Origin of the sequence: Streptomyces sp. 2A115 (genome assembly GCF_052245575.1) — a bacterium.
GTDB lineage: Bacteria > Actinomycetota > Actinomycetes > Streptomycetales > Streptomycetaceae > Streptomyces.
This window is the reverse complement of the sequence record NZ_JBQQCG010000035.1, coordinates 1-57,671: the sequence shown is the minus strand read 5'-3', so window position 1 is coordinate 57,671 and position 57,671 is coordinate 1. Positions and strand designations below refer to the sequence as shown.

General features: G+C 69.6%; 46 protein-coding genes and 3 pseudogenes (1 of these 49 running past the window's edge). 33 read left to right on the top strand and 16 right to left on the bottom strand.

Annotation, left to right across the window (positions count from 1 at the left end):
• The 10 genes from ACTWQR_RS27805 to ACTWQR_RS27760 form a co-directional block, all read left to right on the top strand.
• Positions 1 to 433, top strand: the final stretch of a protein-coding gene (locus ACTWQR_RS27805; RefSeq protein WP_443229905.1) for an AMP-binding protein. It extends 1,205 nt beyond the left edge of the window; 433 of the gene's 1,638 nt are visible here — the last part of the coding sequence; its start codon lies off the left edge, out of view; its stop codon occupies positions 431 to 433.
• Positions 434 to 478: 45 nt separating this feature from the next.
• Complete coding sequence (locus ACTWQR_RS27800) at positions 479 to 1,228, top strand: PIG-L deacetylase family protein (protein WP_443229904.1); 750 nt, start codon at positions 479 to 481, stop codon at positions 1,226 to 1,228.
• The gene (locus tag ACTWQR_RS27795; RefSeq protein WP_443229903.1) at positions 1,225 to 1,545 is read left to right on the top strand and encodes a hypothetical protein; all 321 of its coding nucleotides are present in this window, start codon (positions 1,225 to 1,227) and stop codon (positions 1,543 to 1,545) included. Before ACTWQR_RS27800 ends, ACTWQR_RS27795 begins: the two co-directional genes overlap by 4 nt.
• Before the next feature lie 164 nt (positions 1,546 to 1,709).
• Positions 1,710 to 2,759 carry a PDR/VanB family oxidoreductase gene (locus tag ACTWQR_RS27790; protein WP_443229902.1) on the top strand — a complete coding sequence of 350 codons (1,050 nt, stop codon included), beginning with the start codon at positions 1,710 to 1,712 and terminating at the stop codon, positions 2,757 to 2,759.
• A gap of 83 nt (positions 2,760 to 2,842) precedes the next feature.
• Positions 2,843 to 3,895, top strand: coding sequence for a Rieske 2Fe-2S domain-containing protein (locus tag ACTWQR_RS27785; protein ID WP_443229901.1), 1,053 nt, complete (start codon positions 2,843 to 2,845; stop codon positions 3,893 to 3,895).
• A complete protein-coding gene (locus tag ACTWQR_RS27780) occupies positions 3,892 to 4,599 on the top strand; it encodes an alpha/beta hydrolase (protein WP_443229900.1) in 708 nt (235 codons plus the stop codon). The genes ACTWQR_RS27785 and ACTWQR_RS27780 overlap by 4 nt, the downstream gene beginning before the upstream one ends.
• A gap of 23 nt (positions 4,600 to 4,622) precedes the next feature.
• Positions 4,623 to 4,904, top strand: coding sequence for a muconolactone Delta-isomerase family protein (locus ACTWQR_RS27775; protein WP_398400868.1), 282 nt, complete (start codon positions 4,623 to 4,625; stop codon positions 4,902 to 4,904).
• Entirely contained in the window at positions 4,901 to 5,671 is a 771-nt protein-coding gene (locus tag ACTWQR_RS27770; RefSeq protein WP_443229899.1) for an SDR family NAD(P)-dependent oxidoreductase, read from the top strand. The genes ACTWQR_RS27775 and ACTWQR_RS27770 overlap by 4 nt, the downstream gene beginning before the upstream one ends.
• A gap of 42 nt (positions 5,672 to 5,713) precedes the next feature.
• Complete coding sequence (locus ACTWQR_RS27765; RefSeq protein WP_443229898.1) at positions 5,714 to 6,070, top strand: protocatechuate 3,4-dioxygenase; 357 nt, start codon at positions 5,714 to 5,716, stop codon at positions 6,068 to 6,070.
• Position 6,071: 1 nt separating this feature from the next.
• A complete protein-coding gene (locus ACTWQR_RS27760) occupies positions 6,072 to 6,911 on the top strand; it encodes a class III extradiol dioxygenase subunit beta (RefSeq protein ID WP_443229948.1) in 840 nt (279 codons plus the stop codon).
• A gap of 38 nt (positions 6,912 to 6,949) precedes the next feature.
• On the opposite strand, the gene ACTWQR_RS27755 is transcribed toward ACTWQR_RS27760, so the two are convergent.
• On the bottom strand, positions 6,950 to 7,522 hold the full coding sequence (locus ACTWQR_RS27755) for a TetR/AcrR family transcriptional regulator (RefSeq protein ID WP_443229897.1): 573 nt from the start codon (positions 7,520 to 7,522) through the stop codon (positions 6,950 to 6,952).
• A 104-nt stretch (positions 7,523 to 7,626) separates the two neighbouring features.
• Between ACTWQR_RS27755 and ACTWQR_RS27750 the strand changes: the two genes are divergently transcribed.
• The 4 genes and pseudogenes from ACTWQR_RS27750 to ACTWQR_RS27735 form a co-directional block, all read left to right on the top strand.
• The gene (locus tag ACTWQR_RS27750) at positions 7,627 to 7,833 is read left to right on the top strand and encodes a hypothetical protein (RefSeq protein ID WP_443229896.1); all 207 of its coding nucleotides are present in this window, start codon (positions 7,627 to 7,629) and stop codon (positions 7,831 to 7,833) included.
• A 108-nt stretch (positions 7,834 to 7,941) separates the two neighbouring features.
• A complete protein-coding gene (locus tag ACTWQR_RS27745) occupies positions 7,942 to 8,673 on the top strand; it encodes a YceI family protein (RefSeq protein WP_443229895.1) in 732 nt (243 codons plus the stop codon).
• 54 nt (positions 8,674 to 8,727) lie between these two features.
• A complete protein-coding gene (locus tag ACTWQR_RS27740) occupies positions 8,728 to 9,687 on the top strand; it encodes a nuclear transport factor 2 family protein (RefSeq protein WP_443229894.1) in 960 nt (319 codons plus the stop codon).
• Between the two features lie 93 nt (positions 9,688 to 9,780).
• Positions 9,781 to 10,215 (top strand): annotated as a pseudogene (locus ACTWQR_RS27735) (nucleoside hydrolase); the annotation flags it as partial.
• Positions 10,216 to 10,475: 260 nt separating this feature from the next.
• On the opposite strand, the gene ACTWQR_RS27730 reads toward ACTWQR_RS27735, so the two are convergent.
• The 5 genes and pseudogenes from ACTWQR_RS27730 to ACTWQR_RS27710 all read right to left on the bottom strand — a co-directional run bounded on the left by ACTWQR_RS27730 (position 10,476) and on the right by ACTWQR_RS27710 (position 13,265).
• Complete coding sequence (locus tag ACTWQR_RS27730; protein ID WP_443229893.1) at positions 10,476 to 10,679, bottom strand: cold-shock protein; 204 nt, start codon at positions 10,677 to 10,679, stop codon at positions 10,476 to 10,478.
• A 229-nt stretch (positions 10,680 to 10,908) separates the two neighbouring features.
• The gene (locus ACTWQR_RS27725; RefSeq protein WP_443229892.1) at positions 10,909 to 12,435 is read right to left on the bottom strand and encodes an amidohydrolase; all 1,527 of its coding nucleotides are present in this window, start codon (positions 12,433 to 12,435) and stop codon (positions 10,909 to 10,911) included.
• A pseudogene (locus ACTWQR_RS27720) lies at positions 12,432 to 12,767 on the bottom strand (FMN-binding negative transcriptional regulator); the annotation flags it as partial. The gene ACTWQR_RS27725 and the pseudogene ACTWQR_RS27720, both read right to left, overlap by 4 nt.
• A gap of 74 nt (positions 12,768 to 12,841) precedes the next feature.
• Positions 12,842 to 13,114, bottom strand: a pseudogene (locus ACTWQR_RS27715) (oligopeptide/dipeptide ABC transporter ATP-binding protein); the annotation flags it as partial.
• Positions 13,115 to 13,121: 7 nt separating this feature from the next.
• Positions 13,122 to 13,265, bottom strand: a complete 144-nt coding sequence (locus tag ACTWQR_RS27710; RefSeq protein ID WP_443229891.1) for a hypothetical protein — start codon at positions 13,263 to 13,265, stop codon at positions 13,122 to 13,124.
• 564 nt (positions 13,266 to 13,829) lie between these two features.
• Here ACTWQR_RS27710 and ACTWQR_RS27705 point away from each other — a divergent pair.
• Complete coding sequence (locus ACTWQR_RS27705; RefSeq protein WP_443229947.1) at positions 13,830 to 16,787, top strand: glycosyl hydrolase 115 family protein; 2,958 nt, start codon at positions 13,830 to 13,832, stop codon at positions 16,785 to 16,787.
• Positions 16,788 to 16,945: 158 nt separating this feature from the next.
• Here ACTWQR_RS27705 and ACTWQR_RS27700 read toward each other — a convergent pair whose 3' ends face one another.
• Positions 16,946 to 18,037 (bottom strand): LacI family DNA-binding transcriptional regulator, encoded by a 1,092-nt coding sequence (locus ACTWQR_RS27700; RefSeq protein ID WP_443229890.1) that lies wholly within the window; start codon positions 18,035 to 18,037, stop codon positions 16,946 to 16,948.
• A 196-nt stretch (positions 18,038 to 18,233) separates the two neighbouring features.
• Here ACTWQR_RS27700 and ACTWQR_RS27695 point away from each other — a divergent pair, with 196 nt between their 5' ends.
• The 5 genes from ACTWQR_RS27695 to ACTWQR_RS27675 all read left to right on the top strand — a co-directional run bounded on the left by ACTWQR_RS27695 (position 18,234) and on the right by ACTWQR_RS27675 (position 25,828).
• Positions 18,234 to 19,160: a carbohydrate ABC transporter permease gene (locus tag ACTWQR_RS27695; protein ID WP_443229889.1), complete on the top strand. Its 927-nt coding sequence runs from the start codon at positions 18,234 to 18,236 to the stop codon at positions 19,158 to 19,160.
• A 3-nt stretch (positions 19,161 to 19,163) separates the two neighbouring features.
• On the top strand, positions 19,164 to 20,123 hold the full coding sequence (locus tag ACTWQR_RS27690) for a carbohydrate ABC transporter permease (RefSeq protein WP_443229888.1): 960 nt from the start codon (positions 19,164 to 19,166) through the stop codon (positions 20,121 to 20,123).
• A gap of 83 nt (positions 20,124 to 20,206) precedes the next feature.
• Positions 20,207 to 21,547: an ABC transporter substrate-binding protein gene (locus ACTWQR_RS27685; protein WP_443229887.1), complete on the top strand. Its 1,341-nt coding sequence runs from the start codon at positions 20,207 to 20,209 to the stop codon at positions 21,545 to 21,547.
• 53 nt (positions 21,548 to 21,600) lie between these two features.
• Positions 21,601 to 23,640: a beta-galactosidase gene (locus ACTWQR_RS27680; RefSeq protein WP_443229886.1), complete on the top strand. Its 2,040-nt coding sequence runs from the start codon at positions 21,601 to 21,603 to the stop codon at positions 23,638 to 23,640.
• Between the two features lie 100 nt (positions 23,641 to 23,740).
• The gene (locus tag ACTWQR_RS27675; RefSeq protein WP_443229885.1) at positions 23,741 to 25,828 is read left to right on the top strand and encodes an RICIN domain-containing protein; all 2,088 of its coding nucleotides are present in this window, start codon (positions 23,741 to 23,743) and stop codon (positions 25,826 to 25,828) included.
• A gap of 208 nt (positions 25,829 to 26,036) precedes the next feature.
• On the opposite strand, the gene ACTWQR_RS27670 is transcribed toward ACTWQR_RS27675, so the two are convergent.
• Positions 26,037 to 27,005: an alpha/beta hydrolase gene (locus ACTWQR_RS27670; protein WP_443229884.1), complete on the bottom strand. Its 969-nt coding sequence runs from the start codon at positions 27,003 to 27,005 to the stop codon at positions 26,037 to 26,039.
• Positions 27,006 to 27,207: 202 nt separating this feature from the next.
• Here ACTWQR_RS27670 and ACTWQR_RS27665 point away from each other — a divergent pair, with 202 nt between their 5' ends.
• The gene (locus ACTWQR_RS27665) at positions 27,208 to 27,666 is read left to right on the top strand and encodes a MarR family winged helix-turn-helix transcriptional regulator (RefSeq protein WP_443229883.1); all 459 of its coding nucleotides are present in this window, start codon (positions 27,208 to 27,210) and stop codon (positions 27,664 to 27,666) included.
• A gap of 98 nt (positions 27,667 to 27,764) precedes the next feature.
• Here ACTWQR_RS27665 and ACTWQR_RS27660 read toward each other — a convergent pair whose 3' ends face one another.
• Positions 27,765 to 29,867, bottom strand: a complete 2,103-nt coding sequence (locus ACTWQR_RS27660) for a ricin-type beta-trefoil lectin domain protein (protein ID WP_443229882.1) — start codon at positions 29,865 to 29,867, stop codon at positions 27,765 to 27,767.
• Positions 29,868 to 30,182: 315 nt separating this feature from the next.
• On the opposite strand from ACTWQR_RS27660, the gene ACTWQR_RS27655 reads away from it, so the two are divergent.
• From ACTWQR_RS27655 to ACTWQR_RS27645, 3 genes are all read left to right on the top strand, one after another.
• Positions 30,183 to 30,323, top strand: a complete 141-nt coding sequence (locus ACTWQR_RS27655; protein ID WP_443229881.1) for a hypothetical protein — start codon at positions 30,183 to 30,185, stop codon at positions 30,321 to 30,323.
• Between the two features lie 81 nt (positions 30,324 to 30,404).
• Entirely contained in the window at positions 30,405 to 33,209 is a 2,805-nt protein-coding gene (locus tag ACTWQR_RS27650) for a beta-L-arabinofuranosidase domain-containing protein (RefSeq protein ID WP_443229880.1), read from the top strand.
• A 114-nt stretch (positions 33,210 to 33,323) separates the two neighbouring features.
• Positions 33,324 to 33,917, top strand: a complete 594-nt coding sequence (locus ACTWQR_RS27645; protein ID WP_443229879.1) for a class I SAM-dependent methyltransferase — start codon at positions 33,324 to 33,326, stop codon at positions 33,915 to 33,917.
• A gap of 215 nt (positions 33,918 to 34,132) precedes the next feature.
• Here the strand turns inward: ACTWQR_RS27645 and ACTWQR_RS27640 are convergent, their stop codons facing one another.
• Positions 34,133 to 35,269 (bottom strand): diaminopropionate ammonia-lyase, encoded by a 1,137-nt coding sequence (locus ACTWQR_RS27640; protein WP_443229878.1) that lies wholly within the window; start codon positions 35,267 to 35,269, stop codon positions 34,133 to 34,135.
• Between the two features lie 386 nt (positions 35,270 to 35,655).
• Here ACTWQR_RS27640 and ACTWQR_RS27635 point away from each other — a divergent pair, with 386 nt between their 5' ends.
• Positions 35,656 to 36,609, top strand: a complete 954-nt coding sequence (locus ACTWQR_RS27635) for a TauD/TfdA dioxygenase family protein (RefSeq protein ID WP_443229877.1) — start codon at positions 35,656 to 35,658, stop codon at positions 36,607 to 36,609.
• 79 nt (positions 36,610 to 36,688) lie between these two features.
• Here the strand turns inward: ACTWQR_RS27635 and ACTWQR_RS27630 are convergent, their stop codons facing one another.
• Positions 36,689 to 36,991 (bottom strand): SCO4225 family membrane protein, encoded by a 303-nt coding sequence (locus tag ACTWQR_RS27630; RefSeq protein WP_443229876.1) that lies wholly within the window; start codon positions 36,989 to 36,991, stop codon positions 36,689 to 36,691.
• A 287-nt stretch (positions 36,992 to 37,278) separates the two neighbouring features.
• On the opposite strand from ACTWQR_RS27630, the gene ACTWQR_RS27625 reads away from it, so the two are divergent.
• Complete coding sequence (locus tag ACTWQR_RS27625) at positions 37,279 to 41,064, top strand: S8 family peptidase (protein WP_443229875.1); 3,786 nt, start codon at positions 37,279 to 37,281, stop codon at positions 41,062 to 41,064.
• Between the two features lie 140 nt (positions 41,065 to 41,204).
• The gene (locus ACTWQR_RS27620) at positions 41,205 to 42,209 is read left to right on the top strand and encodes a helix-turn-helix domain-containing protein (protein WP_443229874.1); all 1,005 of its coding nucleotides are present in this window, start codon (positions 41,205 to 41,207) and stop codon (positions 42,207 to 42,209) included.
• A 218-nt stretch (positions 42,210 to 42,427) separates the two neighbouring features.
• On the opposite strand, the gene ACTWQR_RS27615 is transcribed toward ACTWQR_RS27620, so the two are convergent.
• The gene (locus tag ACTWQR_RS27615) at positions 42,428 to 43,072 is read right to left on the bottom strand and encodes a DUF6629 family protein (RefSeq protein ID WP_443229946.1); all 645 of its coding nucleotides are present in this window, start codon (positions 43,070 to 43,072) and stop codon (positions 42,428 to 42,430) included.
• Positions 43,073 to 43,228: 156 nt separating this feature from the next.
• Between ACTWQR_RS27615 and ACTWQR_RS27610 the strand changes: the two genes are divergently transcribed.
• Positions 43,229 to 45,004 carry an acyltransferase gene (locus tag ACTWQR_RS27610; RefSeq protein WP_443229873.1) on the top strand — a complete coding sequence of 592 codons (1,776 nt, stop codon included), beginning with the start codon at positions 43,229 to 43,231 and terminating at the stop codon, positions 45,002 to 45,004.
• Between the two features lie 5 nt (positions 45,005 to 45,009).
• Here ACTWQR_RS27610 and ACTWQR_RS27605 read toward each other — a convergent pair whose 3' ends face one another.
• Together ACTWQR_RS27605 and ACTWQR_RS27600 are read right to left on the bottom strand one after the other, a co-directional pair.
• Positions 45,010 to 45,939: an endonuclease/exonuclease/phosphatase family protein gene (locus tag ACTWQR_RS27605; RefSeq protein WP_443229872.1), complete on the bottom strand. Its 930-nt coding sequence runs from the start codon at positions 45,937 to 45,939 to the stop codon at positions 45,010 to 45,012.
• A gap of 105 nt (positions 45,940 to 46,044) precedes the next feature.
• A complete protein-coding gene (locus ACTWQR_RS27600) occupies positions 46,045 to 47,793 on the bottom strand; it encodes an ArnT family glycosyltransferase (RefSeq protein WP_443229871.1) in 1,749 nt (582 codons plus the stop codon).
• A 170-nt stretch (positions 47,794 to 47,963) separates the two neighbouring features.
• Between ACTWQR_RS27600 and ACTWQR_RS27595 the strand changes: the two genes are divergently transcribed.
• Positions 47,964 to 48,773, top strand: coding sequence for an NPP1 family protein (locus ACTWQR_RS27595; protein ID WP_443229870.1), 810 nt, complete (start codon positions 47,964 to 47,966; stop codon positions 48,771 to 48,773).
• A 29-nt stretch (positions 48,774 to 48,802) separates the two neighbouring features.
• Here the strand turns inward: ACTWQR_RS27595 and ACTWQR_RS27590 are convergent, their stop codons facing one another.
• A complete protein-coding gene (locus tag ACTWQR_RS27590; protein ID WP_443229869.1) occupies positions 48,803 to 49,705 on the bottom strand; it encodes an alpha/beta fold hydrolase in 903 nt (300 codons plus the stop codon).
• A gap of 434 nt (positions 49,706 to 50,139) precedes the next feature.
• On the opposite strand from ACTWQR_RS27590, the gene ACTWQR_RS27585 reads away from it, so the two are divergent.
• Positions 50,140 to 52,011, top strand: a complete 1,872-nt coding sequence (locus tag ACTWQR_RS27585; RefSeq protein WP_443229868.1) for an AMP-dependent synthetase/ligase — start codon at positions 50,140 to 50,142, stop codon at positions 52,009 to 52,011.
• 238 nt (positions 52,012 to 52,249) lie between these two features.
• Positions 52,250 to 55,309: a glycosyl hydrolase gene (locus ACTWQR_RS27580; protein ID WP_443229867.1), complete on the top strand. Its 3,060-nt coding sequence runs from the start codon at positions 52,250 to 52,252 to the stop codon at positions 55,307 to 55,309.
• Positions 55,310 to 55,561: 252 nt separating this feature from the next.
• Here ACTWQR_RS27580 and ACTWQR_RS27575 read toward each other — a convergent pair whose 3' ends face one another.
• A complete protein-coding gene (locus ACTWQR_RS27575; protein WP_443229866.1) occupies positions 55,562 to 56,146 on the bottom strand; it encodes a pep a2 in 585 nt (194 codons plus the stop codon).
• A gap of 301 nt (positions 56,147 to 56,447) precedes the next feature.
• Here ACTWQR_RS27575 and ACTWQR_RS27570 point away from each other — a divergent pair, with 301 nt between their 5' ends.
• Positions 56,448 to 56,735, top strand: a complete 288-nt coding sequence (locus ACTWQR_RS27570) for a DUF5133 domain-containing protein (RefSeq protein WP_443229945.1) — start codon at positions 56,448 to 56,450, stop codon at positions 56,733 to 56,735.
• A 176-nt stretch (positions 56,736 to 56,911) separates the two neighbouring features.
• On the top strand, positions 56,912 to 57,671 hold a 760-nt coding region (locus tag ACTWQR_RS27565; protein ID WP_443229944.1), incomplete at its 3' end, for a maltotransferase domain-containing protein.

Sequence of the window (57,671 nt, the reverse complement as noted above, 5' to 3'; positions counted from 1 at the left end):
CAAGAGCGCGAAGGCGTACCGCACCATCGACGGGGTCCGGTACGCGATCCCCGGCGACCTGGCTCGAATCGAGGCCGACGGCGCGATCCGTTTCCTCGGGCGCGGTTCCGGCGTGATCAACACGGGCGGGGAGAAGGTGCACCCCCAGGAGGTGGAGAGCGTCCTGCTCACGCATCCCGGTGTGACCGACTGCGTCGTCGTCGGCGTCCCCGACGAGACCTGGGGCGAGCGTGTGGCAGCCGTCGTCGCGGTCCCGCCGGGCACCGCCGTCACCGGCGAGGACCTGCGCGACTGGGCCCGGCGGAGCCTCGCCGGCTACAAGGTGCCGCGTTCCGTCGTCCTCACGGATGCCCTGCCGCGGACCCCGACCGGCAAGCTCGAAGTCGCCTGGGCCAGGAAGACGGCTCAGGACTCCGACGCGGCCGGAACCTGACGGTCGCCGAGCACACCCTCTTTCCGCAAGCCCCAAGGAGCCCCGATGCCCCCCGACACCTCCAGCCCGTCCCAAGGGTCGCTGCTGGTGATCAGCGCCCACGCCGGTGACTTCGTCTGGCGGGCCGGCGGCGCCATCGCGCTGGCCGCCGAACGCGGTCAGCGCGCCAAGGTGCTGTGCCTGAGCTTCGGCGAGCGCGGGGAGTCGGCCCGCGCCTGGCGGGACGGCCTCGGCCTCGACGAGATCAAGGAGCTGCGCCGCACGGAGGCTTCGAGTGCCGCCGCGGCGCTGGGCGCGGAGATCGAGTTCCTGGACGCCGGGGACTACCCGCTCGTCGAGACCCCGGAGCTGGTGGACCGCATCGTCCGGGTCTACCGCGACATCGACCCCGCCGTCGTGCTCACCCACCCGCCGGCCGACCCGTACAACGGCGACCACCCGGCGGCCTCCCGGATGGCGCTCCAGGCACGCGTGCTCGCGCAGGCGATCGGCTACGAGGCGCCCGGTGAACCCCTCGGCGCTCCCCCGGTGTTCTTCTTCGAGCCGCACCAGCCGGAGCAGTGCGACTTCAAACCGAACGTCCTGCTGGACATCACCCCCGTCTTCGACAAGAAGCGCAAGGCGATGGAGTGCCTGGCCGCCCAGCAGCACATGTGGGACTACTACACCGACCTCGCCAAGCGCCGGGGCGTACAGCTGAAGCGGAACGCGGGCCCGAATCTGGGCCTGACGCACGCGACCATGGCCGAGGCGTACGTACGGCTCTACCCGGAGACGACGGGGACCCTGGCATGACGGCGGAGGCGGCGGAGAGCGCGGAGGCGATGGAGAGCACCGTGGAGCAGTCCGGGGTGACCCACGTCTGGGTTCCCTTCCGCGACACGTCCCTCTACGTGGCCTTCCCGGACGGGGGCGACGGGACGCCGGGTCGGCAGGTCCTGTTGGCCGGTGCCGTGTCGCGGGGCGAGGTCACCCAGGACGCCCGCTACGGCAAGCCGTTGTGGCGCGTCGACGCCCGCGACCTGCACACCGTGGTCGAGGCCCTGTGGAGCACCGGCCGTCCGGTGCGGATCCACCTCGACCAGTCCCCCGCGGGCCGCACGGCCGACTGACCCGCGACGGATGACGTATCCCGGCCACGACCATGTGCCGCCGGGCTCCGGTCATCCGAGCGATGACCCCGCGTTCCACGGCACATAGCGTCGATCGCGTACCCCGTGCCCCCTGGCCGACCGCGGTCGCGACGATCCGACCGGCAGTGCTGAGGAGATGATCGATGACGGACCCGTCAGCCGCTGTCCTGGACACGCTCACCACCACCGAAGCCGGAACCGCCTCGCGGCACGAGGTCGGATTCGACGGCACCCTCGTCGTGCTGTCCCGGCGGAACGTGGCGGACGGAGTCGTGTCACTCGAACTCGGGCCGCGCTCCGGCGAAGGGGAGGGGGGAGGTGAAGGGGAACCTCTGCCGGCCTGGCAGCCGGGAGCGCACATCGACGTCGTCCTGCCCACGGGCATCACCCGGCAGTACTCGCTCTGCGGGCCGGCGGGACACACCTCACGTTGGCGCATCGCGGTGTTGCGGGAGCCCGACGGACGCGGCGGATCGCAGTGGATCCACGACAACGTCCACGCGGGCACAGAACTCCGGGTGCGCGGTCCGCGCAACAACTTCCCGCTGCGGCCCGCGGCGCGCTACCTCTTCATCGGCGGCGGCATCGGCATCACCCCGCTGCTCCCGATGATCGCCGAGGCCGAGGCGGCGGGGGCCGACTGGGCACTGCTCTACGGCGGCCGGACGCACGCGTCCATGGCGTTCCTGGCCGAACTGGAGCCGTACGGCGAACGCGTCGACGTACGGCCGCAGGACCAGCACGGTCTGCCCGATCTCGCCGGCTTCCTCGGCGATCCCGATCCTTCCGCCCTTGTCTACTGCTGCGGCCCGGCAGGGCTGATCGACGCGGTCGAGGCACGCTGCGCGAAGTGGCCGACGGGGTCCCTGAACGTGGAGCGGTTCGCCGCGGTGACCGGGCAGCGGCCCGTCGGCGAAGAGAACGAACCATCGATCGAAGTCGAGCTGCGGGCATCGGGGGTGACGCTGACCGTTCCGCCGGAGCTGTCGGTCCTCAAGGCCGTGGAGGAGGCGGGCGTTTCGGTTCTGTCCTCCTGCGAGGAAGGCATCTGCGGTTCCTGTGAGACCGCTGTCATCGAGGGCGAGGTCGACCACCGCGACTCCCTGCTCACCGAGGAGGAGCGGGCCGCGGGCGACACGATGCTGATCTGCGTCTCCCGTGCGCGCGGCGGACGTCTCGTCCTGGACCTCTGACTCTCCGTACCCGCATGACGAGACCCCATGAGACATGAAGAGACCTCATGAGAAGCGACCTCATGAAGAAAGGAGCTGCTGCCATGTCCCAACACGTGCGCAACGGCTGGTACTTGGGAGCCTGGTCCGACGAAATCGGCCGGACGCTCAAGCAGCGCTGGATCACTGACATGCCGGTCTGCTTCTACCGGCTGCCCGACCAGACCGTCACCGCCGTCGAAGACCGCTGCCCCCACCGCAAGTACCCCTTGTCGCTGGGTCACTTGGACGAGGAGGGCACGCTCCAGTGCGACTACCACGGCTACCGCTTCGACGGCCGGGGCGTGTGCGTCGGGGTCGCCGAGCAGACCGACCGGCCCAAGGCGGCGCTGCGCCGGTTCCCGCTGGTCGAGCGGGACGGAGTCATATGGATCTGGCCCGGCGACCCGGAGCTGGCCGACGAGAGCCTGCTGCCCGACACGTCGTGGCTGAACGATCCGCAGTGGACCCATGTGCACGGGGTCGTTCCGCTCAAGGCCCGGCACCTGCTACTCCTGGAGAACCTGCTCGACCTCACCCACGAGACGTTCCTGCACCCGACGAGCATCGGCAACGCCGCCGTCGCCGCCACCCCGATCGACGTGACCGTGGACGGCGACCGGGTCGGTTTCAGCCGTCGCATGGTCGGCATCGAGGCTCCTCCCTTCTACGAGAAGTCCTGCGGCCTGACCTCGCCGGTGGACCGCTGGCAGGACGGCGAGTTCCACCCCCCGGGCGTCTTCATCCTCCACATCCGCGTGGCGGCCACCGGCACCGAGGAACCGGAGGGCTTCCACATGCGGGTGATGTACGGGATGACGCCCGCGCGCGGCAACGAGACGCACGACTTCTACGCCCTGGGCCGCGACTACCTCATCGACGACGAGGAGTTGACGACGTTCCAGCACGAGCAGCAGCTCGCCGTGATGCAGGAGGACGTCGACGCTCTGGAGGCACAGGAGTTGATGTACGCCACCGACCCGGGCGGCACCGCCGAGTCCAGTATCAAGTCCGACCTCGCCGCGCTCCGGGGTCGCCGCGCGCTGATGAAGATGCTCGCCCGCGAACAGCGTGAACAGCAGGGCGACCGCACACAGCGCACCAGGGAGTCCGTATGAGCGTCTTCGTCCTGCTCCACGGAGCCTGGCACGGCGGCTGGGTGTGGCAGCGCGTGACACCGCTACTGCGGGCGGCCGGACACGAGGTGCACTCCCCCACGCTGACCGGGGTGAGCGACCGTGCCCATCTGCTCGGTCCGCAGGTCGGGCTCGGCACGCACGTCCAGGACGTCGTGTCGCTGATCGAGGCCCACGATGCCCGGGACGTCGTACTGGTCGGGCACAGTTACGCCGGCCAGGTCGTCACCGGGGTCGCGGACCGGATCCCGGAGCGGTTGGCGAAGCGGGTGCACCTCGACGCCTTCGTCGGCGACGACGGCGACGCGGCGATCGATCTGCTCCCCGCCCGTATCGCCGGGCACTACCGGGAGTCCGTGTCCGGACCCGGCTTCGGCTGGCTGATTCCGGTGCGCTCGCTGAGCGTGCTCGGAGTCGAGGAGCAGTCGGACCTCGACTGGCTCGGCCCCCGGCTGACTCCGCACCCGTGGCTGACCTACACCGAGCCACTGCGGCTCACCGGCAAGGCGGACCAGGTTCCCGGTGCCTTCATCGAATGCACCGACTGGATGCGGGTGTTCACCCCGCACGCCGAACGGGCCACCGCCCGCGGGTGGCCGGTCCACGAGATCGCCACGGGGCACGAGGCCATGGTCACGGCCCCCGTCGAACTGGCCGAACTGCTGCTGCGGATCGCGGCAGGGTGACCCGACCGTTGAGAGGACGCCGTATGGAATTCCTCGTCCGCACCGAGAACACACTGCCCCCGGACACCCCCGACGACGTCCGCGAGGCCCTGCGCAAGGGCGAGCGGGAACGGGCCATGCAGCTCCGCGAGGCAGGAATCCTCAAGCGGCTGTGGCGGGTCCCGGGGCGCAACGCCACCATCGGCCTGTACGAGGCGGCCGATCCGGCGGAGCTGCACGACGCCCTGGTCTCGCTGCCGATGTGGAAGTGGATGGACATCACCGTGGAAGCGCTCGCCACCCACCCGCAGGAGAAGGCGCCATGACCGGCCCGGACGGCACCGGGCCACGGGTCGCGGTGGTCACGGGCGCCGCCGGCGGCCTCGGACTCGCCATCGCCCGCAGACTGGCCGCGGACGGATTCACCGTCGCCGCACTGGACATCGCCGAACCGGAACGGGACGGACCAGACGCACCGGACGGCACGAACGGCCTTGCCGGAGTGCGGAGTTGGCGCTGCGATGTCAGCGACCCGGCCGCGACCCGCCACACAGTGGACGAGATCGCAGGGGCCCACGGCGGCGGTATCGACGTACTGGTCAACAACGCAGGCCTGCTGTCCGGCCGGGCCGGTCTGCTGGAGACGACCCCGCAGGAACTGCACCGCTTCTTCGACGTCAACGCCGTCGGCCCACTGCTCATGGTCCAGGCGTGCGCACCCTGGCTGCGCAAGAGTCCGCTCCGCGGCCGGATCATCAATGTCGCCTCCCGCACCTTCTTCACGGGTTCGACAGGCCAGATCGCCTACGTGGCCAGCAAGGGCGCGCTCATCGGCATGACCCGGGTCATGGCGCTCGAACTGGGCGAGTACGGGATCACGGTCAACGCGGCGGCGCCCGGGCAGGTCGCGACCCCTGGCACCAGGGCGCACTCCGACAACGAGGTGTTCACCGCGACCATGCGCCGGCAGGCGATCAAGGAGTTCGTCACCCCGGAGCACTTCGCGGGGCTCGTCTCCTATCTCGCCTCGCCGGACGCGGCGATGGTCACCGGCCAGACCTTCGTCTGCGACGGCGGGGGCCTCCTTCACTGACCGGCGCGGCAGAACAAGGGAAAGGGAAGGGAGAGGAACGGGATGTCCAGCACCACACCCCAGGTCCCCGGCACCTACGTCTTCGACGCCGCCGAGAGCCGCCGCGGCCGAGCCCTGAACCGGCTGTGCGGATCCCTGAAGGACGCCGAGAACCGCGCGCGGTTCAAGGCCGACGAAGCCGTGTACTGCCATGCGTACGGGCTTGACGCACAGCAGCGAGACGCCGTCCTGAGACGGGACTGGACGCAAATGATGGAGCTGGGCGGCTCCATCTTCTACGTCTTCAAGCTCGCCGTGCTCGACCAGAAGTCCATGCAGTACCTCGGCGGGGTGTTCACCGGCATGACCACCGAGGAGTTCGCGGACACGTTGAAAGCGGGAGGGCGGAACTTTGGCTGAGGTGATCTGGGGACTGGCCACCTCGCACGTACCGTCGATCGGTGCGGCCATGGACCACGGGAAGACCGAGGACCCGTACTGGAAGCCCCTGTTCGACGGGTACGCACCGGCGAGGGAGTGGATGGCCCGGCACACCCCCGATGTCGCGGTCGTCATCTACAACGACCACGCCAACGCCCTGGACATGAGCATCACCCCGACCTTCGCGCTCGGGACGGCAGGCTCGTACCGAGTGGCCGACGAGGGGTGGGGCAGCCGCCCTGTTCCGGTCGTCCGCGGCGCCCCGGAGTTCTCCGACCACCTCGTCGAGGGCCTGATAGATGCCTCCTTCGACATCACCGTCTATCAGGAACTCGACGTCGACCACGGTCTGACCGTGCCCCTGTCCGTGTACTGCCCCGATCCCGGGCAGAGTTGGCCGTGTGCGGTCGTTCCCCTCCTGGTGAACGTCATCCAGTACCCCCAGCCCACCGCCGCGCGGTGCCTGGCCCTCGGCCGCGCGCTCGGTGAGACGATCCGGTCCTTCCCCGAGGACCTCAAGGTCGCCGTCTTCGGCACCGGAGGCATGTCCCACCAACTCGCGGGCGCCCGCGCGGGACTGATCAACCAGGACTTCGACCGGATGTTCCTCGACGCGATCGAGCACGACCCCGAGAAACTGGCCGCGCTGACCCGCGAGGAATACATCCGCGAGGCCGGCTCCGAGGGCATCGAGCTGATCATGTGGCTGATCATGCGCGGCGCGCTGGGCCCGCGGCTACGCCGTGTGCACGAGACCTACCATGTGCCCGCGTCGAACACGGCGGCCGGGATGGTGTTGTTCGAGAACCAGGTCCCTTGAGTCGCCCCGTCCGCACACGCGTGCCGACCGCACACACGTCAGCCCGCGCGGTACCGGAGCCCGTCGAACAGCAGGTCGAGCATGCGGCCCGCCCGGTCGCGCAGCTCCTTGTCACTGGTGATCAGCAGGACGCCACCGAGGCTGAATCCGACGTCGAGGGGGTCCACGTCCGAACGCAGGACGCCCGCTTCGGCTCCGGCCTCCAGCAGCGTGCTGATGGCCGTGCTGATCCGGTCGAGGCTCTCGGCGAACGGATCCGCGCCGGAGGCGACGACGGCCCGCAACGCTTCCGCCATGCCGTCCTTGGTGGCCAGGTAGTCGAAGAACCTGTCCATCCACAGCCGCATCGCCTTGTCGGGCGGGAACTCCGCGAGCAACTCCGCGGCGCTGTCGCAGACTCGGGCGAGTTCGTTGCGGTAAGCGGCCTCGACCAGCGCCTCACGGGTGGGGAAGTGCCGGTAGAGCGTACCGATGCCCACACCGGCCGCCCTGGCGATGGCTTCGAGCGACGCGTCCGAGCCCCGCTCGGAGAAGGCGTGCACCGCGGCGTCGAGCAGTCGCTGCCGGTTGCGCAGCGCGTCAGCGCGTGGTCCGCGTGTGTTGGCGGTCACAGCTTTCCTTCCTTCTGGACAATCGGAGGGTCCTCCGTTTAGAGTCGAGCCAAATCGGAGGTCCCTCCGGTTCGGAGCTTAGCAAACGGGGAGTGCCGCGAGACATGTCCACGAGGGCACTAGTCACCACCTCGTTCACCGTCCGGTCCACGGCCGCCGAAGTCATCACGGGCATTGACCTCACGGGCCGCCGCGCAGTCTTCACCGGAGGCGGGCCCGGCATCGGCGAGGACGCCGATCCGGCGTCCGTGCGCAGGCCCGTGGCGGAGCCGCAGGGGCCGCTGCACATCCTCGTCAACAACGCGGGGTGATGGCTACTCCGGAGATCCGGAGGCCGCGGGCATGCTCAAAACCCGGGGCAATCCATAAGCAAGTACTTGAAACTTCAGTTGAATTTCCCAACACCTCAGGAGAACGCGATGGCGGGCAGATTCCGCAGGCACTGGAAGCGCTGGCTGATCGCCGGCGTGGCGACCGTCGCCGTACTGACCACGGCCGGTCCGTATCTCTACATCAACTACATCCAGGACGACCCACCAGCCGCGCTGTCACTCGACAGTCCACCGACCACGCCGGAGAGCACCTCCGGCTCCGGCTCCGGCTCCGGCTCCGGCGAGCAGGCGAGTGGGAGCGTCGAGGGCGCGTGGCGGGTCGGCGGCGGTTCGCAGGCCGGCTACCGCGTCGACGAGGTCCTCTTCGGCCAGAACGTCACGGCCGTGGGCCGTACCGAAGAGGTCACCGGAGACCTGGAGATCGAGGGCACCCGGGCTGCCAGCGGGAGCTTCACCGTCGACCTGGCCTCGGTGCGGAGCGACTCCGACCAGCGCGACGGCCAGTTCCGCGGCCGGGTCATGAACACCGAGCGGTACCCCAACGCCACCTTCGAGCTCACCGAGCCCGTGGACTTCGGCTCGGTGCCGGACGTGAACAAAGAGGTCACCGGCGAGGCCACGGGCGATCTGACCATCCACGGCCAGACCAACTCCGTCACCTTCGACCTCACCGCCCAGCGCACCGCCGACGGCTTCCGCGTGAACGGCTCGATCCCCGTCACCTTCGCCGACTACGGCATCGACGCACCGAACTTCGGCGGGATCACCGTCGAGGACAAGGGATCCATCGAGTTCCTCCTCGCCTTCACCCCCGCGTGATCCGAACCACCAGATCCCACCCCCTCTTCGCCCCACAGCATCGGAGAACACGTCATGCGCAGCACTTTCCTGTCCCGTAGGGCCGTCGCCACCCTGGTGGCCGCGGCGACCGTCGGAGCCATGGCCGGCATCGCCCCCGTCGCCACCGCCTCCGCCCCTGCACACGGCGGGGCCTCCGCGGGCACGTGGCAGACAAGCCCCCACACACAGGAGCGCAACAAGCGCGTCGCCGTCCACGTGCTCAAGCAGCTCTTCGAGCACGGCGACCTGTCGGCCGCCGACCGCTACATCCGCTCCGACTACATCCAGCACAACCCCAATGCGGCCAACGGCACCGAGGCACTCAAGGACTTCGTCCGCTTCGAGACCGCGCGGTACCCGGACCTGAAGTACAACGTCAAGCGGGTCCTCGCCCAGGGCGACATGGTCATCGTCCACGGAAACGTGGTCAACGAGCCCGGCACCCGCGGCGTGGCCCTGGTCGACATGTTCCGCTTCGACCCGAAGAGCCACATGATCGCCGAGCACTGGGACATCCTTCAGGACGTGCCGGCGACCACCGTCAACGGCAACGACATGTTCGGCACGGTCAGCCGGCCGCGGACGAACCAGCCCGGCCCGCGCTGGCAGACGGCCCTCAGCGAGAAGGTGGCGACCGGCTACTTCGACACGCTCCTGGTCGACAAGAACCCGGACGCGGTGCGCTACCTGGCTCCGGAGTACCACCAGCACAACCCCACCATCCCCAGCGGCTCGGCCGGTCTGCGCGAGCAGTTCACGCAGTTCTTCCAGCAGTTCCCCGGGCTGATCGTCGAGCGCAAGCGGGTCATCGCCGAGGGCGACATGGTGGCCATCCACGCCCACTACCGCCTCACACCCGAAGACCGCGGCCAGTCCGTCGTGGACATCTTCCGCGTCAAGAAGCAGAAGAACGGGCAGCTGAAGATCGTCGAGCACTGGGACGTCCTGCAGGACGTGCCGGCGACCTCCGCCAACGACAACACCATGTTCTGAGCCAGTCCCGCCACGCGCGCTTGATTTAGCCATCAACCATGCACCCAGGTGACCGCTGTACGGACACTTGTCGGTACAGCGGTCGGGCCGGAAATGAATCAAGAAGATTCCACGGCCTTCGTGACGGAGGACAATCTCAACTTCCACGCCGATCCGGAGGCGGCCCGCTACGTCACCGAGTCCGGTGTGCCGCTGCGTATCGTCGGGCTTGACGTCACCCGCAAGGCTCTCACGCCCCTCGCCGACGCCGACGCGCTCGTCGCCGACGGCTCGCCCGTGGCCTCGGCCGCCGGGCGGATGCTGCGCCACCTCGTCGAGCGCTACGCCCGACGCCACAAGGTGCGCGCCTGTGCCGTGCACGACGCGCTCGCCGTGGCCGCCGCGGTCCGCCCGGATCTTCTGGAGTGGACGGACGCGTGGGTGACCGTGGAGTGCACGGGCGAGTTCACCCGCGGCGCCCTGGTCGCCGATGTGCACGGGCGCACTGGGCTGCCGCCCAACGCGCGCGTGGCGACCGGCGTGGACGCGCAGGCGTTCCGGACGTTCCTCAGGACGCGGCTCCTCGACCGCTATGGCACGAACCCGGACGGCGCGCACGCGTCGGACCTGGACGACATGAACGCGTCGTGCTCGTACGGGTGGTCGACCGGGCGTGGGAGGAGCCCGTCGTCACGGTGTCCGGGGGCTGACTGCGGCCGTGCGGGACGCAAGGAGGGCCGGCACCTGATGGTGCCGGCCCTCCTCATGCGATCAACTGCGGCAGGTCAGGCCTGCCGGGCGATGCGTGATTACAGCGGGCGGACGCGCGACGCCTGCGGACCCTTGGGGCCCTGCACGACGTCGAACTCCACGTGCTGGTTCTCCTCGAGGCTACGGAAGCCCGAGCTGTCGATCTCCGAGTAGTGCACGAAGACGTCCGGTCCGCCCTCGGCCTGGGCGATGAAGCCGAAGCCCTTCTCGGCGTTGAACCACTTGACGGTTCCCTGAGCCATTTCTTGCTCCTTACAGGGGCTGGGTGAGGAGACCCGCACCATGCGAAATCCCCGGCCGGTTCACGACGCGGCTCCTCCAGCAACCTGAAGGCAAGCTTCGCGCCCGCAACATCGTTCTCTGCGAGCATGCGACTGACACAAACACACACAAAAACTGCGACCAGTCCGTGCAACGAGGCCGCCGCCGGAATCATTCCCGCCCACCCATACGACCTCAACGCGCTCTTGATCACGACGGACCATGGGTCCAGGCACCGGCGAGCATGGTGGCGTACACCGGCATGTCGCGCAGGGTCCGGGCGTCGGCGATGAGCGGGTCGGCCTCGGTCACCACCAGGTCCGCCCGGTCGCCGACCCGGATCAGCCGCCGCCCCTGGGAGGATCCGGCAAGGGCATCCGACACCGGTATCCGCTGCTCCGGGTGCCAGGCCGGTCGCTCGTCGGCGGTGCGGGTGACGGCGGAGGCGATGGTCAGCCAGGGGTCGAGCGGCGCGACGGGGGCGTCGGAGCCCAGCTCCAGGAGGGCTCCGGCGGCGAGCAGGTCGGCGAAGGCGTAGGCCCGGTGGGTCCGGCCCGCCCAGTGTCGGTCGGCGACGTCCCGGTCGTCCACGGCGTGGGTGGGCTGGATGCCGACAGTGACGCCCAGTTCGGCGAAGCGCGGGATCTCCTTGGGAGCGAGCAGCTGGCCGTGCTCGATCCGGCCGTGGCAACGCACCGTCTCGAAGGCGTCGAGGGCCATCTCGTTGGCGCGGTCCCCGATCGCGTGCACGGCGGGGACGAGTCCGTTGGAGGAGGCACGGCGCAGCAGGGAGACCAGCTCCTCCAGGGTCAGCTCCTCCAGTCCGTGAGAGCCGGGCTCGCCGGGGACCGAGCCCGGGTATGCCTCGTGGCACAGCGCCGTGCGCGTGTTGAGCGAGCCGTCGGTGAGCAGCTTGAACGGCCCGACCTCAAGCAGCCCGCCGGGAGCGTCCAGAGGCCGACCGGTGCGCAGTCCGCGGCTGATCGCCGCCTCCAGGTGCGCGGGCCAGATCGCGGCCGCCACCCGGAGCGGCACGGAGGCGCCGTCCATCCGGCGGGTCCAGTCCGCGATGTTGTCCGCGTACTCGAAGTCGACGATGCCGGTGATGCCCCGAGCGGCGGCCGCGGCGCAGGCGTCCCTAACCCATTCGTCCGTAGACTCCGCCGAAGCGGAAGGCAGTTTGACCATGGCATCGATGCACTCCTGTTCGCGCAGGAGTCCGGTGGGGTGGTCGCCGCGGTCCACCAGGGCGAGTCCGGCCGAATTGAGCCAGGCGGAGTGCAGATCCGTGCTGATCAGCAGCACGGGGCGGTCCGGGACGACGGCGTCCAGCAGATGTTTGTGGGGCGCGTCCGGCCACAGTCCGTCGCGGAAGCCGTAGCCGATCAGCGCTTCGCCGGGTGGCAGGGTGGCGGCCCGTTCACCGGACGCCTCCGCCGCGGCCCGCGCCGAACCGGCGCCGGACACATCGAGCCGACGGCGCGTGCCCGCCCACTGGACCATGTGTACGTGCGAGTCCCACAGGCCCGGCAGCAGGGTGCGGCCGTCGAGGTCGAGGCTCTGTCCGTCGGCGCGCGGTGAGTCACCCGCCGGGAAGACGGCCGTGACGAGACCGTTCTCGATGCGGACGTCGCTCAGTGGCCCGCCCGCGCCGAGGTGGACCCGGCGCAGGGTGACGGGCGGGGCGGGGGCGGCTGTAGTCGTGGTGGTAGTCATCGCGGTGGTCACGGTGCTCACGGCTTCCTCCGGATGTCGCGCATGGCGCGGGCGAGTTCGGTTCGGGCGTACTGCTGGTCGGATTCGAGGGCCTTGGTGAGCCGCAGGACGACGTCCTCGCGCTCGTCCTGACTGAGCTTCGCCTTGGCCGTCACCCTCGTGGCGGGCAGCCGGAATCCGGTGACGGCGGCGGCGATCCCCTGGGCGTAAGTCTCCACCCGGGCCAGCCGCCAGGGCTCGGGGAAACGGTCCTCGAAGTGGTCGACGGTGGCGGACAGCACGTCGTAGGTGTCCGTCGTGTCGAGGATTTCGGGGCGGCCGTGGACGTGCAGGACCGTGAAGTTCCAGGTCGGGACGTGCGGTGTCTCCTCTTACCAGACCGGTGAGATGTAGCCGTGCGGCCCCTGGAAAGCGGATAGTGGCAGGCGACGAGCCGTGCGGGTGGGGCCGGGAGCAGTACGGGCGGTTCCGTGGCGCAGCGCTCCTGGGCGTCGGGGCAGCGGACGTGGAAGGGACAGCCGGACGGCAGCAGGCCGGGACCGGGCGGGCTGCCCGGTATGGGCGTGAGGTCGTCGGCGTCCCCGTCGAGGCGGGGTACGGCGGCGAGCAGCCCTCGGGTGTAGGGGTGGGCGGGCCGGTCGTCCAGCAGCGGTGCCGCCTCGGGTGGTGTGATCCCGTTCGTGATCCCATTCGTGATCACCTCATGCTCACCGGCCTCTCGGATCCAGGGCGTCACGCACGGTGTCGCCGAAGGTGATGAGTACGAAGACGGTGAAGGACAGGAAGAGCCCGGGGAAGATCAGCAGATGGGGATGGGTCTGGAAGGAGTTCTGGGCCGTCAGCTCCTGCACCCCCCTATCAGCCCGTGGCTCCAGCGACATCTCTCTCGGCCCTCCCGCCCACGACCACAACAATCGCGGAGGACCAACGACCCAGCCCTGCTCGAAACACGCATTCATCCGCAGAGTCCTGAAGGCGGAGCACTGGCCAAGATCAAAGGTAGAGCTCGTCCAGGCCGAGTTCTCCCGAAGCAGAGGCCACCGAGAGACCGCGTATCGAGCTTCCCGGGCGCAGCGAAGCACCACATCATCACCGAGTACAAGACCTGGCCAAAAGCGGCGGTTCAGGCGTCTCGATCACCAGACGCACACCCCTGGACGCCTCCCCCGAGCTCGGCTTAAGGTGGCGGCCGGTAGGGCCAGCAAGCGCTTTCTGTACCGTACATGCCAGTACCTGCCGCGCCCTTGCTCCACTCCTCCATCTCAGCGAGTCACGCGTTCAGTTCCGCCGGTGTCCCGCACGAGGAGCCGCGCCGGCCTGGCGCGGAAAGGTGATGTCTCGTGCCGCACAACGAGCCGCACAACAAGCCGCACAGCGAGTCGAACGGGTGGACACGTAAGTCGTTCCTACGGGGAATGGCGGCCGCTGGCATGGTCCCGCTTCTACCGGGTGTTCTCCCCGTAGCCGCCCATGCCGCGGAATCCGACCGAGCAGCCTTCCCCCTGGTACGGAACGGCGCCGCCGCGGACCTGTTCGTGGACTCCGCGGACGATCCCTCCGTCGTCCGCGCGGCCGGCGACTTACAGGCGGACGTGGAACGCGTCAGCGGAGTGCGGCCACGACTGTTGCACACCGTGCCGGAGAAGTCCGCGTACCTGGTCCTGGTGGGCACCATCGGCGCGAGCCCGGTCATCGACCGGCTCATCGCCAAGGGTCGCCTGGACACCTCCGGTGTGGCGGGCCGCTGGGAGGCGTCGGTGACTCAGGTCGTGGACCGTCCGCTGCCCGGAGTGGAACGCGCTCTGGTGATCGCGGGGAGCGACCGGCGCGGCACCGTCTACGGCATCTACGACACCTCGGAGCGGATCGGCGTCTCGCCCTGGTTCTGGTGGGCCGACGTCCCCGTGGAACGCCACGACACGGTGACGGTTCCGGAGGGGCCGTTCAAGCGGCGCGAGCCGTCCGTCCGCTACCGGGGCATCTTCATCAACGACGAGCAGAATCTGACTACTTGGTCCCACCGTACGCAGGAGACCGACAAGAACATCGGTCCCGAGACGTACAAGAAGGTCTTCGAGCTGCTGCTCCGCCTGAAGGCCAACTACCTGTGGCCGGCCATGCACCCGTACTCCGACTTCTTCAACAAGCATCCGGAGAACGCCGAACTGGCCGACACGTACGGGATCGTGGTCGGCTCCAGCCATCCGGAGGCCTTGCTCCGCAACGGCGTGCACGAGTGGGCGCCGTGGGCGGAGGAGCACCGGAACGCCGACGGGAGCCTGCCCGAGTACGACTACACGGTGAATCCCGACGTCATCTCCGACTACTGGAGAGCCCGGGCAAGACAGAACGCCTCGTACGAGAGCAGTTGGACGCTCGGCATGCGCGGCCTGCACGACAGCGCCCTGGAGACGCGCCACGCCACCACGATTCCGGAGAAGGTCGTGGTGATGAACCAGATCATCTCCGACCAGCGCCGGATCCTTTCCGAGGAGGTCGGCGCCGCTGCCGAGCCGCAGATATTCATCCCGTACAAGGAAGTCCTGGAGCTCTACAACAACGGTGTCCAGGTCCCCGACGACGTCACCCTGATCTGGCCGGACGACAACCACGGCAACATGCGCCAGCTGCCGGACGCGACGGAACGGCGACGTGAGGGCGGCAACGGGATCTACTACCACATCTCCTACTGGGGCCGCCCCAAGAGCTATCTCTGGCTGGACACGACCCAGTTGAGCAAGATCTGGCAGGAGCTGCGCCGGGCCTACGACCATCAGGTCGACCGGATGTGGATCATCAACGTGGGTGACATCAAGTCCATCGAGACCGGTCTGTCCTTCTGCATGGACATGGCCTGGGACGTGGACCGGTGGGATGCCGACAACGTCGAGGACTTCCTGGTCGAGTGGGCCGGGCGCCAGTTCGGGCGCCGCTACGGGAAGGAGATCGCCTCCATCCGTACGGAGTACTACCGCCTGGCGGCGCAGCGGCGCCCGGAGTTCATCGACCGCGGCACCTTCTCCCTCGTCCACCACGGCGACGAGGCGGGCCGTCGGATGGCCGCGTACCGGGACCTGCTGGAGCGGACCCGGGCGCTCGGCGCCAAACTGCCCGCCGCCTACCAGGACGCCTTCTACGAGCTGGTCCAATACCCGGTGCACGGCGCCTACTTGATGAACCTGAAGTTCGACTGGGCGGACCGCAACGCGCTCGCGATCCGGCAGGGGCGGGGCGCCGGTGCCAACCGCTTCGCGGACCTGTCCGACGCCGCCCACGCCGAAGAGGTGGCGATCACCAAGCGCTACAACACCGGGGTGGCGGGCGGGAAATGGGACGGGATCGTCAACCCGTACCCCTCGCAGATACCGAAGGCACCGGGCCGCCCGACCGTCGTCAGGGTCGCGCGGCAGGACACGTCGGGGCTGGGGGTGGCGGCCGAGGGCAATGAGACCGGGGCGGAGCGAGCACTCTCGTTCTCCTCGTACACGCGGGACCGACGGTTCGTCGACGTATTCAACACCGGCTTTTTGGCGCTGGATTGGAGTGCGGAGGCGAGTCATCCCTGGGTGCGGATGAGTTCTGCGGGTGGCACTCTCACCGACCAGGCACGGGTGTGGGTGGAGATCGACTGGGAGCGGGTGCCCGAGGGCTCGCACGACGCGACGGTGACCTTCACCAGTGCCGGTTCCAGTTCTGGTGCTGGTGCTGGTGCTGGTGCTGGTGCTGGGCAGAGCCTGTCCGTGCCGGTGCGGGTTCTCAATGATGGGGAGCGGGCCCGGAGACGGGCTCGCGGGTACGTCGAGGCGCATGGATACGTCTCGATCGACGCGGCCCACTTCGACGGCCGGGTGGCGCGCAAGGGTGCCCGCTGGCAGATCGTGAAGGGGCTCGGTCGGCGTACGGCCGCCGTCCAGACCGTGCCGTCGACCGCGCCGCCCCTCACCCCTGAACTCGCCGCGCAGGGGCCGGAGTTGAGATACCGCGTGCTCTTCGTCAGCACCGGCACGTTCGCTGTGACGGTCTTCCGCCTGCCCTCCCTCGACGAGCGCGGAGCACGACGGGTTGCCTTCGCCCTCGACGACCAACCGGTCACCGTGCTGTCCGGGCAGGCCATCGCCACCGGAAACCGGGGCGACGCATGGGCCCGCAACGTGGAAGAGGGCATCGAGAAACTGACCGGCACGGTGACCGTCGCCGAGCCCGGCGAGCACGTCCTGCGGCTGTTCATGGTCGACCCGGCCATTGCCGTGGACCAGATCGTCGTCAACACCGGTGGGCTGCCCGCCAGTTACCTCGCTCCGCCGGAGAGCTATCACCCGGCCTTCAATCCGGACCCGGGTTCCGAGGCACGTTGGGAGGTTTCGGGACAGTAGGTCGGAGATTGTCCGGCCGCCGCTGTCGGGCTCTTCGTTCGTATCGCGGGTCGGGCGGGCAACGCGGCCATGTCAGGCCGCGGTCCGCTCCGGTGTCGGGCGCACCCGTAAGGGGCGCGGGGAACCGCGCGACCAGCCCCCACCAGCCCGCAGATTCATCACTGCCCTTCCAGCGGAGCGCGTGGCGCCGCAGTGCTGTCACGTACCACGAGCTGCGTGGGGACGAGCGTGGTGCCGTGCTCCTGCGCATCCTGGCGCATTTTCCGCAGCACACCCTCGACGCAGCGTCGTCCCACTTCGGCGAAGTCCTGGTGAACCGTGGTCAGGGGAGGCAGAAAGGAGCCGGCCTCCGGGATGTCGTCGAAGCCGATGACGCTGACGTCGTCGGGCACGTACCGGCCTCGCTCGTGCAGGGCGCGAAGGAGGCCCAGCGCCATCTGGTCATTGGCGGCGAACACCGCTGTGCAGTCCTTCTGGTCGGCGAGTTCGAGCCCGGCCCGGTAGCCGGACTCCGCCGACCAGTCGCCCCGTACCAGAGGCGGCGTGGCACGGCCGGCCTCGGTGAGTTCGGCACGCCAGGCGTCGGCGCGGCGCTGTGCCGCGAAGGACTTCTCGGGGCCTGCCAGGTGCCAGACCGTGCGGTGGCCCAGGTCGAGCAGGTACCGGACGGCGGCGCGGGTTCCGCCCGCCTGGTCGGTGTCGACGACGGTGTAGCAGTCGCCGGCGTCCGAGTCGGCCACGACGACCTGGATGTGGGGCGGCAGGGAGAGGGCCACCGCGTCGAGCAGATGTACTTCCAGGATGACGATGACGGCGTCGACGGCCAGCTCCCCCAGACGGGAGAAGGCGCCCAGCACCTCGTCCTGCGTGGGGACGGCGACGGGCAGGAGCGTGACGGCGTAGCCCTCGTGTGCCGCGGAGGTGGCGATGGCGTCCAGGGTGCGTACGTTGCCGGTGGTGGAGAGGCCGAAGGTGATGACGCCGATGGTGCGGAACTCGCCTCGCTTGAGCGCACGGGCCGCGCTGTTGGGCCGGTAGCCCAGTTCCCGCATGGCCGCCAGCACCTGCTGCCGGGTCTCTTCGTGCACGCCCGCATAGCCGTTGGAGACACGGGACACGGTCTGCGACGAGACGCCCGCCAGGCGGGCGACGTCCGCCATGGAGGCGCTCTGCGTGCGGCGGGCGGCCCGTTTTCTGGTACGTACCGGTGCCTGCGGCCCGCTCGCCGAGGTGCTGTCCGCAGTGTCCACCCGTCTCCCCTGCTGCCTGAGTCGGGGTTTGCCCCGAACGACTCTTGACCATCATCGACAGGGCAGTGTAGACATGCCGCCATCAGATGTTTACGTAAACATAACAGCCCGGGGCCTCCTCGGCACCGGGATGTTTACGCAAACATCGCGGCGGCACTCACGCCGCCGGTTCCAGGATGGACGAGCGAGGAACGACATGACGACGCTACAACCGCCGGTAGCCGCGAAGCGGCGCCCGGCCAGGCCTCCGGCGAAGGGGAACCGCCGCTCCTGGACAGGGTGGGGGTTCATCGGCCCCTTCGTGGCCGTCTTCGCCCTCGTCTTCCTGGCCCCGATCGTGTACTCGATCTACCTCAGCCTGTTCCGGGACCAGTTGATCGGCGGCACCACCTTCGTCGGCCTGGACAACTACACCCAGGCGCTCAAGGACGAACGGTTCTGGGACTCGCTCGCACGGGTCTCGCTCTTCCTGGCCGTACAGGTGCCGATCATGCTCGGCATCGCCCTGCTGATCGCCCTCGCCCTGGACAGCGGACGCCTCTTCGGCAAGGACTTCTTCCGCATCGCGATCTTCCTGCCGTACGCCGTGCCCGCCGTGGTCGCCACCCTGATGTGGGGCTTCATGTACGGCACCAAGTACGGGCTGGTGGGTGACATCAACGACGCGTTCGGCGTCACCCTGCCCGACCCGCTCTCCAGCGACCTGGTCCTGGCGTCGATCGGCAACATCGTCACCTGGGAGTTCATCGGCTACAACATGCTGATCTTCTACTCCGCGCTGCGCGTCATCCCGCAGTCGCTCTACGAGGCCGCGGAGATCGACGGCGCCGGACAGTTCCGCGTCATCACCGCCATCAAGCTCCCCGCCATCCGCGGCGCCATCGTCATCGCGACGATCTTCTCGATCATCGGCAGCTTCCAGCTCTTCAACGAGCCGGCCATCCTTCGGCCGCTGGCGCGCAACGCCATCACGACGGACTTCACCCCGAACTTCTACACGTACTCGCTGTCCTTCAACGGCCAGCAGCACAACTACTCCGCGGCGGTCGCCATCATCATGGGCCTGATCACCATGGTCATCGCCTACGTCGTGCAGCTCCGCGGCATGCGCAAGGGAGCCTGACCGATGAGCAACCCGAGCAGCTCCCTCACCACCGCCTCCCAGCCCGGACCCGCTGCGGACGCCGGCGGTTCCAAGAGCGCGCCCCGTCTGCGCACGCGCCGCAAGAAGCATGTTCCCGGGCGCCCCAAGCGCAGCGTTCTGCTGACCGTCCTCACCGGCCTGATCCTGGTCTACACCGTGGTGCCCCTGGTGTGGCTGGTCATCAGCGCCACGAAGACCCAGGAAGGGCTCGGCGACTCGTCCGGACTGTGGTTCAGCAGCGACTTCGCCCTCTGGGAGAACATCAGCGACACGTTCTCGTACAACGACGGCATCTTCGTCCGCTGGCTGCTGAACACCCTGCTGTACGTCGTGCTCGGCGCCGGCGGCGCCACGCTGCTGGCGATCCTCGGCGGCTACGCGCTGGCGAAGTTCAACTTCCCCGGAAAGCGCGGCGTGTTCGCCGTGGTCATCGGTGCCGTCGCCGTCCCGGGCACCGCCCTGGCCGTGCCCACCTTCCTGATGTTCAGCAAGATGGGGCTCACCGACACCCCGTGGGCGGTGATCATCCCCTCACTGGTCTCGCCCTTCGGCCTGTATCTGATGTGGGTCTTCGCCACCGAGGCGATCCCCACCGAGCTGATGGAGGCCGCCCGCATCGACGGAGCGGGCGAGGTGCGCACCTTCTTCCAGGTGGCCCTGCCACTGCTCGCCCCCGGCACCGTGACCGTGCTGCTGTTCACCACGGTCGCCACCTGGAACAACTACTTCCTGCCACTGATCATGCTCAAGGACCCGGACTGGTACCCCCTGACCCTGGGTCTGGACGCCTGGAACAACCAGGCCCAGACGATCGGTGGCGACGTGATCTTCAACCTGGTGATCACTGGTTCGCTGCTCACCATCGTGCCGCTGATCGCCGCGTTCCTGTTGCTGCAGAGGTTCTGGCAGTCCGGGCTCGCCGCCGGAAGCGTCAAGGAGTGACCCCGCCCTCGGGCCCCACCCCCCTCAGCCCCCACTCGTTCACCCTCGCCCTGTCCCACCCACGAAGAAGTGGAAGCACCTCCATGCGCACAACCACCAGCCGCCTGCTGCGCGGCATCGCCCTCGTGTCCGCCCTCGCTCTGGGGGCGACCGCCTGCGGCGGCTCCGACGACGACAGCTCCGACACGAAGGCCGTCTCCCCCGCGGACATCCAGGCGGCCCTGAAGAAGGGCGGCTCGGTCACGGTCTGGGCCTGGGAGCCCACGCTCAAGACGGTCGCCGCCGACTTCCAGAAGAAGTACCCCAAGGTCAAGATCAACCTCGTCGGCGAGCGGTCCGGTGACAAGCACTACACCGCGCTGTCGAACGCCATCTCGGCCAAGAAGGGCGTCCCCGACGTCGCACAGGTCGAGTACTTCGCGATGGGCCAGTACGCCCTCACCAAGGGCCTCAGCGACCTGGCCCCCTTCGGCGCGGACAAGCTCAAGGCCAAGTACACCCCCGGCCCGTGGAACGCCGTGACCCAGAGCAGCGACAAGGTCTACGGCCTGCCCATGGACTCCGGCCCCATGGCGATGTTCTACAACAAGAAGGTCTTCGACAAGCACAAGGTCGCGGTGCCGACCACCTGGGACGAGTACGTCGACGCGGCCCGCAAGCTGAAGAAGGCCGACCCCAAGGTCTCCATCGCCGCCGACGCCGGCGACGCCGGCCTGACCACCAGCCTGCTGTGGCAGGCCGGTTCGCGTCCCTACCAGGTCGACGGCACCAAGGTGAAGATCGACTTCGCCGACGCGAACGCCAAGAAGTACACCGACACCTGGCAGAAGCTCATCGACGAGAAGCTGGTCGCGCCCATCAACGGCTGGACCGACGACTGGTACAAGGGTCTGGGCGACGGCACCATCGCCACCCTGCCCAGCGGCGCCTGGATGCCCGCCAACTTCGTCACCGGCGTGGCGGACGCCTCCGGTGACTGGCGAGCCGCCCCCCTGCCGGCCTGGACCAAGGGTGACAAGGCGAGCGCGGAGAACGGCGGCAGCTCGCTTGCCGTGCCCGAGCTGGCCAAGAACAAGGAACTCGCCTACGCCTTCACCGAGTACGCGAACTCCGGCGACGGCGTCGCGACCCGCATCAAGGAGGGCGCCTTCCCGGCGACCAACGCGGAGCTCCAGTCCCCCGAGTTCCAGAGCACCAAGTTCGAGTACCTCGGCGGCCAGGAGGCCAACAAGATCTTCGCCGAGTCCGCCGCCAACGTCGCCGACGACTGGTCGTACCTGCCCTTCCAGCAGTACGCCAACTCGATCTTCAACGACACCGTCGGCAAGGCCTACATCTCGAACACCAAGCTGACCGACGGCCTGAAGTCCTGGCAGGACGCCTCCGTCAAGTACGGCCAGGAGCAGGGCTTCACCGTCGAGTAGTCGACGCACGCCCCACACCGCCGCCCCCCCTGCAACACACCGGAAGGACCACGATGATCTCCACCCTCCTGTCCCAGCTGCACGGGACGGACGGTGACCCCACCCCACGCCTCGCGTACGGCGCCGACTACAACCCGGAGCAGTGGTCTCGCGAGGTGTGGAAGGAGGACGTCCGGCTGATGCAGGAAGCCGGCGTCAACCTGGTCTCCGTGGGGATCTTCTCCTGGGCCCGCATCCAGCCGGCCCAGGACGAGTGGGACTTCGCCTGGCTCGACGAGGTCATGGACCTGCTGCACGCGGGCGGCATCGGGGTCGACCTGGCCACCGCCACCGCGTCCCCGCCGCCCTGGCTCACCACGGCGCACCCGGAGATCCTTCCGGTGACCGCCTCCGGTGAGACGGTGTGGCCGGGGGCGCGGCAGCACTGGCGGCCCACCTCGCCCGTCTTTCGCACCCACGCCCTGCGCCTGGTGCGCAAGATGGCCGAGCGGTACGCGAACCATCCCGCGCTGGTGGCCTGGCACATCTCCAACGAGCTGGGCTGCCACAACATCTACGACTACTCGGACGACGCCGCCCGTGCCTTCCGCGACTGGCTGCGCGCCCGCTACACCACCCTCGAAGCCCTCAACCACGCCTGGGGCACGGCGTTCTGGTCCCAGCGCTACAGCGACTGGGAGCAGCTCCTGCCGCCCCGGCTGGCCGCCTCCCACCCGAACCCGACGCAGCAGCTGGACTTCAAGCGTTTCTCGTCGGACGCGCTGAAGGAGTATCTGCGCGCGGAGCGGGACGTCCTGCGGGAGATCACGCCCGAGGTGCCGGTCACCACGAACTTCATGGTGATGGGCGGCACCAAGGGCATGAACTACCCCGACTGGGCGGGCGAGATCGACTTCGTCTCCAACGACCACTACGTCCATCCCGGCCCTCAGGACCGGGACGAGCTGTCCTTCTCCGCGAACCTCACCAGCGGTATCGCCGGCGGCCGCCCGTGGTTCCTGATGGAGCACTCCACCAGCGCCGTCAACTGGCAGCCCGTCAACGTGGCCAAGCGACCCGGTGACCTGTCCCGCGACTCGCTGCTGCACGTCGCGCACGGCGCCGACGCCGTGTGCTTCTTCCAGTGGCGCCAGTCGGCGGCGGGCGCCGAGAAGTACCACTCCGCGATGGTGCCGCACGCCGGCTCCGACAGCGAGGTCTTCCGCGCGGTCACCGGCCTCGGGCAGACGCTGCGGAAGCTGGCGCCGGTCGCGGGATCCGAGCGCGAACCGGCGCGGGTCGGCATCGTCTTCGACTGGGATTCCTGGTGGGCGAGCGAGCAGGACTCCCACCCCACCGCCCGGCTCGACTACCGCCAGGAAGCACTGGACTGGTACTCCGCCCTCCTCGCCCTCGGCATACGCGCCGACGTCGTCACCACCAAGACCGATCTCGCACGGTACGAGCTCCTGATCGCGCCCGTGCTGCATGTGGTCCCCGCGGCACTGGCCGGACAGCTCACGCGGTACGTCGAGAACGGCGGGCACCTGGTCACCACGTACTTCTCCGGTGTCGTGGACGAGAACGACCACATCTGGCTCGGCGGCCACCCCGGAGCGCTGCGCGAGCTGCTGGGCATCCGCATCGAGGAGTTCGGTCCGCTGCTCGACGGTGACACCGTCGAACTGGACGCCGGTACGGGCACCCTGTGGACCGACCGGATCACCGTCACCGACCCCGAGGTCGAGGTGCTGGCCCACTACCGCACGGGCGTGTACGAGGGCCGTCCCGCCGTCACGCGCCGGACGGTGGGCGGGGGTTCGGCCGCGTACGTCTCCACCCGGCTCGGCGCGGACGGCCTCGCCGGTCTGCTGCCGCAACTGCTGGCCGCCGCCGGGGTGGAGAGCGAGCTGCCCGCTGCCGCACGCGGGCGCGTCGAGCAGGCCGTACGCCGCGACGCCGACAGCCGCTATCTGTTCCTGGTCAACCGGACCGACGAGTCGGTGCCGCTGCCCGGGCTCTCCGGGGAACTCCTGGCCGGCGGGGCGGAGACCGACGGCGCCCTGGTACTGGCGCCCCGGGAAGTCGCGGTACTGCGACAGCCCACCCTCTGACTCCCCCGAACGGCACCGCACCCGTTCGCGGGGCGCGCCGTCCTGCCCGCCGGGGCGGGACGGCCCTCCGAAGCGACCACAATGACGTTGGGAGCACACGATGGCACGCCGCACCCGCACGCGACGACGACTCCTAGGGGTCATCGGCATCACGACCCTGGCCACCGGTACCGGCCTGGTCACCGCCCCTTCCCCGTACGCCCAGGTCCAGTCCCCGACGGCAGCGGCGGCGGCCTCCTCCGTCACCGTCCAGCCGGACCCCTCGTACAAGCACGAGAGATTCGAGGGATGGGGCACCAGCCTGGTCTGGTTCGCCAACGCCACCGGCGACTACCCCAAGGAGATACGCGAGAAGCTCGCCGACCTCCTCTTCGGTGACGACGGCCTCGCGCTGAACATCGCCCGCTACAACATCGGCGGCGGCAACGCCCCGGACGTCAAGGACTACCTCCGGGCCGGCGGAGCGGTCGAGGGCTGGTGGAAGGCCCCGGCGGGCACCACCCGCGAGGACACCGACTGGTGGAGCGCCGAGGACAAGGCCGACTGGAACCCGAACGCCGACGCCACCCAGCGCTGGTGGGTGGACCGGATCAAGAAGGACATCACCCACTGGGAGACGTTCAGCAACTCGCCGCCCTGGTTCATGACGGAAAGCGGCTACGTCTCCGGCGGCTTCGACTCCAAGACCGACCAGCTCAAGACCGAGTCCGTCGACGACTTCGCCGCCTACCTCACGGGCGCGACCGAGCGGCTGGAGAAGGCGCACCGCATCAAGGTCGACACCGTCGACCCGTTCAACGAGCCCAACACCGACTACTGGGGCACCAAGCTGGGGGCCGACGGCCAGCCGGTCGGCGGCCGTCAGGAGGGTGCCCACATCGGCCCCGAACTCCAGCAGAAGGTGCTCCGCGCGCTCGCGCCGGCGCTCGAGGAGTCCAGGTCCGACGCGGAGATCTCCGCGATGGACGAGACGAACCCCAACATCTTCTCGCAGAACTGGAACTCCTATCCGCAGGAGGTGCGGGACCTCGTCGACCAGATGAACGTCCACACCTACGGCACCGGCGGCCGCACCAGCGTGCGCGACCTGGCCAAGGCGGCGGACAAGCCGCTGTGGATGAGCGAGGTCGAGGGCGACTGGGGCGACGGGCAGAGCTTCACTGACATGCGACCCGGTCTCGGACTGGCCCAGCGCATGGTCGACGACCTGCGTGAACTCGAGCCGAAGGCCTGGGTGTTCTGGCAGCCGGTCGAGGACTACGACAACATGAAGCCCGGCGGGGAGTCCGCGAAGGGCGGCAACTGGGGCAGCATCCAGCTCCCGTTCAGCTGCACCTCCAAGGACACTCTCGACTCGTGCCCCATCTACACCAACACGAAGTTCGACACGGCTCGCAACTTCACGCACTACATCAAGCCCGGCGACCGGCTGATCAAGACCAACGACACCTCCAGCGCCGCCGCCGTCTCGAAGAAGGGCAACGGAGCGACCGTCGTCCACGTCAACAGCACGACCGAGGCCCGCGCGGTCACGGTCGACCTGTCCAAGTTCGGCGAGGTCAGCCGCAGGGCCACCGTGACCCCCGTCGTGACCAGCGCGGACGGCAAGCTCGAACGGCAGGCGCCGGTCGCGGTCGCTGACCGCAAGGCCACCATCACCGTGCCCGCCCAGTCGGTGACCTCCTTCGTCGTCAAGGGCGTCTCCGGTGTCGCCAAGGACGCCGCCCTGCTGCAGAAGGGCCACACCTACGAGCTGACCGGCGTACAGAGCGGCAAGGAGCTCACCGTCGCCGACAACGGTTCCAGCCTCGTGATCAGGAACGCCACCGCGGGCGCGGGCGACGCCGGCCGGCAGTGGCAGCTGCGGAAGGTCTCCGGTGACACCGGCAACCAGCAGCGGTACGTGTTCACCAACCCGGTGGAGGGCAAGCGCCTGGCCGTCCGTGACGGTGCCCCGGTGCTGGAGGCCGACGCCGGCCCCCGCGACAAGGCCACTCAGTGGATCATGTCGACGACCGGCGACGGCACGTACACCCTCGTCAACGCCGCCACCGGGCGACTCCTGGAGGTCGGCGGCCAGGCCACGCACGACGGAGCCGCCGTCACGCTGTGGACGCCCAACTCCGGCTCCAACCAGCGCTGGAGGGTCTCCGACGTGACCGCCCAGGTCGCCTCCGAGCCGAAGTAGGCATCGGGTCGAACCCCCTGTCGTACGCCGCTGGGCCCGCCGTTCACCGCGGCGGGCCCAGCGGCACGTTCATATGAACGTCTTCCCAGCGATGCCTCGGTGACGACTGACACCGCGGGGCGGCTCCGCGTCGATGCCGACGGCCGCACGGGGGCGGAAACCCGCCCGTGGGGCGGAGCGGCTGCGCCGGTTCGCTCGGTGATCGCTGTCAGCCGGCTTCGAGCGCGGTCCGCAGGACGGTGACGGCCTGGCTGATGGCGGCGCGGGCCGCGTGGGTGTCGGCTAGGGCGTTGAGCATCACGAAGTCATGGATGATGCCCTGGTAGCGGACCGAGGTGACGGGGACGCCGGCTTCGCGCAGCTTGTTGGCGTAGGCCTCGCCCTCGTCGCGCAGGACATCGGCCTCGCCGGTGATGACCAGGGCCGGGGGCAGTCCGGTGAGCTGCTCGGTGGTGGCGCGCAGCGGGGAGGCGGTGATCTCGGCGCGCTGCTTCTCGTCGGTCGTGTACTGGTCCCAGAACCACTGCATGGCGTCGCGGCGCAGGAAGTAGCCCTCGGCGAACTGGTGGTAGGAGCCGGTGTCGAAAGCGGCGTCGGTGACCGGGTAGAAGAGCACCTGCTGGACGAAGGACACGTCCCCGCGTTCCTTGGCCATCAGGGTCAGGGCCGCACTCATGTTGCCGCCGACCGAGTCGCCGGCCACCGCGACGCGGGAGGCGTCGAGGCCGTGCTCGGCGCCGTCGGTGACGATCCAGCGGGCGACGGCGTAGCTCTGCTCGATGGCCACGGGATAGCGGGCCTCGGGCGAGAGGTCGTACTCGGGGAAGACGACCGCGGCACCGGCGCCGACGGCCAGTTCGCGCACCAGCCGGTCGTGGGTGTGGGCGTTGCCGAAGACCCAGCCGGCACCGTGGATGTACACGATCACCGGAAGCGTGCCCGTCGCTCCCGCTGGGCGGACGATGCGCGTACGGACCTGGCCGGTGGGGCCGCCGGACACCGTGAGCCACTCCTCCTCGACGGCGGCCTTGGCGGTCTCGCCCGACTGCACCTCGTCGACGGCCTTGCGACCATCGGCCGGGCCGAGGTCGAACAGGTACGGCGGGTTCGCGGTCGCCTCGGCGAAAGCCGCGGCGGCGGGCTCGAGGACGGGACGGTTGCCGGTCGTGTCGGTCATGGCGGTCTCCTCGGATCTGGTGCCGTGGGCAGGCTCCGTCGGCGGTCTTCGCCGTGGAGCGGCGGCACACCAGGACAGTAGCCCGCGATTAAGTAGCGCGCAACTCATTTGGGCGCGATATGATCGAGTGGACTCGAACGATAGGGTGGAGATCGTCGTGCGGAGCACACGAACGTGGAGCACAGGAACAGGGAGGCACGCCGTGAGCACAGCCGGAACCGAACCGACCCAGGACGGTTCACTGCTCCTGGACGACCAGCTCTGCTTCGCCCTCTACGCGGCCTCGCGGGCGGTCACCGCGCGCTACCGGCCCCTGCTCGACGAGCTGGGGCTGACCTACCCGCAGTACCTGGTCATGCTCGTGCTGTGGGAGCAGGACTCGATCTCCGTACGGGACCTGGGAACCGCCCTCCAGCTGGAATCCAGCACCCTCTCCCCTCTCCTCAAGCGCCTGGAGGCGAACGGCCTGCTGCGACGTGAGCGACGGGCCGAGGACGAGCGCTCCGTCGCCCTGCGCCTCACCGACGCCGGGGCCCGGCTTCGGGAACGGGCCGGCACGGTCCCCCTCGCCATTGGCGACGCGATGGGTCTGACTCCCCAACAGGACGCCATGGCCAAGCAGTTGCTCCGCCTGCTCACCACGAATGTCAGTCAAGGCTGATCGCGGACGGCAGGAACAGGAGCCGGCAGTGAAGGGGGCCCGATCCCGTTGCCGGGTCGAGCCCCCTCACTACTGCACCGAACTACTGCACCGCTGTGCTACTGCCGGGTCCACTTCTGATTGGTGCCGCCGTTGCACGCCCACAGCACCGTCTTGGTGCCGTTGGCGGTCGCCCCGTTGTAGGCGTCCACGCAGAGGCCGGAGCCGACGTTGGTGACGGTGCCGTCGGCGTTCACGTTCCACTTCTGGTTGGTGCCGCCGTTGCAGTCCCAGATGACGACCCTCGTACCGTTGGTGGTTCCTGCCTGGTAGGCGTCGAGGCACTTGTTGCCGTAGACCACGAGTTCCTTGCGCGCGGTGTACGTCCAGGACTGGTTGACGCCGCCGGCGCAGTCCCACAGCTGGGCCTGGGTGCCGTTGGTGATGGTGTTGTTGTCGACGTCGAGGCAGCGGTTGGACTGCTGCCCGGCCAGTTGGGTGCCGTTCGTGCCGGGCAGCGGACGTACCTCGATCGCGTCGAAGTCGGGCGTCCAAGCCGAGGAGTTGGAGAACGTCAGGGTGTTCGCGGAGCCCTTGGCCAGGGAGACCTCGACAGAGACAGTGCCGGGGGTGGACCAGGAGCCGGTCGGCGGGAAGGAGACGGTGGTGGCCGACTGCCCGTTGACCTGGAGGACGGCCGTACGGGCCGCGCTGTCACCGTTGGTGTAGGCGATGTCGACGACCTTGGTGCCCGTGTCGGTCGCCGAGACGCCGTTGAACCGCAGGGTGTTGGCGGCGCCGTTGCCTACGCCGCCCACCTTCGTGGAGCCCGAGCAGTTGGCGCAGGCGGTGTTCGCCGCGGAGCCGCCCTTGGTGTTGGCGGCGGCTTCGGCCTCGTACGTGGCGCTTGCCGCCTCGGTACCGCCGGTGACCGTGAGCATCACCGAATCCCTGGCGGGGACGCTGACGGTGTAGCTGGTGCCGAAACTGCCCACGTTCGCCCGCGTCCACAGGTTGCGGACCGTGGCGGAGGCGTTGGTCAGGCCCAGGTCGGACCAGCGGACGGTGATGTTCTGCGCGCTGGAGGTGCGGTTGAGCAGGACGGCGGCCCGCTTGCCGGTGCCGGACAGGACCTTGCCGTACACCTGCAGGCCGGTGGTGTCCTCGGCGACCTCGACGCCCTGGAGGCCGCGCGGGTCCTGGTCGACCGCGATGACTTCCGGGTTCTTCAGGATGTTCGCCGCCTCGGTGCTCATCGTCGCGAGGTTGTTGCCGGCGAGCAGCGGCGCCCCGGAGATGGCCCACAGATTCATGTGACTGCGGTTCTGGGCGGCGGTGAAGCCGTCCATGCCGACCATGAGCATGTCCGGGTCGTTGTAGTAGCCGGTGTGCTGGGCCGTGGGGTGCACGTTCGTGTCGAAGTTGGTGAGCATGCTGTCCCACGACGGCGAGTTGCCGTGGAAGATGATGTCGGTGTTGGTGCGCCACATCGGGGCCATGCCCGCGCCCCAGTTCCACGGGTTCTGCTTGCCCCAGTTGCAGATCGACAGGGCCAGCGGCCGCCCCGTGGTGGCCGCCGCCTTGGCGGTCGCGTCGCTGATGGCCTGGTAGGTGGCCTTCGCGTCGAGCCCTTCGACGTCACCGCCGCACCAGTCGACCTTCACGAAGTCGAAGCCCCACTTCGAGAATTGCAGCATGTCCCGCTCGTAGTGGCCCTCACTGCCGCTGCCCGGCGCCGCCGGCCGGCCCGTGGGGAAGTAGTAGCCGCAGCCGTCCTTGCCCGCGTCGGTGTAGATGCCGGCCTTCAGGCCCTTGCTGTGGATGTAGTCGGCGATGGCGCTCATGCCGCCGGGCCACTCGGCCGTGTCGATGGTGATGTTGCCCGCGCTGTCACGCGTGCCCTGCCACCAGCCCTCGTCGATGTTGATGTACTCGTATCCGGCTTCCGGCAGACCGGCCGCGACGAAGGCGTCGACCTGCGCCTTGATCACGTTGTAGTCGACCTTGGCGGCGAAGGTGTTCCACGAGGCCCAGCCCATGGGCGCCGGCGGAACCGGAATCTGATTCGACGTCACCGCCACCGTTTCCGCCTGCGCGAGATCGGCTTCTTCCCGGCCCTGAACGCCGACGAGGGTGCCGACGGCCATCACGAGGACCGCGGCGCGGATCAAGGCCTGTCTACAGAGGCGTCTCACACCGGTGAAGGGCGGCTGAAGTGGCATGGGGGGCTTCCTTCCTGACTTCATGAGGCTCGGGACCGATCACGCACCGAAGGCGAATGTTCGACATGCCGAATGCTGACCGAACTCCCGAACCGGTCGGCGCCGAAGCTAGGGGCCACGCACCGTGAAAGTCAACGGATCGTCAGCATCTGATTTCACGCGGCCAATCCAGAACCTCTGCCGTTACCGAAAAATCAACCGGAATCGAACACGTCAGAAGCGTTGACGTGCTCCCGCCCGAAACTTATGTTCTGGTCGAACAGCCGCACATGGTTCGCGATTTCGAACAATCAGGGCCGTCAAAGGGGACTTGCCGTGTTCCGCACCGTCACCGGTTCGTCCTTGGGGACAGCCCTGCCGGCTCTGCACGCGTCGCTCGTCGCCCAACCCACCGCCGTGGCCGAGGGCCGCCCGTATACCAACGCCGTCAAGGCGCACGACAACGCGCAGCAATAGACCTGTTCACCCGCACACCCGGCCAGTCCTCACCGGCCTGTGCCCGGATACGTACCCCCCACTCGCAGAGACGAGGAACGCATGGCCCCGCCCCTCTCCAGACGGACACTTCTCCAGAGCGCGATATTCGCCGCGGCGGTACCCGCGTTCGCCTGCGCCGGCACGGGCCGGGCGTCGGCCGCCGCACTTCCGGCGCCGTCCACCTGGACCCTCCGACCGTTCGAGCTCAAAGACGTGAAGGTCGGACAGGGGATCTTCGCCACCAAGCGGCAGCTGATGCTCGACCACGGCCGCGGGTACGACGTGAACCGGCTGCTGCAGGTCTTCCGCGCCAACGCCGGGCTCTCCACACGCGGAGCGGTCGCCCCCGGCGGCTGGGAGGGCCTGGACGGCGAGGCCAACGGCAACCTCCGCGGCCACTACACCGGCCACTTCCTCAGCATGCTCTCCCAGGCCTACGGCAGCACCGGGGACCAGGTGTACGCCGACAAGATCCGCACCATGGTCGGGGCGCTGACCGAGGTGCGTACGGCGTTGCGGAGCGACCCGGCCGTGCTCAGCGTGGCAGGCAGGTTCGGCACGGCCGCGGAGAACGTCCGGGGCTCCTACCAGTACGTCGACCTGCCGGCCACCGTGCTCGGCGGTGCCTCGGCGATCACTCTGTCGACCTGGGTGAAGCCCACCCACAACGCCGACTGGGCCCGCATCTTCGACTTCGGCAACAACACCACCCGCTATCTCTACCTCGCCGCCCGCAACGCGAACGGCGTCCCGCGCTTCGCCATCACGACCGGCGGGCCCGGCAACGAGCAGGGCCTCAACGGCACCGCCGCACTGCCGCTGAACCAGTGGAGCCACCTGGCGGTGACGATCTCCGGCAGCACCGGCACCCTCTACGTGAACGGCACCTCCGTCGCCCAGAACACGTCGATGACCCTCAACCCGGCGGCGCTCGGCACACTGGCGAACAACTGGCTCGGCCGCTCCAACTACGCCACCGACCCGGTGTTCGCGGGAGCCTACGACGAGTTCAACGTCTGGTCCCGGGCGCTGACCGCCGCCGAGATCACCTCACTGCAGACCAACCGGGCCGCCGCCTCGTCCGCGGGCCGGGGCACCCTGGCCTCGTACACCTTCGACGAGACCACCGGCGGCAGCTTCGCGGACACCTCAGGCCGCGGCCTGACCGCCACCCTGCGCCGGACCTGGGGCGGGCCCAGCCACCCCGGATTCCTCGCCGCGTACCCGGAGACGCAGTTCATCGACCTGGAGTCGAGGACCAGCCCCGACTACACCAAGGTGTGGGCGCCCTACTACACCGCGCACAAGATCCTGCGCGGGCTGCTGGACGCCTACCTGTACGTCGACGACGCGCGGGCGCTCGACCTGGCGTCCGGCATGTGCGACTGGATGTACTCCCGGCTGTCCAAGCTGCCCGACGCCACACTCCAGCGGATGTGGGGCATCTTCTCCAGCGGTGAGTTCGGCGGCATCGTCGAGGCGATCTGCGATCTGCACGCACTCAGCGGCAAGGCCGAACACCTGGCGCTGGCCCGCCTCTTCGACCTCGACAAGCTCATCGACGCATGCGCCGCGAACACCGACACGCTCGACGGGCTGCACGCCAACCAGCACATCCCCATCTTCACCGGGCTGCTGCGGCTGTACGACGCGACGGGCGAGACGCGCTACCTGACCGCCGCGAAGAACTTCTGGGGCATGGTCGTGCCGCACCGGATGTTCGGGATCGGCGGCACCAGCACGGCCGAGTTCTGGAAGGCCCGCGGGGTCGTCGCGGGAACGATCAGCGACACCAGCGCCGAGACGTGCTGCGCGTACAACATGCTCAAGCTCAGCCGGATGCTGTTCTTCCACGAGCAGACCCCGAAGTACATGGACTACTACGAGCGGGCCCTGTACAACCAGGTCCTCGGCTCGAAGCAGGACAAGGCCGACGCGGAGAAGCCGCTCGTCACCTACTTCATCGGTCTGACGCCCGGGCATGTCCGGGACTACACGCCCAAGCAGGGGACGACCTGCTGCGAGGGCACCGGCATGGAGAGCGCCACGAAGTACCAGGACTCGGTGTACTTCACGAAGGCCGACGGAAGCGCGTTGTACGTGAACCTCTACAGTCCCACCACGCTGACCTGGTCCCAAAAGGGCGTCACCGTCACACAGACCACCGACTATCCCCGGGAGCAGGGCTCCACGCTCACCATCGGGGGTGGCAGCGCCGCCTTCGACCTGCGGCTGCGCGTGCCGTCCTGGGCGACCAGCGGTTTCCGTGTGACGGTCAACGGCAGTGCGGTGAGCGGGACTCCGGTCGCCGGGAGCTACTTCGGCGTCTCCCGGACCTGGCGCAGTGGCGACACCGTGCGCGTCACCATCCCGTTCCGGCTGCGGGTCGAGAAGGCCCTGGACGACTCGGGGCTCCAGACCCTCTTCTACGGTCCGGTCAACCTGGTCGCCCGCAACAGCGGCACGAGTTATCTGCAGGTCGGGCTCTACCGCAACGCCGCGCTCTCCGGCGACCTCCTGCCCACCCTCGCCCCCGTGACGGGCAAGCCTCTCCACTACACGCTGGGCGGCACCGAGTTCGCCCCGTTCTTCGAGGGGACCGAGGACGCCACGCACGCCTACTTCCGGAGGGCCGAGCCCAAGGTGGTCTTCGGCAACACCGACTCCGGCGTCACCAACCCGGCCAAGACGGACGGCACCACGCTCCTCGACGAGATCTGGTCGGCTGCTCCGTTCAACGGCAAGGGCGCGTTGGTCTCGCGGGTGCAGAGCACCGTGAACGCCTGGGTGTCAGCGGGGCTGCTCAGCCAGGCCGACGGCCAGAAGGTGGTCAGCACCGCGCAGAACGCCTCGTACGTGTCCTGACGTCGTCGTCGGGCACACCGTCGAGCGAGCCGTCGAGCATGCCGCCAAGGGCAGGTGGCCGGACCGCGGATACCCGCGGCCGGTCACCGCGGGCCGTGTGCCAGGGTTCCGATCATGCCTTTCGATCACAACGACCACTACCACCGCCTGCTGCTCCGCCGGTTACCCCGGCACGGCCTCACCGCCGTCGACGTCGGCTGCGGCACCGGCCGCTTCGCCCGACGACTCGCGGCGCTCGGCTATCAGGTCGATGCCGTCGATCCGTCCGCCGAGGTGATCGCCGTGGCGGAAGGCGTCGGCGGAGGCCCTCGGTTCCGGCAGCTGGCCGCCGCCGACGCCGACCTGCCGAAGGGCCACTACGACGTCATCACCTGCCTGGCGAGCCTGCACCACATGCCCTTCGACACGGTGGCCAGGTTCCGGGACGCACTCGCGCCCGGCGGCGTGTTGCTGGTGCTGGGCTGCTACGCGGGCATCACCTGGTGGGACATCGCGGCCGTACCCGCCAATGCCGTCGCGCGGGCCAGGACGTCCGTGGCCGAGAAACTGCGCCGGGCCGAACCACCGCCGCTCCGGCCACCCGTACGCCCTCCGGACATGTCACTCGCCGACATCCGGCACGAGGCCGCCCGCCTCCTGCCCGGCTCCCGCGTCCGCCAACTCCTCTACTGGCGTTATTTGTTGACGTTCCGGGCTCCGGAGAACTGAGCGTGGAGCGTGGGAGGACCGGGCCATCTTGCTGGAAACCTCCCGGCTCGTGCCGCGACGCTTCCGAGCCGAGGACGCTGCGCCGCCGGCCGCGTGCCGGTCCGATCCGCTGGTTGCCCGCAACTCGGCCGGGGTGGCTGTCCGCGAGCTGATAGGCGACCGCGGGCCCCAGTCCTCGCCGACGACACGGTAGGAGTCGAAGCCGAGCCCGCTCATCAATCGGTGGTCGTGGCCTGGGGATTCGCCGCCGCACCCTCGGTGCTGAGCAGCACGACTGTCGAGGCGGCGCCGAGGCCGAGAGCCGTACGGCGTTCGTCGGCGTCGTGGCCGGTGAGCGCGGCCCGGACTCCGGCGAGGGAGGCGGCGCCGCAGGGACCGGAGGAGACGCCCAGGGCGGCGAGGTCGCAGGCCGCGCGGTAGCTGTCGTGGTCCGTGATGGCGATCGCGGCGTCCAGGCCGTCGCGCAGGTAGGGCCAGGCGATGGTGGAGGGAGTGCCGCAGTTCAGCCCGGCCATGGTGGTCTCGCCGGTGGTGACGCTGACCGGTTCGCGGCGGGTGAGGCTCGCGAGGACACAGGCCGCGGCCTCGGGTTCCACCGACAGGAGAGCCGGGGCGTGCCCGGTTGGACGGCTTCGGTAGTGGGTGACGACGGCCTGGGCCAGCGATCCCACGCCGACCGGGACAGCGACGAGATCGGGTGACGCGACTCCGGCGGCGACGAGTTGGGCGTCGGTCTCGGCGCAGAGAGTGGAGTAGCCCTCGACGATCCAGCCGGGGACCTGTTCGTACCCGGCCCAGGCGGTGTCCTGGACCAGGACCGCGTCCGGACCCGCGGCCGCGGCGGCCAGGCGTACGGCGTCGTCGTACGATCCGCCGACCTGGGTGACCTCGGCCTGCTCGGCGACGATGGCCGCCACGGCCTCCGGGTGTATGCCGGGCGGAACGAAGACGTGCGCACGCTGGCGGAGCAGACGGGCCGTACGGGCCACGGCGCGACCGTGATTGCCGTCAGTGGCGGTTACCAGCGTGACGGGACCGGGACTTGATACCTGACCGCTCGCCGCCGTCCGCGCGGCCAGGATGCGGTGCACCGCCCAGGACGCGCCCAGCGCCTTGAACGCGGGCAGGCCCAGCCGGGACGACTCGTCCTTGACGAAGACCCTGCCCACACGCAACTCCTGGGCGAGAGAAGGAAGTTCGGCCAGCGGAGTAGGAGCATAGGCGGGCAGCGAGGCGTGGAAGTCCCGGACCACGGCGGGCGCCGCGGCGCAGCTCCAGTCGCGGGCGGCGGGACGCGCGAACCATCGCGGCGCGGGGAGGTGTCCAGGGATGGACGAGGCGGTCTCAGGCACACGACCAGCCTGCGGCCTCGTCCTCCCCAGGTCCACCAAATGTTCGCGACCCACCTGGCAGGCGCGCAAAGACCGGAGTACCCCGGTTCAAGTCCCGCAAGGACAAACGGCAGTCGATCCGCTTCACCGCCAATGCCCACTGGCCGGTGACCGACTCCCGAAAGCTGAACCTTCCCAAGGTCGGCGCGGTCAAGGTGACGTGGTCACGCGCCCTGCCTGCGCGGCCCTCCTCGGTCACCGTGATCAAGGACGCGGCCGAACGGTACAGGTCCGCACGGAGCCGTGACGCTGTCCTCCGTTGCGCCCTGTCATGCGCCAGGCCGAACGGTCATGCTTGCCCCGACGAGTCGAAACGCTTGATCGCACGCACGAGCAACGGAGCCCGCATGACGACGGACAAGGGCGGTACACGGGTCGAGGTGAAACCGGTCGCGGGCCATATCGGCGCCGAGATCACGGGCGTCGACCTGGCCGAGGTCCTGGACGACGCGGTGGTCGCCGAGATCCGGGCGGCGGTGCTGCGCTGGAAGGTGGTCTTCTTCCGGGAGCAGGACCTGGATCACGCCTCGCATGTCGCGTTCGCGAGGCGGTTCGGTGAGCCGGTCCGCCTGGGGAAGCGCGGCAGCGCGTCACCGCCCGACTTCCCGGAAGTCGAGACGACGGCCGACCGGCTGGAACTCGGCGGCCGGTACGGCATGGACCACGACGAGTGGCTGCGGCGCCGCCGCCATTCCCTGCTGCGCGGGTGGCACTGCGACCACGGAGCCCGGGTCGATCCGCCGGCCGCGACCATCCTGCGCGCCGAGACCGTGCCCCCGTACGGCGGGGACACCACCTGGTCCAACCTCGCGGTCGCCTACGCGGGGCTCTCGCGGCCCGTACGGGACTTCGTCGACGGGCTGCGCGCGGAGCACCGGCTCGGGGTCGGCTACCAGGCCCGGCCCGGTGACGACGCGTACGTACGCCATCTGCTGGACGGTCAGATCGCCTCCGACCACCCGCTGGTACGGGTGCATCCGGAGACGGGCGAGCGTGTGCTGTTCGTCAACGGCTACTACGTCGAGCAGATCCTGGGACTGTCCCGTATGGAGAGCGGTCCGCTGTTGGAGATGCTGCTGGCACAGGCGACCCGGCCCGAGTACACCGTGCGGTTCCGCTGGGAGCCGGGCAGTGTGGCCTTCTGGGACAACCGGGCCACCATCCACCTGGCCCCCAGCGACACGGCCCACCTCGACCATCCCCGGGTCATGCACCGCGTCATGCTCGCCGGGGATGTCCCGGTCGGGGTGGACGGCACACCGTCGGCACCGATCGTGGGCAGCGAACCGCAGCGCTGGTAAAGACAGGGCGTACCGCGGCCTCGCCGATTCGCGCAGTCGACTCGCCCCGGTTCAGATCGTGTTGGGGAACGCCCGCGAGTCAGCCCCGCCTGCTGCCGAGCCGCTGCCAGACCAGGTCGATCACCCATGCGTTGACCACCGCGGACACGGCGAGTACGGCATACAGCCCGGCCGTCGCTCCGTCCGGCACGGCCAGCACCAGCAGGCTCGTCGGGGCCGTCGCGAGGATCGGGATCACCGCGGCGAAGGAAGCGTCGTCGTGCGGCTGGGACGACACCACGGCCAGCCAGACGATCAGCGCGGCGCACACCGCGAGGTACAGGCGAGAGGGCCAGGTACCGAAAGGCGTGGTGGACATCCGGCCTGCGCTGACAGAACTCATCGTGCTCTCTCCCTCGTCCGACAGGTTCCGGCTTCTCCGGCGCCCCGCTGCGGTCCAGTCTGTTCGGGCGAGTTCGGTGAGACCTGAGTTCGGATACTCACCTTGGCGGTCTCCGCGTACTCACGTACTGGCCCGCTCTCGTGTGTCGTGCCGCTCCGGAGCGGCGGTGTCGCGGTTGCGACATGTCCCACCTGTGCCACCGGAAACCAGTGACATGCCATTCGGTGCCACCGGATTCTGTCCAGCGCATGAACATCTCTGCGCGTACGACGGAAGGCACGGGACTGATGAGACGAATCCGCCTGGTGGCGGCGATATCGACGGGACTCGCTCTGACGGCCGGCGCCGTGGCGCCGGTGTCCGCCCGAACCGGCTCGGTGCCCACGGCCACAGCGGCGGCGGACGCCCCAGCGGCGACGGCCGTCGGCACCGTGCGGCTGATCACCGGCGACCGGGTGACCGTCGCCACCGCCGCCGACGGGCGGCGCACCGCCTCGGTCACGCCGGGAACCGGCCGGCGGCACATCCTCTTCCGGACTCTCGAACAGGACGGGCATCTGACGGTCCTTCCTTCCGATGCCGGGGACCTGGTCTCGGCGGGGCGGCTGGACCGGAAGCTGTTCGACGTGAGCGCGCTCCTCGCGCAGCGGTACGACGAGGCGCACACCGACGCGCTTCCTCTCATCGTCGCGGGAAGCGACGGAGTGGCGGCATCCGCCGTGCGGAAGCTGACCGGCCTTGCCGAGGACGGCTCGCCGGTCCGTCGGCTGGACAGCATCGGCGCGCGGTCGGTGCGGGTCGCCGAGGAGGATCTGGGCCGGTTCTGGAAGCAACTGGTGCCGGACACCGGGTCACTGAACGCGGCGCGGGTCACCGGCACTCCGCGGGTCTGGCTGGACGGCCGAGTGGACGCGGCGCTGGATCGCAGCGTCGCCCAGATCGGCGCCCCTGAGGTGTGGAAGGCCGGCTATCGCGGTGAGGCCGTCAAGGTCGCCGTCCTGGACACCGGCGCCGACCAGTCCCATCCGGATCTGGCCGGACGGATCACCCAGGCCAAGGACTTCTCCGGCAGTTCCGGCACCGGGGACGCCTTCGGCCACGGCACGCACGTCGCGGCCATCGTCGGTGGGAGCGGAGCCGCGTCCGGCGGCCGCAAGGGAGTGGCGCCCGCGGCGGACCTGCTCGTCGGCAAGGTCCTCGGAGACGATGGCTACGGCACCGAGTCCCAGGTGATCGCAGGTATGGAGTGGGCGGCGGACGCGGGCGCCAAGGTCGTCAACATGAGCCTGGGGGCGGAAGGCGCGAGCGACGGCACGGATCCCATGAGCATGGCATTGAACGAACTCACCGAACGCACCGGCGCGTTGTTCGTCGTGGCGGCGGGCAACAGTGGCGAGCAGGGTCCGGGCAGCATCGGCTCCCCCGGGGCCGCGGACGGCGCCCTGACCGTCGGCGCCGTGGACCGGAACGACGCCCTCGCCTCGTTCTCCAGCCGCGGTCCACGGGCCGGGGACGACGCGGTCAAGCCCGATGTCACGGCGCCCGGCGTCGGCATCGTGGCGGCCCGCGCGACCGGCACCACCATGGGTGACCCGGTCGACGCGCGGTACGTGGCGGCCTCCGGTACGTCGATGGCCACTCCGCATGTGGCGGGCGCCGCCGCGCTGCTCGCCCAGCGGCACCCCGACTGGAGCGCGACCCGGTTGAAGGACGCTCTCGTCAGCACGGCCCGCACGGCCACCGGCCAGGAGATCACCGAGCAGGGCGGCGGCCGCGTCGACATAGCGGCGGCCGCGCTGGGACCGGTCACCGCCACGGGCACCGTCGCCCTGGGACCGTTCGAGACCGGAGACGGCAACACCCGTACAAAGCAGGTGCGTTACATGAACACCTCTGACACCGACATCACGCTCGCGCTCACCACTCGGCTGGCCACGGCGGGAGGACGGGAACCCGCGGAGGGCGCGGTGCGGCTCGGCGCCGGCTCCGTACGCGTGCCCGCGGGCGCGACTGCCGACGTTCCGCTGACGATCGATCCGGCCCGCGCCCAGCAGGGCGACTACTACGGCTACGTGACCGCCGTCTCCGCGGACGGGAAGGTCACCGTGCACACCACCCTGAGCCTGGTCGTGCAGGGTCCCACGCACAGGATCACCGTCAACACCATCGGCCTCGACGGCGAACGCATCCAGGCATTGCCCGCCATCTGGGGTGCCGACGGCTTCGTGGGCTACACCGACATCGACGCCGCCGTCGCCGAAGTCGAGGAGGGCGTCTACCAGTTGGACTACTCGTCGCTGGACAAGGCCGCCGACGGGCAGGAGCTCCGGCATGTGGTCCTGCCGGAGGTGAAGGTCACCAAGGACACGTCCGTCACACTCGACGCCCGCAAGACGAGCCGGGTCGACATCCGCACACCCCGGCCGGCCGAACAGCGCGGCATCCTCAGCTACCAGACGTTCCGGAAGATCGACGGGAACGGACTGATCCAGGGCACGATGTACTTCGACAGCGCCAAGCGCCTGTACGTGAGTCCCACGCCCGCCGTCACGGAGGGCACCTTCGAGTTCGCCTCGCGCTGGCAGCTCGTCGCACCGCTCCTCAACGCGTCGGTGTCGGGCGACCAGAACTCCTTGGACGCCTACTACATGCCCTTCTCCCCTCTCTTCGACGACAAGAAGGCCACGCGGCTGACCGCGGTGGCCGCGGGTGATGCCGCCACGCCCGTATTCGACCGGGCCCGCGGAAAGCTCGCGGTCCTCACCGACGAACAGGGCCTGGACCAACGGGACCTGGCCGAGCAGGCGGCCGCGGCCGGAGTCAGCGGCATCGTGATCATCCACTTCGACGACAACGCTTGGACACGCTGGACCCCGGACGGAGAGCGCTGGGGCGTACCGACCGTGCGGATCAGCGCCGGGGCGGGAGCCGCCCTGTTGAAGCGGATCGGCAGGGAGCGCACCACCGTGAAGTTCACCGGCACCGCCCGCAGCCCGTACCTGTACGACGTCATGCAGGTCTCCTCGCAGCGCATTCCGGAGAAGGTCGTGCACACGGTGTCCGAGCGCAACAGCGCGGTGGTACGCACCACCTACGCCGACAACGGCGGCGCCGAGTGGGCCGGCGAACAGCGCTTCGGCCGACGGCCCTACCAGGACACGGCCTGGCTGCAGTACACCCGCCATGTGCCGACCGGCTTCGAGCGCACCGAGTACGTCAGCTCCGGTGACACCAGCTGGCAGCACCTCGTGCACCACGCGACCACGTTCGACGTCGACCAGCCGCTGGCCGTCGGCATGAGCGACGCGGCGCGCACCTACCGAGCGGGGGAGCGGACACGGGAAAGCTGGCAGGGGGCTGTTGTCCGGCCGTCCATCCCGCGCGGAACGCAGATCCCCACGGTGCGTGCGGGTGACGTACTGCGCCTGCGGATCCCGGAGTTCACGGACTCGACGGCCGGGCACTGGTCGCGGCTGCTCGGGGACGACGACGGTGGGGTGGGTACCTCCGGCGGGGCGAAGGCGGCGCAGGGCGACTCGGCCGCCGCCGTGCTCTATCGCAACGGCAGGAAGACCGCCGAGGCCGACAGTGCCTGGACGGACGTCGAAGTCCCCTCCGGCGAGGCCGACTTCCGGCTGGACCTCACCACCTCGCGCATGTCGGACGAGTGGGTGTACGGAACCGGTACCGACACGTCCTGGTCGTTCCGCTCGGACAGCACCGACACCGCGACGACGCTGCCGTTGCTGCAACTCGACTACGACGTACCGGTCGACGCGCACAACGCCGTCGGCTCCGGCCGTGCGCACTCCATCGGCCTGTCGGTTCGCGCCCAGGACGGTCTGGCCGCACCACGCGGGGTGAGTGTCCACGTCGAGGCCTCGTACGACGACGGCGCGAGCTGGAGCCGGGCCGAGGTGAAGAGCCGCGGACACAACGGGTTCGAGGCCGCGGTCAAGAGGCCGTCGGGAGTGCGCGGTGACGCGTACGTGACGTTGCGTGCCAGAGCACGGGACGCCGCGGGCAACATCGTCCGGCAGACCGTGCGGCGCGCCTACCTGCACCGCGGATAGGCACTCCACGCGGATCGGCGGGTGAGCGGGCGGTCCACGGCCCGCTCACCCGTGGACCGCCCGCTCGGCCGCCGTGACCCGCCACCCCGTGCAGTACGGTGTTCAACTGTCTGAGCCGGTCGGTCTCGGGGAGGGGCGCGGTGGCACTGGAGGCGGCAGGGGTGTCGGATGCCGAGGAGTCCGTCTACCGGCATCTCGTGACGACTGGTCAGGCCTCGGCCGAGGACGTCGCGCAGCGCATCGGGCTGAGCCCGGCCGAAGCCGAGCGGGTGCTCGACGCGCTGGCCATCAAGGGCATGGCGAGTCACACCGACGTGCTGCCCCGGTACTTCCGGGCCACTCCCCCGGACGTGGCGCTCATGCCCCGGCTGAGGGCGAACGCCGACGCGCTGGACCTCGCGCGGGCCGAGGCAACCAGGCTGCTGCAGGTGTACCGCGACACGATGCGCCGACGGGACGCAAGCGAGCTGATCGAGGTCATCACGGGCGCCGAGGCGCTGCGTCAGCATCTGCGTCACATCCAGGCGAGCGCGCAGGACGAGATGCTCTGGTTCTGCAAGGCGCAGTATGTGGCGATGCCCTCGGGCAGCAACAGCGCGGAGTTCGACGCGCTGGCGCGAGGGGTGCGTTACCGAGTCCTGTACGAGAAGGCCTTCTTCGACGACGAGGGCGCCGTTGACAACGTTGTTGCGGGCGTGCGCGCCGGGGAGACCGCCCGTGCGGTTCCCCATCTGCCGTTGCGGCTGGCGGTGGCGGACCGCGCCATCGCGGTCTGCCCGCTCGTGCCCGGCGGCCCGCAGGGCAACCCGGACGAGCCCACTGCCGCACTGGTACGGGACAGCAATCTGCTGGCCGCGCTCATCGCCCTCTTCGAACGCTACTGGGAGGACGCCGTCCCACTGGGCGTCGACGACTCCGGCGCGGTCGCCGGCACCGACGGAGTCGGCGGGCCGGACCCGCTGTCCGCCACCGACCGGCGTCTGCTGGCCCTCCTCGTGGCCGGGGTCGCCGACAAGGCGATCGCGACACAGATGGGCCTGAGCCGTCGCACGGTTCAGCGGCACATCCAGCGCATGATGGAGCTCGCCGGCGCGGCGACCCGTATGCAACTGGCCTGGCAGGCCGCACGCCGTGGATGGCTCTGACCGGGGCAAGAGCCTGTTTCTGAACTAGAAACAGGCTCTCCGGGCGGGCCTCCCCCTCACGGTCAGGAAGCGGCCAAAGAGGCGGCGGGAGCCGTGTTGCCACCAGTCAAAGACCCATGCGATCGCCACGCGCGGCAGTGGACCCGACAAACATCCACTGACCGGATTTCGGACAACGATCTCCGAAGTGGTCACCACTGACGGGCCAGGGCCCGCCGTCACTGCCCGGCCGGTGTGCGCAACACACCCACCGGCGCCGACCGTCGGCGCACCCAGCCGTACAGGACCACCGAGCACACCGCGGCGAACGCGCACCACGTCGAGACGAACTCCAGTCGCCACAACGCCCAGCAGATCGCCGCACCCACGGCCACCAGGACGCCGAGCAGTACGAGCAGCCGGTCGCCGGAGAGCAGCAGCGAGCCGACGGTGGCCAACAGGTAGCCCGCCACAAGCACTTCCGCCTGGGACAGATCGAGGACATAGGCGACGGTGTGACCACGGATCTCGGCCGTCACGGAATGAGTGGCGAGGTTGTACGAGAGCGCCGCCGCGGTTACGAGACCGGCGCCGAGCGGGACCGTCAGTCGGCGCCGGGCGTGCCGCGGTGCCGTGCACAGCACACCGACCGGTACCCACACGGCCAGCAGCGGAAGAGCTATCACCGCCCAGGCCACGGTGGCGGGCCCGGTGCCTCCGCCGGAACGCCAGACCACGGACTCGACGATCTGGTGGGCCCCGAGGAGCAGCGGCAGCGCGGCCAGCGGGAGATCGCCACCTCCGCGCGCCCGCGCCACACAGGCCACGCCGACGGCGGCGATGCCGACACCCGCCACGAGATCGGCTGTCGCGCTCCAACACATCACGCCACCAGGGGTTCGTCTCATGTGCTCGGGTCCTTGCCCTCACCACGCTACGGCCCGGGCCGCCGGCGCCTTCACTGACACGACCGTCATGGCCGCCTTGACCGGTGCCAGCAGGATTGCCGCGCCAGTAAGCGCTCTCTAGACTCCGGTGCGATGGACGACTCCGGCGCGATGAACCCGGCAACACCCCTCGGGGATTCCTACTTCGACTACTGTCCCTGGGACTTCGTTCGTCGTGCCTCCGACGCGCAGCGCGTGGCGCAGACCGCGCGTCAGAAGCGGCTGGCCGACGGCGGGGCGAGCTTCGGCCCGCGCTGCTACGTCTCCCCCGCCGCCGGTGTGTTCGCCGACGTCCTGCGTCTGGGCGAGAACTCCTACATCGCCGGGCATGCCTACGTCACCGGCGAGGTGACCGCCGGCTCCGACTGCACCGTCAACCCGTACGCCACCGTGCGGGGCCGGATCACGCTCGGTGACGGTGTGCGGATCGGTGCGCACACCTCCCTGCTCGGCTTCAACCATGGTTTCGCTCCCGACCGGCCCGTGCACCGGCAGCCGCTCACCAGCAAGGGCATCACCGTCGGCGACGACGTGTGGATCGGTTCGAACGTCGTCGTCCTCGACGGGGTGACGATCGGCGACCACTGTGTGGTGGGCGCGGGCGCGGTCGTCACCAAGGACCTGCCGCCCTGGACGATCGCCGCCGGCAACCCGGCCCGGCCGCTGCGCGACCGCCGCGACCACGGCACTTCGGGAGGCGGGGCGTCCGCCTCCTCGCCAGGCAGCACGTCGGAGTCGGACAGCGGCCTCGGGGACGCCGTCGCCCGGTTCGCCGACCGGGCCCGGGCCCAGGCCGCCGACCTCCTCGCCCGTTGCTGGAACGCCGACACCGGCCGGTACAGGGACCGGCCCGGCGCACCGGCGACCGTACGCGCGCACTGCGACGCCGTGGAGATCGCCGATCTGCTACTGGGCTCACCCCCGGCGCAACTGGCCGCCGCCGAGCACGCCGGGCGGCTGCGTGCCCTGCAGGACCCCGGCAGCGGCCTGGTGCCCGAACTCGCTCCTGACGGCAGCCCCGGTGCACTGCCCGCCCCGGCCTCGGACGGCTGGGTCGACGACGGCGCCGCCGAGTACCACGTACTGTCCGTGGGCTATGCGCTGGACCTGCTTGGCTCCCGCTTCACCCACCCGGTTCACGTCGTCCGGCGTATGACGCCCGGTCAGCTGATCACGCGCCTGGAGTCGCTCCCATGGCGGACCCGGGCGTGGTCGGCCGGAGCGTGGGTGGACTGCTGGGCCACCGGCGCGCACCGCAATCTCGAGTCGGGTGCCGAGGCGGGTGTGCCGGGCACACTGGAGACGCTGTTCGGCTGGCTCGCCACCCGTGTGGATCCGTGGACGGGGATGTGGGGCGAGGCCGAGTCACCGGCTGCGGGTCGGCTGCAACTGGTCAACGGCTACTACCGCCTCACCCGCGGCTCGTACGCGCAGTTCGGCCTTCAAGTGCCGTACGCGGAACGGGTCGTGGACACCCTGCTGACCCACGGCAGCGATCCACGCTGGTTCGCACCTGGCCGTCAGAACGCGTGCAACGTCCTGGACGTCGCGCACCCGCTGTGGCTCGCCGGGCCCCAGACCCGCCATCGGGCGACCGAGGCTCGGACCTGGGCCGAAGACCAACTGGCCCAGGCGTTGGGCCGCTGGCGGAACGGGGCCGGTTTCGGCTTCGGCCCGCCGGGCGAGGGCGGTACGGGTCCCGGCCGGGAGCCGGGGCTGCAGGGCACGGAGATGTGGCTGGCGATCATCTGGCTGCTGGCTGATCTGGCGGGGGTGTCGGACCGGCTGGGGTACCGGCCACGCGGCATCCACCGCCCTGAAGCGGCCCGCTCGTCCGCGTTCACCAGTAGCCCGGACTCCGCCGGCTGACGCCCTCACCGGACCGAGAAGCCACGGGCACCGGAGCCCGCGACCATCGAAAAGCCGCTGTAGTAGAAGTTGTGGTCCGAGTTGTCGGTCCGGCGAATGCCGGTGTCGCGCCAACTCGCGGAACCCCGTGTGCCCCACGTGAACAAATAGTCGATCTTGCGGCCGTCGTCGTAGGTCGGATGGGTGTACGGCGACTCGGTTTCACGGGGGCCGCTCGCCTCGACGCCGCTGCCGTACATGCCGTCCAACTCCCTTGCGTCGGGCAGGGCATTGAGGTCGCCGGCGACGATGACCGGGCCGTTGGTGCCGAGCGGGTGGCTGCCGTCCGGTTGCCAGCCGTGGTGGATGAACTCGGCCTGGGCCGCGCGGTTCGCCTTGCCGCCCACACTCAAGTGCGTGCTGCAGGCGGTGACTTGTGGGCCTCGCCCGCCCGCGGCTCGTACGAGAGCGCAGATGATGCCGCGCTCGTCGCGCGCGTTGTCCGGGTTGGGCAGCAGGGTCGGCGGCAGGACCTTCGCGGTGGAGTGGAACAGGACGCTGTTCCCGAACGGCTGGCCGTCGGCGCAGTCCGTGCCGGTGTCGACGAAGGCGCTGTTCATGCCTAATTCCCGGGCGAATCGCTCCCCTTGGGCCTTGCAGACTTCCTGAAGGCCGATGAACAGCCAGCGGGTGCTGTCGCCGGAGGTGAGCTCCTTGATGGCATCGGCTTCGTCCTTGATCCAGTCGCCCGTGTCGCCCCGGTGGCCGACGTTTCCGTAGATGTTGAAGGTGCCGACGTAGCCGACGTAGTGGCCGCGCGGGGACTTCGGCACGGGGGCCGTCTCGGGCCCGGACGGCTCGGGCACGCTGCTCGCGGGGAGTGCCACCAGGACGCACATGATGGCCGGCAGGATGGTGCCGGCCCTGCCGCGTCTCCTCGTACGCCCCGTTGCCATGACCTCGACGGTACCGCCGTGTCTCCGGGGCGAGTTGGGGCCCCGGAGACGAATGTGACCAGCCGCTCCACCGTGACAGGCCTCGGCAGCGCCTCTGTCGCGGTGTCACCGTCGCCGGTAGACGGTGATCGAGTGGCCGACCTCGTCGATCGGCGTGCTGGTGTCGAGCAGCGCGGCGAGCCGGCCGTCGGCCTTGGCGGCCGAGGAGTCCGACACGACGAGCAGTCCGTGCACCTCGCCCAGGGGAGCACTCAGCGGGTTGGACTCGTCGATGCCGTAGTAGGAGGGCACACCCGCGCCCTTGTAGACGAGCCAGACCCGCTCACCCGGGTGGTCCCGGCGGAGGCGATCGGCCAGGCGGCCCAGGTCCTGGCCCCAGTCGACGTTCGAGTCGTGCAGGCGCAGGTGGGTCTTCGACGGGCCGCCGAACGCCTCGTTGGAGTAGGGGAGGTAGTACGGATACGTCAGCAGCGAGCTGACCGCGGCGAAGCAGATCAGCGCCGCCGTCACGGCATGCGCCCACCGTCGGCGGAAGACGGTTACGCCGGCGGCGGCGACCGCCAGGAACATCGGCATGAAGAGCGCGTACCGAACGCCGAGGTCACGGGCCCCGTTCATGGCCACGACCAGCAGGCAGGCCGCGGGGACGAGCACGTACGGCGCCGCGGGCCGCAGCCGGCGAACCGTCAGGAGCACCACGGCGCCCGCGAGCCACAGCGCGAGCATGCCGAGCGGCGTCTTCACCAGGAGTGCGGCCGGCAGGTAGTACCAGAGCGATCCCTCATACAGCCGGCCGAACAGGAAGCCCTGCCAGATCTCGTACTCGAAGCCGAACTGGATGCGCATGCCGTCCCGGTACGGCTCCGGGAACGGCAGCCACGCGGCGATCCGGCCGCGCGTTCCGAGGATGTCCGGCACGTTCTCGGGCTGCGTCCAGCGCAGTCGGGGGTCGACGACCAGGTAGGCGGCCCACACGACGGTGACCGCCACCAGCGCCATACCGACGGCCGCCGCCGCGCCGAGCGCGAGGACCCGCGCCCGCTCGCGCATGCCGATTCCGGGTGTCCTGCGGGCGTACCAGACAGACAGGACACCGAGCAGCATCAGCACCGGAACCACCGCCAGCGCGCTCATCTTGGTGGCCACGGCCGCGCCGAGGGCGATCCCGGCGAGCGGAAGGTACCGGCGCGGCCGCTGCCGGGCCCGCCACAGCAGCCACACGGACGTGAGCAGGAAGCCGGCCGCCGGTACGTCGAGCGTGGCCAGCGACCCGCTCGCGATGACGTCCGGTGAGAACGCGTACAGGGTGAGCGCCACGAGCCCGGCCGCCGGGCCGGCCAGGTCGCGGGCGAAGGCGAGGACGACCAGCCCGAACAACAGCGTCAGCACGATCACCGGCAGGCGCGCCCACAGCATCAGCCGCTCGGGGTCGTTGCCCGACTCGTACAGCAGCTGCCGCCCCAGTGCCTTCTGGCTGAAGGCGAAGTCCGGGTCGAGGCGCGACGCGTCGGTGAACACCAGCCCGGACGCGATGATCAGCTTGCCCAGGGGCGGGTGTTCGGGGTTGTAGCGGAGGCTGCGCTGCTGAAGGTAGACCTCGGCCGTGGCCACGTACACCGGCTCGTCGATGGTCGGGGTCTGCTCGACGGCCGTCGTGACCATCGCGACCGCCATCTCGGCCAGAAGCGCGACGACGGCCAGCACGTACAGCGGCCGCCGGTGACGCTTGAGCCCCGCGAACCGGCCTTTGAGCCCTTCGATTCGGCCCTGGCGCTTGCCCTCGGCCGTCGGTGCGGACCCGCCGGACGCGGTGTGCTCGTCACCGTCGAGCCGGGTGATCCACGGCGACCTCATGGCACCCACCTTCCCATCAACCCCGCTCGTGGTGGCCCTCTTTGGCGGTGTGTGGCCCAACTGTTGGGCGTGCCTTAACCGTTGTGACGCCTGCGACCTCTTGGCGTGCCGGTGAAAACCCGGGAAGCTGAACTGCACATGTCATAAAGGGCGTTGGCCTGCGCAAGGCCATGAGGAGGACGCTAGTGAACGGCAGACCGGTATCGAAGCTCTTCGGATCGCGGCGGTTTCGCCAGAGAACGCTCGGCGGCCTCGCGGGCGCCGTCGCCCTGGTCCTCGCCTTCCCGGCCACCGCCCTGGCGGCTCCGCCCGGGGCCCTGCCCGCCAACGCCGACGGACTGGAGCAGACGTTCCAGCCCGCCTACGACTACGACACGGACGGCTGCTACTCCACTCCAGCCATCGGCCCGGACGGGACGATCAACGGCGGCCTCAACCCGAGCGGGGCCCTCAACGGCTCTTGCCGCGACGCGTCGGACCTCGACAACACCAACGGATACTCACGCTCCAAGTGCAACAACGGCTGGTGCGCGATCGTGTACGCGCTCTACTTCGAGAAGGACCAGGCCGTGGCCGGCAGCGGGCTCGGCGGGCACCGACACGACTGGGAGCACGTCGTGGTGTGGGTGCAGAACAATCAGGCCGAATACGTCTCGACCTCCAACCACGGCTCGTTCACGGTCCACAACCGTTCCCAGATCCGCTTCGACGGGACCCACCCGAAGATCGTTTATCACAAGGACGGGATCAGTACGCACACCTTCCGCGCCGCGGGCTCGGGCGACGAGCCGCCGGAGAACCACAAGGGAACCTGGCAGTACCCGCCGCTGGTCGGCTGGAACGGCTACCCCGCCGGTCTGCGCGACAAGCTGAGCGCGTACAACTTCGGCAGTGCCACGCTCGGCATCAAGGACAGCACGTTCAACTCGCACCTCGCCTCGGCCAAGCCTTCGGGGATCGCCTTCGACCCCAACGCCTGACCGCGCGGCAACCGCACGTCAGCCGCACGTCAGCTGGAAGGCCCGTCCGGATCACTCGGGGACGGCGGCCCCTCGGGCTTGCCCGGAGAGCCGCCGTCAGCGAGCTTCGGCACGACTCGGACGCCTCGGGCGACTCGAGTGGCGAAGCCGACGACGTCCTGGACGATCCGTTCGGGCTCTTCCCAGTACAGAAGGTGACCGGCGCCCTCGTACGCGACGAGGGTCGCTTCGGGGATCGCGTCGACGATCCGCTGCTGATCGGTGCGCGGCAGAACGGTGTCCGCGTCACCCCAGAGCACGAGCGTGGGTACGAGGATTCCCCTCAAGGTCGCCGCCAGGTCCGTCTCCAGCAAGCCCCGCAGGGTCTCCCGCCACACCCGGGCGGGCACCTTGAGGTTCTCCTCGGCCATCGTCGCCACGAATCCGCGTCCCACCGGCAAGGTCGCGAGGTCGCCCAGCATGTCGTCGACGAAAGAGCGCGGCACGGGGTCTTCAAGGGCCTGGATCGTCTCCCACAGAGCCGTGACGCCGGGTTTGTCGGCGAGTGTGGCAGGGGCGCCCATGAGGACGAGTCCCGCCACCCGGTCGGGGTGGCTGCCCGCGACCATCCGTGCGGCCACACCGCCGCTCGACGCTCCGACCAGGACGGCACGGGCGATCCCCACGGCGTCGAGGAACTCCGCGAGGTCGTTCGCGAAGTCCTGCGGACGGTAGCCGTCCGCAGGCCGTTCGGCGTCGCCGTGACCCCGCTGAGTCGGGGCGTATCCGTGCACGGCGGCAGGGAGCTGCCTGAGCAGCGGCTCGAACATCCACCAGGAGTCCGCGAGACCGTGCACGAAGACGACAGGGATGCCCTCCGGATAGCCCGCCTCGGCGTAGGGGAGAACCAGCCCTCCCCGCAGCTGGGCGGCCTTCACCGCGATCGTGCTCACGGCGGCCTCCTGACGTCGGTCGGCCCCTCCTCGTACGCGGGCCCTCGGGGGCGCGACGATCTCTCTCAACGTGATGATCTCTCTCATCGTAATGAGGAGTGCGGCGGACCGCCCCTTCGCACACAGCCACTCCGTGTACGTGAGGGCGGCTGCTTCTGCCCGGCAGGCCGCAGTGGGGCACGGCCACCGCCGAGGGAACCGCGAAGCCGCCTCAGGCAAGGATCGACCGCTGGGCGTCTGACTTGGACATCTGCACCGTTCTGTCCTGAAAGGCCATCAGGGCAAGTCGTTCGACGGTTCGTGACACAGTCGTCGCCGTCGTGGGCTACATTGCGAACGCCCTCGGCTCCGGACTCCATCGGAAGGGCGCTCTGAGAAGAATTCTGGAGCGGCGAATGCACCCCTTGGAACTTTCTCGACCGGCTCCACCATTGATGCAGGGAGGACTCGCCGACAGCGTCTTCGACACAGCGATCCGCGACCCGGCCCTCCCGCAGATCGCCCGCCGTTCCGACACCTCCCCCACGACCTGGTCATCGGTGACCGCGGTCGAGTTGCGGGACGAAGTGGTCGACGTGGCCAGGGGGTTCATCGCGGCCGGGATCCTCCCGGGCCACCGCGTGGCCGTCATGGCCCGTACCCGCTACGAGTGGACCGTGCTCAGCTACGCGCTCTGGACGGTGGGCGCCGAAATCGTCCCGATCTATCCGACGTCGTCGCACGATCAGGTCGCGTGGATCCTCAGGGACGCCGGCTGCGTCGCCGTGGTGGTGGAGGACGAACAGGCCATCATGACGGTCGGCTCCGTGTGCGCCTCGCTGCCGTTGCTGCGGCACGTCTGGCAGCTGGACGCCGGGGGCCTGGCGGACCTGGTCGAACAGGGCCGGCTGGTACCGGTCACCACCGTCGAGTCCATGCGCCGGATCGTGCTGCCCGACTCGACCGCGGTCATCGCCTACACCTCCGGCACGACGGGACACCCCAGAGGATGCGCCCTGAGCCATCGCAGCCTCGCGAGCCCCTGCGACACGCTGCTGGCAGGCTGGAGAGAGACGGTGGCGCCGCCCGGGGAACAGCCGGCCGTCCTCGCCTTCCTTCCCTTCTCCCACGTCTACGGCCTCATGATCCAGGGACTGTGCATGCGCGGCGGTTTCCTGATGGGCCACGAACCCGATCTGGGCGCGGAGTCGCTTTCCGCGGCCCTGCTGTCCTTTCGCCCGACGTTTCTCTACGCCGTCCCGTCCATCTTCGAGAAGATCTACAAGAATTTCCTGCGCAAGGCCCAGGAGTCGGGCCGTAGCGCCTTGTTCGAGCGAGCGGTCCGCACCGCGCAGGACTTCGCCGTGGCCGCCGAGCGCCACCGGCTGCGAACGGGCCCAGGACCCGGCCTCGATCTGCGACTTCAGCACGCCATCTACGAAAAGACGGTGTACCGAAAGCTCCGCGCGGCACTGGGCGGAAGAGTGTGCGGCGCGGTGTCGGGCGGCTCTCCCCTCAACCGTGAACTCGCCCTTTTCTACGCGGGAATCGGGATTTTCGTCCACGACGGATACGGGCTCACGGAGACAGGCGGCGGGATTACGGCACAGCCCGTGGGCCGGGAGAAATTCGGAACCGTCGGACGCCCCATTCCCGACACGGAGATCCACGTGGCCGACGACGGGGAGATCCTGGTACGGGGGCCTTCGGTGTTCCAGGGCTACATCAACGACGACGCGGCCACGCGGGCCTCACTTCAGAGCGACTGGCTCGCCACCGGAGACATCGGCCGCCTCGACCGCGACGGATATCTGACCATCACCGGCCGCAAGAAGGACATCATCATCACGAGCAGCGGCAAGAGTGTGGCGCCCGCGGCTCTCGAAGAACGCCTGCGGGTCCATCCGCTCATCCATCAGGCGGTCGTCGTGGGTGACAACCGGCCCTGCGTCGGAGCTCTGATCACTCTCGACCCCGAATTCGTCGCCCACTGGCGCTCGGTCCTGTCGATACCGGGCGAGGCGCAGGACCGGGAACTGCGCGAGGAGAACGCTCTGCGAGAAGAGATCAAGCGCGCCGTCGCCGCGGCCAACTCCACCGTGTCACGCTCCGAGTCCATTCGCGCGTACCGGGTACTTCCCGAACCGTTCGACCTGGCCAACGGAATGCTCACTCCCTCGCTGAAGCTGCGCAGGGACGCCATCTCACGGCGGTACGCCGCCGAAATCGAGGCGATGTATCAGACGTCCTCAAGGCCCTCCCGGAACTTCGCGCCCGTCGATCCCTACAACTGGGACGAGCTGGACAACGACAACGTGTTCAGATGAGCCGTTCGCGTGAAGCCTGACGCGGTGAGGACGGGAGCCCCCCGTGCGGCGAGTACGCGGTGGGGCGACTCCCCCGCTGTCCACATGACGCCCGCAGTCGGCTCCCACGGCACATTGCATCGTGCACGCTGCTTGACGCCCCTTGATCCAGCGACTTAGTTTCGCAGCGATTAAAACGATTCAAGTCCCAGGCCCCTCAGGGGGTCTTCTTCGTGCTGCCCGGGAGTGGACAGGACCCATGGACGACCTCACCTCAGCTCACCGGACGGGGATCCCGCGCCGCACCCTGCTCGTGGCCGCGGCCACGACAGCCGCCGCCGGTGCGGTCGACTGGGCCGGGCACGGCCGCGCGTCGGCAGCCACCGCCGAAGCCGGCGCCGCCACCGCCCTCACCGCCACGACCACCGGCGCCTCCTTCGCCGAGCCGAGCCGTGCGGTGCGGCCGAAGTTCCGCTGGTGGTGGCCCGACGGCCTGGTGCGGCCCGACGAGATCAGACGGGAGATCGACCAGATCGCCGACGCCGGCTTCGGAGGCGCCGAAATAGCCGCCGTCCATCACAGCGTCACCGACACCTCGGTACTGGACACCGCGCGTCACGGCTGGGGCAGCGCCGCCTGGGTCGCCGGCGTGGAGGCCGCGCTGAGCCAGGCGGCCCGACGCGGTATCACGGTCGACCTCACCGTCGGACCGAGCTGGCCCGCGGCGGTTCCCGGCATCACCCCCGACAGCGAGGCCGCCGTCAAGGAACTCGCTTACGGGGCAGTCACGTTGGCCGCGGGCACCGCCTACAGGGGCGCGGTGCCGGAGCCCGTCCACGAAGCGGCGTCCGGCGTGACCGAGCGGCAGCTCCTCCTGGTACAGGCCGCACGGGTGAACACCGCGAACTCCACGCGCAAGGAGACCGGCCTCGACCTGGACTCCGTCCGCGACCTCACCCCGACGGTCACCGACGGCGCCATCAGCTGGACCGCGCCCGACGACGGCACCTGGGTCCTGATCGCGTACTGGGTACGCGGCTCCGGCCAGACGCCGGAAGCCGGCCCGCACACCGTCCCGCCCGCCTATGTGGTCGACCACTTCAGCGCGGCCGGCACACGCGCGGTGACCGACTTCTGGGAAGCCCGCATCCTCACGCCCGCGATCCGCCGCCTCTTGAAGGTCTCCGGAGGTGCGCTGTTCGAGGACTCCATCGAGCTGGAGACCGACGGGCTCCAGTGGACGCCGCGCCTGCCCGACGCGTTCCTCGAACACACCGGCCGCTCCCTGCTCCCCCTGCTGCCCGCCCTCATCCTCGACAACAGCAACCAGGTCTACGCCTTCGAAGCCGCCGTCACCCGCCAGATCCGGCACGACTTCTGGGAGACCGTCTCCACCCTCTTCAACAAGCACCACGTCACGGCACTGCGCACCTGGGCCCACTCACTCGGCCTCCAACTGCGCTCCCAGCCCTACGGTCTGCAGACCGACGCCATCGCCTCGGCCGCGATCCTGGACATCGCCGAGGGCGAGTCCCTGGGCTTCAAGAACCTCGACGACTACCGCTGCCTGGCCGGCGGCCGCGACATGGCCGGCCACACCGTGCTCTCCTGCGAGGCAGGTGCCTATGCCGGCAGCGCCTACAGCACCACCTGGCAGAGGTTCCTGCGCACCATGGGCGGCGCCTACGCCGCCGGCGTCAACCAGACCGTCGTCCACGGCTTCTCCTACGCCGAGCTGCCGGGCGTCAACTGGCCGGGATACGCGGCCTTCACCCCGTACAAGGGCACGGCCGGCTACGGCGAGTCCTGGGGACCTCGGCACCCGACCTGGAAGCACGTCGCGGACGTCTCCGGCTATCTCAGCCGGGTCCACCAGGTGTTGCAGACCGGCCGGGCCAGAGCCGACGTCGCTGTCTTCCGGCAGACCGGCTACACCGCCACCGGCATCGGCGCGTCCTGGTTCACCGCCACGGGCGTCACGCTGGGCTGGACCCACCAGTTCCTCAGCGGTCCACTGCTCGACCTGCCCGCCGCCACCGTACGCCGAGGGCGGCTCGCACCCGACGGTCCCGCGTACAAGGCGCTGTTCGTCGAGGGCGACTTCTTCTACGGCTCCCAGGTGACCCTCGCGCTGTCCGACGCCCGCGCCCTGCTCCGGCTCACCCGGGCCGGTCTGCCCCTCGTGCTGCTCGGCGCCTGGGAGACCGTCGTGCCGTCCGGCATCCCGGACAGTGGCGAGAGCGACGAACTGCGTTCCGTGGTGGCCGAGTTGCTCGCCCAGCCGCTGGTGCGCCGCGTCACGGACAAGACGGCGGTCCCCGCGGCCCTCGCCGAGCTCGGTGTACGGCCCGACGTGCGGCACGCGACCGCCTCGACCCTCCTCAACGCCCACCGCGTGGCCGACGGCGTCGACTTCTACTACCTGTGCAACGGCAAGCACGCGGAGACCGTCAAGCCGCCGGTGGCCGCCATCGACCACGAGGTCACCCTGCACCGCACGACGGCGCGCGGCGTGCCCTACCTGCTGGACCCGTGGACGGGGAAGGCCGAGCGCATCGCGCGCTACACCGAGGACGGCGACAGCGTCACCGTGCGGGTCTCCCTTCAGCCCGCGGAAACCCTCGTCGTGGCGATCGGCCGGGCCGGCCTCTTCGGCGACCACCACGGCGGCCGCCCGCACGCGGTCAGCAGCGAGGCCGACGAGGTGCGCTTCACCGACACCGGACTCACCGTCCGCGCCATGGCCGCCGGGACCTACCGCACCGTGCTCTCCCACGGACGCACGGTGCGCACGTCCCTCAAGGACATCCCCGGCCCGATGGAACTGACCTCCTGGGACCTGTACGTCCGGGACTGGCGACCCGGCGCCACGGCCACCCGGACCACCGTCGTCGAGCACGAGCTGACACTGGACGCCCTGCTGCCCTGGTCCCAGCTCCCCGAACTCGCCGACGTCTCGGGCATCGGCCGCTACCGCACCACGGTCACCCTCGGTGAAGGCTGGACCGGCGGCCACGGCGCACGACTCGAGCTGGGCACGGTGACCGACACCTGCCGGGTCACCGTCAACGGCCACCGCCTCGACCCGGTCGATCAGATCCACCCGGTGGTGGACCTGAACGGCCTGCTCGAGCGAGGGCCCAACCTCATCGAGGTCGAGGTGGCCACCCCACTCGCCAACCGCCTGCGCGTCAGCGACCCCGCGGTGTACGGCGGACTGGCACGTCAGGCGTACGGGCTGCTGGGACCGGTTCGCCTGGTGCCCTACGGGGAGGCCCGGGTGCACGACGCGACACGACCTCCTACCGGACGCCAATGAGGCGAGGGCCATTCGCCGCCCACTCCGCCACCAAGGCGTACGTCACCCGTACCTCCCGCCGCCTGCGCGCGGAGCTGGGTGCGAGGAACACAGACCGTCGGTTTCATCGCCGCCCCGCCGCCGCGCGCGAACATCCAGCAGGTCACCGTGATGCCGACGGGCCGGCCCGGCTGACCACCCGAGGAGCAATGCCTCCGGCCCGCGACTGCCAAAGCAGTCGTGGGCCGGTGGAGTGTTCTCCCGGAGGGAGTGTTACGCGGTGTTCGTCGGGCGGCGCACCACCGTTCTGAGGGACGGACCTTTCGGGTCCCAGGAGCCGGCGCCGACGGCCGTGTCCTCGAACTCGAACGGACTCGTGGGCACGGATCCCGCCATCGCCGGTACCGGCGCCTCGCGGGGCGTCCGGCGGGACTCCCGCAGGCTGGGCGCGGGTCCGGCCGGGACCAGCGGGGCACGCTCCATGGCGCGGACACGGCGCGAGAACCAGATGATCTTCCCACCGGTACCCGTGGCGCAGCAGCCCCAGCCGTCGCTCATGGCGGCGATGTGGGCCAGGCAGCCACGAGTGGCGGAGTCCGGGTGGAACTCACCGTCGTTGTCCGCCACGGCGGTGATGAGGTGCTGGCCGTTCCACCACATCTCGATGGTGGTGTTCTTGTCCGCCGCATGCTCGTCGATCGTGAGCAGCAGCACCTCGGCACAGTGACAGACGGGCTCGACGAGGTTCTCCAGATTCCAGTAGCGGAGATGGGCGGCCAGAATGCGCCTGACCTGTTCGACCCGCTCCGGACTGACCTCCACGTCGAGGTGGTAGTAGCAGGGCACTACGGTCTTCATCGTCGTTGGCTCCTCACCGGCGAAGCCCTCGCTCCTCCTCGCCCCCGCGGGCCGAGCCCCGAACACGAAGCGTGAGCAGTGATCGCTCCTGAGTCAGTCCCAGCGTGAGAGCAGTACTCCGTTCGTGCAACACGAGAGCGGCATGAGGTTGTTGAATCGACAACAGGACGTTGGGTGGCGCCGCGTGCACCATGAGTGAGGGCATCGATCGCCGTAATCGGTCGATGCCTCTCCGTGCACGGTCTGCACGCACGATCCGGACGAGCCGTGCGATTCGAAGGAGTGGAAGGTGACCAGTGAAATGCTGCTGCCTGCCAAAGCCGAGGTCGCCAGGCATCTGGAGCAGTACCGCGCCTGGGAACGCATGATGCTCGCGGCCCCCGCCGACCGTGCGGCGCGGGGCAACTTCGAGAACACGGGCTACACGTTGTGCGTGCTGATGGGGAAACGCTGCGCGCGGGAGGCCGTTCACGCCGCCGAGCGTTACCTGGCCGCCAGTGCAGACGCACGCCGCCGCCGGGAAAGGGCCGACGGTGGCCCGCCGATCGGCAGACGCTCCGCCGAACTCAGGACGAGCCCTGTGTCCTGAAGGCCTTGTCCCAGGGGCCCTGTCTTCCAGTCGGCCCTGCCCTAGGGGCGGCCCTGCCCCAGGGGCCGTGCGAAACACCCGCACACCACGGACCGAGCTCAAGGATGGCGGAGGTGAGACCCATGAACGAGAACCCGGCAAACCCGGCCACCGGCCACATTCCCTCTGCCGGCCGTATGCCCGTCGTCTCAATCGGCCGCATCCCCATCGTCGATGTCCGCCCGGCCGTCGAGTGCGGCAATCGCGCGGCGAAGGCGGTGCTGGGCGAAACTTTCCAGATCACCGCCACCGTCTTCGGCGAAGGGCACGACGCCGTCGCCGCGAACGTCGTCCTGCGCGACCCGGAGGGCCGTACCGGCCCCTGGACGCCCATGCGGGAGCTGACCCCCGGGACCGACCGATGGGGCGCCGACGTCACCCCTGGAGCGGTGGGCGACTGGACGTACTGGGTGGAGGCGTGGTCCGACCCGGTGACCACTTGGCGCCGGTCCGCCGGCATCAAGATCCCGGCCGGCATCGATATCGGGCTGGTCCTGGAGGAGGGTGCCGAGTTGTACGAACGGGCCGCCGCCGGAGTACCGAACGAGGCGGGCCGAGCGGCGGTGCGGGCCGCCCTGCACGCGTTGCGCGACGAGTCCCGGCCGCCGGAGGCCCGCCTCGCCGCCGCCCTCACCCCCGAAGTGGACGCGGCTCTGACGGAACATCCGCTGCGCGACCGACTCTCCCGATCGGCCCCGCTGCCCTTGCTGGTGGAGCGGGAGCGGGCGTTGTACGGCTCGTGGTACGAGTTCTTCCCGCGCTCGGAGGGGGCGGTGATCGAGCCGGACAAGCCGCCGGTCAGCGGCACGTTCCGGACGGCGGCACGGCGGCTGCCGGCGATCGCGGAGATGGGCTTCGACGTGGTGTACCTGCCGCCGGTCCACCCCATCGGCAGCA

Bases quoted from the DNA above. Each gene is read 5' to 3' on its own strand.
- ACTWQR_RS27800 (WP_443229904.1), top strand. From the start codon at position 479: ATGCCCCCCGACACCTCCAGCCCGTCCCAAGGGTCGCTGCTGGTGATC.
- ACTWQR_RS27795 (WP_443229903.1), top strand. From the start codon at position 1,225: ATGACGGCGGAGGCGGCGGAGAGCGCGGAGGCGATGGAGAGCACCGTG.
- ACTWQR_RS27790 (WP_443229902.1), top strand. From the start codon at position 1,710: ATGACGGACCCGTCAGCCGCTGTCCTGGACACGCTCACCACCACCGAA.
- ACTWQR_RS27785 (WP_443229901.1), top strand. From the start codon at position 2,843: ATGTCCCAACACGTGCGCAACGGCTGGTACTTGGGAGCCTGGTCCGAC.
- ACTWQR_RS27780 (WP_443229900.1), top strand. From the start codon at position 3,892: ATGAGCGTCTTCGTCCTGCTCCACGGAGCCTGGCACGGCGGCTGGGTG.
- ACTWQR_RS27775 (WP_398400868.1), top strand. From the start codon at position 4,623: ATGGAATTCCTCGTCCGCACCGAGAACACACTGCCCCCGGACACCCCC.
- ACTWQR_RS27770 (WP_443229899.1), top strand. From the start codon at position 4,901: ATGACCGGCCCGGACGGCACCGGGCCACGGGTCGCGGTGGTCACGGGC.
- ACTWQR_RS27765 (WP_443229898.1), top strand. From the start codon at position 5,714: ATGTCCAGCACCACACCCCAGGTCCCCGGCACCTACGTCTTCGACGCC.
- ACTWQR_RS27750 (WP_443229896.1), top strand. From the start codon at position 7,627: ATGTCCACGAGGGCACTAGTCACCACCTCGTTCACCGTCCGGTCCACG.
- ACTWQR_RS27745 (WP_443229895.1), top strand. From the start codon at position 7,942: ATGGCGGGCAGATTCCGCAGGCACTGGAAGCGCTGGCTGATCGCCGGC.
- ACTWQR_RS27740 (WP_443229894.1), top strand. From the start codon at position 8,728: ATGCGCAGCACTTTCCTGTCCCGTAGGGCCGTCGCCACCCTGGTGGCC.
- ACTWQR_RS27730 (WP_443229893.1), bottom strand. From the start codon at position 10,679: ATGGCTCAGGGAACCGTCAAGTGGTTCAACGCCGAGAAGGGCTTCGGC.
- ACTWQR_RS27705 (WP_443229947.1), top strand. From the start codon at position 13,830: ATGGCGGCCGCTGGCATGGTCCCGCTTCTACCGGGTGTTCTCCCCGTA.
- ACTWQR_RS27695 (WP_443229889.1), top strand. From the start codon at position 18,234: ATGACGACGCTACAACCGCCGGTAGCCGCGAAGCGGCGCCCGGCCAGG.
- ACTWQR_RS27690 (WP_443229888.1), top strand. From the start codon at position 19,164: ATGAGCAACCCGAGCAGCTCCCTCACCACCGCCTCCCAGCCCGGACCC.
- ACTWQR_RS27685 (WP_443229887.1), top strand. From the start codon at position 20,207: ATGCGCACAACCACCAGCCGCCTGCTGCGCGGCATCGCCCTCGTGTCC.
- ACTWQR_RS27680 (WP_443229886.1), top strand. From the start codon at position 21,601: ATGATCTCCACCCTCCTGTCCCAGCTGCACGGGACGGACGGTGACCCC.
- ACTWQR_RS27675 (WP_443229885.1), top strand. From the start codon at position 23,741: ATGGCACGCCGCACCCGCACGCGACGACGACTCCTAGGGGTCATCGGC.
- ACTWQR_RS27670 (WP_443229884.1), bottom strand. From the start codon at position 27,005: ATGACCGACACGACCGGCAACCGTCCCGTCCTCGAGCCCGCCGCCGCG.
- ACTWQR_RS27660 (WP_443229882.1), bottom strand. From the start codon at position 29,867: ATGCCACTTCAGCCGCCCTTCACCGGTGTGAGACGCCTCTGTAGACAG.
- ACTWQR_RS27650 (WP_443229880.1), top strand. From the start codon at position 30,405: ATGGCCCCGCCCCTCTCCAGACGGACACTTCTCCAGAGCGCGATATTC.
- ACTWQR_RS27645 (WP_443229879.1), top strand. From the start codon at position 33,324: ATGCCTTTCGATCACAACGACCACTACCACCGCCTGCTGCTCCGCCGG.
- ACTWQR_RS27635 (WP_443229877.1), top strand. From the start codon at position 35,656: ATGACGACGGACAAGGGCGGTACACGGGTCGAGGTGAAACCGGTCGCG.
- ACTWQR_RS27630 (WP_443229876.1), bottom strand. From the start codon at position 36,991: ATGAGTTCTGTCAGCGCAGGCCGGATGTCCACCACGCCTTTCGGTACC.
- ACTWQR_RS27625 (WP_443229875.1), top strand. From the start codon at position 37,279: ATGAGACGAATCCGCCTGGTGGCGGCGATATCGACGGGACTCGCTCTG.
- ACTWQR_RS27615 (WP_443229946.1), bottom strand. From the start codon at position 43,072: ATGTGTTGGAGCGCGACAGCCGATCTCGTGGCGGGTGTCGGCATCGCC.
- ACTWQR_RS27610 (WP_443229873.1), top strand. From the start codon at position 43,229: ATGGACGACTCCGGCGCGATGAACCCGGCAACACCCCTCGGGGATTCC.
- ACTWQR_RS27605 (WP_443229872.1), bottom strand. From the start codon at position 45,939: ATGGCAACGGGGCGTACGAGGAGACGCGGCAGGGCCGGCACCATCCTG.
- ACTWQR_RS27600 (WP_443229871.1), bottom strand. From the start codon at position 47,793: ATGAGGTCGCCGTGGATCACCCGGCTCGACGGTGACGAGCACACCGCG.
- ACTWQR_RS27595 (WP_443229870.1), top strand. From the start codon at position 47,964: ATGAGGAGGACGCTAGTGAACGGCAGACCGGTATCGAAGCTCTTCGGA.
- ACTWQR_RS27585 (WP_443229868.1), top strand. From the start codon at position 50,140: ATGCAGGGAGGACTCGCCGACAGCGTCTTCGACACAGCGATCCGCGAC.
- ACTWQR_RS27580 (WP_443229867.1), top strand. From the start codon at position 52,250: ATGGACGACCTCACCTCAGCTCACCGGACGGGGATCCCGCGCCGCACC.
- ACTWQR_RS27575 (WP_443229866.1), bottom strand. From the start codon at position 56,146: ATGAAGACCGTAGTGCCCTGCTACTACCACCTCGACGTGGAGGTCAGT.
- ACTWQR_RS27570 (WP_443229945.1), top strand. From the start codon at position 56,448: ATGCTGCTGCCTGCCAAAGCCGAGGTCGCCAGGCATCTGGAGCAGTAC.